51 protein-coding genes (2 of these 51 running past the window's edge) are annotated in these 56,136 nt (G+C 70.6%); 29 read left to right on the top strand and 22 right to left on the bottom strand.

The features are described 5' to 3' along the window. The 3 genes from ACFVT5_RS06205 to ACFVT5_RS06195 all read left to right on the top strand — a co-directional run. A protein-coding gene (locus ACFVT5_RS06205) for an FGGY-family carbohydrate kinase (RefSeq protein ID WP_389881914.1) crosses the window boundary here: on the top strand, positions 1-535 show its 3' end. The gene continues 926 nt to the left of window position 1, outside the view; only the last 535 of its 1,461 coding nucleotides appear in the window; its start codon lies off the left edge, out of view; the stop codon is at positions 533-535. 160 nt (positions 536-695) lie between these two features. Then, the gene (locus ACFVT5_RS06200) at positions 696-2,432 is read left to right on the top strand and encodes an ABC transporter ATP-binding protein (protein WP_389881912.1); all 1,737 of its coding nucleotides are present in this window, start codon (positions 696-698) and stop codon (positions 2,430-2,432) included. Further along, complete coding sequence (locus tag ACFVT5_RS06195) at positions 2,432-4,360, top strand: ABC transporter ATP-binding protein (RefSeq protein ID WP_389881910.1); 1,929 nt, start codon at positions 2,432-2,434, stop codon at positions 4,358-4,360. The genes ACFVT5_RS06200 and ACFVT5_RS06195 overlap by 1 nt, the downstream gene beginning before the upstream one ends. Positions 4,361-4,395: 35 nt before the next feature. Here the strand turns inward: ACFVT5_RS06195 and ACFVT5_RS06190 are convergent, their stop codons facing one another. From ACFVT5_RS06190 to ACFVT5_RS06170, 5 genes are all read right to left on the bottom strand, one after another. Next, complete coding sequence (locus tag ACFVT5_RS06190; RefSeq protein WP_389881908.1) at positions 4,396-5,541, bottom strand: RNA polymerase sigma factor; 1,146 nt, start codon at positions 5,539-5,541, stop codon at positions 4,396-4,398. Between the two features lie 424 nt (positions 5,542-5,965). Further along, a complete protein-coding gene (dnaG, locus tag ACFVT5_RS06185; protein ID WP_389881906.1) occupies positions 5,966-7,885 on the bottom strand; it encodes a DNA primase in 1,920 nt (639 codons plus the stop codon). A 45-nt stretch (positions 7,886-7,930) separates the two neighbouring features. Next, positions 7,931-9,193 (bottom strand): NAD(P)/FAD-dependent oxidoreductase, encoded by a 1,263-nt coding sequence (locus ACFVT5_RS06180; protein ID WP_389881904.1) that lies wholly within the window; start codon positions 9,191-9,193, stop codon positions 7,931-7,933. 124 nt (positions 9,194-9,317) lie between these two features. Then, complete coding sequence (locus ACFVT5_RS06175) at positions 9,318-10,607, bottom strand: deoxyguanosinetriphosphate triphosphohydrolase (protein ID WP_389881902.1); 1,290 nt, start codon at positions 10,605-10,607, stop codon at positions 9,318-9,320. A 296-nt stretch (positions 10,608-10,903) separates the two neighbouring features. Next, positions 10,904-11,779, bottom strand: a complete 876-nt coding sequence (locus ACFVT5_RS06170) for a sirohydrochlorin chelatase (protein WP_389881900.1) — start codon at positions 11,777-11,779, stop codon at positions 10,904-10,906. A gap of 350 nt (positions 11,780-12,129) precedes the next feature. Between ACFVT5_RS06170 and ACFVT5_RS06165 the strand changes: the two genes are divergently transcribed. Both ACFVT5_RS06165 and ACFVT5_RS06160 read left to right on the top strand, forming a co-directional pair. Then, positions 12,130-12,741, top strand: a complete 612-nt coding sequence (locus tag ACFVT5_RS06165; RefSeq protein ID WP_389882120.1) for a vancomycin high temperature exclusion protein — start codon at positions 12,130-12,132, stop codon at positions 12,739-12,741. 141 nt (positions 12,742-12,882) lie between these two features. Continuing rightward, the gene (locus ACFVT5_RS06160; RefSeq protein ID WP_389881898.1) at positions 12,883-15,072 is read left to right on the top strand and encodes a molybdopterin oxidoreductase family protein; all 2,190 of its coding nucleotides are present in this window, start codon (positions 12,883-12,885) and stop codon (positions 15,070-15,072) included. Here the strand turns inward: ACFVT5_RS06160 and ACFVT5_RS06155 are convergent. Both ACFVT5_RS06155 and ACFVT5_RS06150 read right to left on the bottom strand, forming a co-directional pair. Next, positions 14,999-15,487, bottom strand: a complete 489-nt coding sequence (locus ACFVT5_RS06155) for a gamma-glutamylcyclotransferase family protein (protein ID WP_389881896.1) — start codon at positions 15,485-15,487, stop codon at positions 14,999-15,001. The genes ACFVT5_RS06160 and ACFVT5_RS06155 overlap by 74 nt on opposite strands. 207 nt (positions 15,488-15,694) lie before the next feature. After that, entirely contained in the window at positions 15,695-16,384 is a 690-nt protein-coding gene (locus tag ACFVT5_RS06150; RefSeq protein WP_389881894.1) for an NADPH-dependent FMN reductase, read from the bottom strand. A gap of 331 nt (positions 16,385-16,715) precedes the next feature. On the opposite strand from ACFVT5_RS06150, the gene ACFVT5_RS06145 reads away from it, so the two are divergent. Beyond that, complete coding sequence (locus ACFVT5_RS06145) at positions 16,716-17,231, top strand: hypothetical protein (RefSeq protein WP_389881892.1); 516 nt, start codon at positions 16,716-16,718, stop codon at positions 17,229-17,231. A 138-nt stretch (positions 17,232-17,369) separates the two neighbouring features. Then, positions 17,370-18,020 (top strand): class F sortase, encoded by a 651-nt coding sequence (locus ACFVT5_RS06140; protein WP_389881890.1) that lies wholly within the window; start codon positions 17,370-17,372, stop codon positions 18,018-18,020. Between the two features lie 98 nt (positions 18,021-18,118). Here ACFVT5_RS06140 and ACFVT5_RS06135 read toward each other — a convergent pair whose 3' ends face one another. After that, positions 18,119-18,901 carry a sulfite exporter TauE/SafE family protein gene (locus ACFVT5_RS06135; protein WP_389881888.1) on the bottom strand — a complete coding sequence of 261 codons (783 nt, stop codon included), beginning with the start codon at positions 18,899-18,901 and terminating at the stop codon, positions 18,119-18,121. A gap of 185 nt (positions 18,902-19,086) precedes the next feature. Here ACFVT5_RS06135 and ACFVT5_RS06130 point away from each other — a divergent pair, with 185 nt between their 5' ends. The 3 genes from ACFVT5_RS06130 to nirD are packed head-to-tail and all read left to right on the top strand — an operon-like array spanning position 19,087 to position 23,248. Continuing rightward, positions 19,087-20,271: an NAD(P)/FAD-dependent oxidoreductase gene (locus ACFVT5_RS06130; protein WP_389881886.1), complete on the top strand. Its 1,185-nt coding sequence runs from the start codon at positions 19,087-19,089 to the stop codon at positions 20,269-20,271. A gap of 2 nt (positions 20,272-20,273) precedes the next feature. Then, a complete protein-coding gene (gene nirB / locus ACFVT5_RS06125) occupies positions 20,274-22,913 on the top strand; it encodes a nitrite reductase large subunit NirB (protein WP_389881884.1) in 2,640 nt (879 codons plus the stop codon). Then, complete coding sequence (nirD, locus tag ACFVT5_RS06120; protein WP_389881882.1) at positions 22,910-23,248, top strand: nitrite reductase small subunit NirD; 339 nt, start codon at positions 22,910-22,912, stop codon at positions 23,246-23,248. Before nirB ends, nirD begins: the two co-directional genes overlap by 4 nt. On the opposite strand, the gene ACFVT5_RS06115 is transcribed toward nirD, so the two are convergent. Beyond that, the gene (locus ACFVT5_RS06115; protein ID WP_389881880.1) at positions 23,245-23,700 is read right to left on the bottom strand and encodes a hypothetical protein; all 456 of its coding nucleotides are present in this window, start codon (positions 23,698-23,700) and stop codon (positions 23,245-23,247) included. The two genes, nirD and ACFVT5_RS06115, sit on opposite strands and share 4 nt — an antisense overlap. 133 nt (positions 23,701-23,833) lie before the next feature. On the opposite strand from ACFVT5_RS06115, the gene ACFVT5_RS06110 reads away from it, so the two are divergent. After that, positions 23,834-24,355, top strand: coding sequence for a hypothetical protein (locus tag ACFVT5_RS06110; RefSeq protein ID WP_389881878.1), 522 nt, complete (start codon positions 23,834-23,836; stop codon positions 24,353-24,355). 52 nt (positions 24,356-24,407) lie between these two features. On the opposite strand, the gene ACFVT5_RS06105 is transcribed toward ACFVT5_RS06110, so the two are convergent. The 3 genes from ACFVT5_RS06105 to ACFVT5_RS06095 all read right to left on the bottom strand — a co-directional run bounded on the left by ACFVT5_RS06105 (position 24,408) and on the right by ACFVT5_RS06095 (position 30,053). Beyond that, a complete protein-coding gene (locus ACFVT5_RS06105; protein ID WP_389881876.1) occupies positions 24,408-25,340 on the bottom strand; it encodes an oxidoreductase in 933 nt (310 codons plus the stop codon). Between the two features lie 245 nt (positions 25,341-25,585). After that, positions 25,586-28,306: a pyruvate, phosphate dikinase gene (gene ppdK, locus ACFVT5_RS06100; RefSeq protein ID WP_389881875.1), complete on the bottom strand. Its 2,721-nt coding sequence runs from the start codon at positions 28,304-28,306 to the stop codon at positions 25,586-25,588. A gap of 436 nt (positions 28,307-28,742) precedes the next feature. Beyond that, positions 28,743-30,053, bottom strand: coding sequence for an ROK family protein (locus ACFVT5_RS06095; protein ID WP_389881873.1), 1,311 nt, complete (start codon positions 30,051-30,053; stop codon positions 28,743-28,745). A gap of 191 nt (positions 30,054-30,244) precedes the next feature. Between ACFVT5_RS06095 and ACFVT5_RS06090 the strand changes: the two genes are divergently transcribed. Together ACFVT5_RS06090 and ACFVT5_RS06085 are read left to right on the top strand one after the other, a co-directional pair. Next, positions 30,245-31,702 carry a hypothetical protein gene (locus tag ACFVT5_RS06090; RefSeq protein ID WP_389882118.1) on the top strand — a complete coding sequence of 486 codons (1,458 nt, stop codon included), beginning with the start codon at positions 30,245-30,247 and terminating at the stop codon, positions 31,700-31,702. After that, entirely contained in the window at positions 31,699-33,666 is a 1,968-nt protein-coding gene (locus ACFVT5_RS06085; protein ID WP_389881871.1) for a glycogen debranching N-terminal domain-containing protein, read from the top strand. The genes ACFVT5_RS06090 and ACFVT5_RS06085 overlap by 4 nt, the downstream gene beginning before the upstream one ends. A 46-nt stretch (positions 33,667-33,712) precedes the next feature. On the opposite strand, the gene ACFVT5_RS06080 is transcribed toward ACFVT5_RS06085, so the two are convergent. Beyond that, complete coding sequence (locus ACFVT5_RS06080) at positions 33,713-34,159, bottom strand: MarR family winged helix-turn-helix transcriptional regulator (protein WP_389881869.1); 447 nt, start codon at positions 34,157-34,159, stop codon at positions 33,713-33,715. Between the two features lie 236 nt (positions 34,160-34,395). On the opposite strand from ACFVT5_RS06080, the gene ACFVT5_RS06075 reads away from it, so the two are divergent. Beyond that, positions 34,396-35,022, top strand: coding sequence for an isochorismatase family protein (locus ACFVT5_RS06075; protein ID WP_389881867.1), 627 nt, complete (start codon positions 34,396-34,398; stop codon positions 35,020-35,022). A 73-nt stretch (positions 35,023-35,095) separates the two neighbouring features. On the opposite strand, the gene ACFVT5_RS06070 is transcribed toward ACFVT5_RS06075, so the two are convergent. Further along, positions 35,096-36,559, bottom strand: a complete 1,464-nt coding sequence (locus tag ACFVT5_RS06070; protein WP_389881865.1) for an MFS transporter — start codon at positions 36,557-36,559, stop codon at positions 35,096-35,098. A 216-nt stretch (positions 36,560-36,775) separates the two neighbouring features. Here ACFVT5_RS06070 and dusB point away from each other — a divergent pair, with 216 nt between their 5' ends. Then, positions 36,776-37,846 (top strand): tRNA dihydrouridine synthase DusB, encoded by a 1,071-nt coding sequence (dusB, locus tag ACFVT5_RS06065; protein ID WP_389882116.1) that lies wholly within the window; start codon positions 36,776-36,778, stop codon positions 37,844-37,846. Between the two features lie 87 nt (positions 37,847-37,933). On the opposite strand, the gene ACFVT5_RS06060 is transcribed toward dusB, so the two are convergent. Next, positions 37,934-38,311, bottom strand: coding sequence for a hypothetical protein (locus tag ACFVT5_RS06060; protein ID WP_389881864.1), 378 nt, complete (start codon positions 38,309-38,311; stop codon positions 37,934-37,936). A gap of 189 nt (positions 38,312-38,500) precedes the next feature. On the opposite strand from ACFVT5_RS06060, the gene ACFVT5_RS06055 reads away from it, so the two are divergent. After that, positions 38,501-39,331, top strand: a complete 831-nt coding sequence (locus ACFVT5_RS06055) for an alpha/beta hydrolase (RefSeq protein WP_389881862.1) — start codon at positions 38,501-38,503, stop codon at positions 39,329-39,331. Here ACFVT5_RS06055 and ACFVT5_RS06050 read toward each other — a convergent pair whose 3' ends face one another. Further along, positions 39,332-40,912: an XRE family transcriptional regulator gene (locus ACFVT5_RS06050; RefSeq protein ID WP_389881861.1), complete on the bottom strand. Its 1,581-nt coding sequence runs from the start codon at positions 40,910-40,912 to the stop codon at positions 39,332-39,334. It abuts the gene before it with no gap. Positions 40,913-41,404: 492 nt separating this feature from the next. Here ACFVT5_RS06050 and ACFVT5_RS06045 point away from each other — a divergent pair, with 492 nt between their 5' ends. The 3 genes from ACFVT5_RS06045 to ACFVT5_RS06035 are packed head-to-tail and all read left to right on the top strand — an operon-like array spanning position 41,405 to position 42,317. Continuing rightward, a complete protein-coding gene (locus ACFVT5_RS06045) occupies positions 41,405-41,647 on the top strand; it encodes a hypothetical protein (RefSeq protein WP_389881859.1) in 243 nt (80 codons plus the stop codon). After that, positions 41,644-41,871 carry a hypothetical protein gene (locus ACFVT5_RS06040; protein WP_389881857.1) on the top strand — a complete coding sequence of 76 codons (228 nt, stop codon included), beginning with the start codon at positions 41,644-41,646 and terminating at the stop codon, positions 41,869-41,871. Before ACFVT5_RS06045 ends, ACFVT5_RS06040 begins: the two co-directional genes overlap by 4 nt. Continuing rightward, complete coding sequence (locus ACFVT5_RS06035) at positions 41,868-42,317, top strand: hypothetical protein (RefSeq protein ID WP_389881855.1); 450 nt, start codon at positions 41,868-41,870, stop codon at positions 42,315-42,317. Before ACFVT5_RS06040 ends, ACFVT5_RS06035 begins: the two co-directional genes overlap by 4 nt. 11 nt (positions 42,318-42,328) lie before the next feature. On the opposite strand, the gene ACFVT5_RS06030 is transcribed toward ACFVT5_RS06035, so the two are convergent. Further along, a complete protein-coding gene (locus ACFVT5_RS06030; RefSeq protein ID WP_389882114.1) occupies positions 42,329-43,237 on the bottom strand; it encodes a helix-turn-helix transcriptional regulator in 909 nt (302 codons plus the stop codon). Between the two features lie 221 nt (positions 43,238-43,458). On the opposite strand from ACFVT5_RS06030, the gene ACFVT5_RS06025 reads away from it, so the two are divergent. The 3 genes from ACFVT5_RS06025 to ACFVT5_RS06015 all read left to right on the top strand — a co-directional run bounded on the left by ACFVT5_RS06025 (position 43,459) and on the right by ACFVT5_RS06015 (position 46,366). Beyond that, entirely contained in the window at positions 43,459-44,817 is a 1,359-nt protein-coding gene (locus tag ACFVT5_RS06025; RefSeq protein ID WP_389882112.1) for an MFS transporter, read from the top strand. A 147-nt stretch (positions 44,818-44,964) separates the two neighbouring features. Continuing rightward, positions 44,965-46,086 (top strand): serine hydrolase domain-containing protein, encoded by a 1,122-nt coding sequence (locus tag ACFVT5_RS06020; protein ID WP_389881853.1) that lies wholly within the window; start codon positions 44,965-44,967, stop codon positions 46,084-46,086. Between the two features lie 73 nt (positions 46,087-46,159). After that, positions 46,160-46,366, top strand: coding sequence for a hypothetical protein (locus tag ACFVT5_RS06015; RefSeq protein ID WP_389881851.1), 207 nt, complete (start codon positions 46,160-46,162; stop codon positions 46,364-46,366). Positions 46,367-46,431: 65 nt separating this feature from the next. Here the strand turns inward: ACFVT5_RS06015 and ACFVT5_RS06010 are convergent, their stop codons facing one another. Together ACFVT5_RS06010 and ACFVT5_RS06005 are read right to left on the bottom strand one after the other, a co-directional pair. Then, complete coding sequence (locus tag ACFVT5_RS06010; protein ID WP_389881849.1) at positions 46,432-47,484, bottom strand: DUF1648 domain-containing protein; 1,053 nt, start codon at positions 47,482-47,484, stop codon at positions 46,432-46,434. Further along, on the bottom strand, positions 47,481-47,918 hold the full coding sequence (locus ACFVT5_RS06005) for a GntR family transcriptional regulator (protein ID WP_389881847.1): 438 nt from the start codon (positions 47,916-47,918) through the stop codon (positions 47,481-47,483). The genes ACFVT5_RS06010 and ACFVT5_RS06005 overlap by 4 nt, the downstream gene beginning before the upstream one ends. Before the next feature lie 104 nt (positions 47,919-48,022). Here ACFVT5_RS06005 and ACFVT5_RS06000 point away from each other — a divergent pair, with 104 nt between their 5' ends. The 3 genes from ACFVT5_RS06000 to ACFVT5_RS05990 are packed head-to-tail and all read left to right on the top strand — an operon-like array spanning position 48,023 to position 49,950. Beyond that, positions 48,023-48,760 (top strand): ABC transporter ATP-binding protein, encoded by a 738-nt coding sequence (locus tag ACFVT5_RS06000; RefSeq protein WP_389881845.1) that lies wholly within the window; start codon positions 48,023-48,025, stop codon positions 48,758-48,760. Continuing rightward, complete coding sequence (locus ACFVT5_RS05995) at positions 48,757-49,560, top strand: ABC transporter permease (protein ID WP_389881843.1); 804 nt, start codon at positions 48,757-48,759, stop codon at positions 49,558-49,560. The genes ACFVT5_RS06000 and ACFVT5_RS05995 overlap by 4 nt, the downstream gene beginning before the upstream one ends. 15 nt (positions 49,561-49,575) lie before the next feature. Beyond that, positions 49,576-49,950, top strand: a complete 375-nt coding sequence (locus ACFVT5_RS05990; RefSeq protein ID WP_389881841.1) for a hypothetical protein — start codon at positions 49,576-49,578, stop codon at positions 49,948-49,950. 83 nt (positions 49,951-50,033) lie between these two features. Here ACFVT5_RS05990 and ACFVT5_RS05985 read toward each other — a convergent pair whose 3' ends face one another. Then, on the bottom strand, positions 50,034-51,416 hold the full coding sequence (locus ACFVT5_RS05985; protein ID WP_389881839.1) for a glycine--tRNA ligase: 1,383 nt from the start codon (positions 51,414-51,416) through the stop codon (positions 50,034-50,036). A gap of 178 nt (positions 51,417-51,594) precedes the next feature. Between ACFVT5_RS05985 and ACFVT5_RS05980 the strand changes: the two genes are divergently transcribed. The 4 genes from ACFVT5_RS05980 (at position 51,595) to ACFVT5_RS05965 (ending at position 55,024) form a co-directional block, all read left to right on the top strand. Further along, complete coding sequence (locus ACFVT5_RS05980; RefSeq protein WP_389881837.1) at positions 51,595-52,560, top strand: metal ABC transporter substrate-binding protein; 966 nt, start codon at positions 51,595-51,597, stop codon at positions 52,558-52,560. A 116-nt stretch (positions 52,561-52,676) separates the two neighbouring features. Then, entirely contained in the window at positions 52,677-53,477 is an 801-nt protein-coding gene (locus ACFVT5_RS05975; protein ID WP_389881835.1) for a metal ABC transporter ATP-binding protein, read from the top strand. Between the two features lie 9 nt (positions 53,478-53,486). Continuing rightward, a complete protein-coding gene (locus tag ACFVT5_RS05970) occupies positions 53,487-54,470 on the top strand; it encodes a metal ABC transporter permease (protein WP_389881833.1) in 984 nt (327 codons plus the stop codon). Between the two features lie 119 nt (positions 54,471-54,589). Next, positions 54,590-55,024 carry a transcriptional repressor gene (locus ACFVT5_RS05965; RefSeq protein WP_389882110.1) on the top strand — a complete coding sequence of 145 codons (435 nt, stop codon included), beginning with the start codon at positions 54,590-54,592 and terminating at the stop codon, positions 55,022-55,024. A 104-nt stretch (positions 55,025-55,128) separates the two neighbouring features. On the opposite strand, the gene ACFVT5_RS05960 is transcribed toward ACFVT5_RS05965, so the two are convergent. Further along, entirely contained in the window at positions 55,129-55,980 is an 852-nt protein-coding gene (locus ACFVT5_RS05960) for an isoprenyl transferase (RefSeq protein WP_389881831.1), read from the bottom strand. A 13-nt stretch (positions 55,981-55,993) separates the two neighbouring features. After that, positions 55,994-56,136, bottom strand: partial view of a DNA repair protein RecO gene (gene recO / locus ACFVT5_RS05955; protein ID WP_389881829.1) — the final stretch only. 607 nt of this gene lie beyond the right edge of the window; 143 of the gene's 750 nt are visible here — the last part of the coding sequence; the start codon falls outside the window, past its right edge — the gene reads right to left on this strand; the stop codon is at positions 55,994-55,996.

The following is a 56,136-nucleotide window of genomic DNA, read 5'->3' as shown; positions in this document are numbered from 1 at the left end:
CGACCTCGCGATGAAGTCGACGCCCGGCGCGCACGGCCTGGTCCTGCTCCCCTATCTGGAGGGCGAGCGGACCCCGAACCTGCCGCACACCGCGGGCACCCTCGCGGGGCTGCGGCGCGAGGCGATGCGGCCGGAGCATCTGGCGCGGGCCGCGTTCGAGGGCATGCTGTGCGGGCTCGCCGACGCACTCGACGTGCTGCGCGGGCGCGGTGTCGAGGTACGGCGCGTGTTCCTGCTCGGCGCCGCCGCCGAGCTGCCCGCCGTACAGACCACGGCCCCGGCGCTGCTCGGCGCGCAGATCGTCGTACCGCAGCCCGCGGACTACGCGGCGCTCGGCGCGGCCCGGCAGGCGGCGTGGGCGCTCGGCGCGTCGCAGGGCACCCTCGACCCGCGGACCCCGCCGCAGTGGCAGGGCGCGGCCGTGCAGGTCTTCGAGCCCGGTGAGGAACTCGCCGTGGGCAAGGCGGTGCGGCAGCAGTTCACCGCCGTACGGGAGCAGACCCATCCGGGTGCCTTCGGCGCCGCGGCTTCGTGAGCGCGGGCGGGGCACAGGAGCCGTACGGGACGGGGCCGACCGCACGGTACGGGTGGGTTCTTGGCACGCTCTTGGATTAATCGGTTGAGGTAACGCGGGTGGGGTGTCGGACGATAGGGGGTGTTGCACAGATCGCCTTCATCGACGCGAGAGACCCAGCGTGCTCATACGACTGCTTCGGACCTACCTGGATCCGTACAAGAAACCCATCGGCCTGCTGGTGCTCCTCCAGCTTCTCCAGACCAGTGCCACGCTCTATCTGCCCACCCTGAACGCCGGCATCATCGACGAGGGTGTGGTCAAGGGGGACTCGGGCTACATCCTGACCTTCGGCGCCGTGATGATCGGCATCACCGTCGTCCAGGTGATCTGCAACATCGGCGCCGTGTACTACGGTGCCCGGACCTCGTCCGCCCTGGGGCGCGATGTGCGGGCGGCCGTCTTCGACCGTGTGCAGTCGTTCTCCGCGCGCGAGGTCGGGCACTTCGGCGCGCCCTCGCTGATCACCCGGACCACGAACGACGTACAGCAGGTGCAGATGCTGACGCTGATGTCGTTCACTCTCCTGGTGTCGGCGCCCATCATGTGCGTCGGCGGCATCGTCCTGGCGCTCGGTCAGGATGTGCAACTGTCCGCCGTGCTGCTCGCCGTGGTGCCCGTGCTCGGGGTCAGCGTGGCGCTGATCGTGCGCCGGCTGAGGCCGCTGTTCCGCTCGATGCAGGTCCGCCTGGACACGGTGAACCGGGTGCTGCGGGAGCAGATCACCGGCAACCGCGTGATCCGCGCCTTTGTCCGCGACGGGTACGAGAAGGAGCGCTTCCGGGGCGCCAACGAACAGCTGACCGATGTGTCGCTCGGCACCGGGCGGCTGCTCGCGCTGATGTTCCCCATCGTGATGACCGTCGTGAACGTCTCGTCGGTCGCGGTCGTGTGGTTCGGCGCCCACCGCATCGACAGCGGCGGCATGGAGATCGGCGCGCTGACCGCGTTCCTGGCCTATCTGATGCAGATCGTGATGTCCGTGATGATGGCCACCTTCATGTTCATGATGGTCCCGCGCGCGGAGGTCTGCGCCGAGCGCATCCAGGAGGTGCTGGACACCGACAGCAGCGTCGTACCGCCCACCGCACCGGTGCGGCAACTGCGCGGGCACGGTCATCTGGAGCTGCGCGAGGCCGGCTTCCGCTATCCGGGCGCCGAGGAACCCGTGCTGCGCGGTATCGATCTGGTGGCCAGGCCCGGCGAGACGACCGCCGTCATCGGCTCGACGGGCAGCGGCAAGTCGACCCTGCTCGGTCTCGTACCGCGGCTGTTCGACGCCACGGACGGGGCCGTCCTGGTGAACGGTGTCGATGTCCGCACGATCGACCCGAAGGTGCTCGCGAAGACAGTCGGCCTGGTCCCGCAGAAGCCGTATCTGTTCGCGGGGACCGTCGCGACGAATCTGCGGTACGGCAATCCGGACGCCACCGACGAGGAGCTGTGGCAGGCGCTGGAGGTGGCGCAGGCCCGGGACTTCGTGGAGACCACTCTGGAGGGCGGTCTGCACGCGCCGATCGCGCAGGGCGGCACCAATGTGTCGGGCGGTCAGCGCCAGCGGCTCGCCATCGCGCGGACCCTGGTGCAGCGGCCGGAGATCTATCTCTTCGACGACTCCTTCTCGGCCCTCGACTACGCCACGGACGCGGCGCTGCGGGCCGCGCTTCTCGACGAGACGGCCGAGGCGACCGTCGTGATCGTCGCCCAGCGGGTCTCCACGATCCGCGAGGCCGACCGGATCGTGGTCCTCGACGAGGGCCGCGTCGTCGGAGCGGGACGCCATCACGAGCTGATGGAGACCAATGAGACCTACCGGGAGATCGTGCTCTCCCAGCTCACGGAAGCGGAGGCCGCCTGATGGCGGGGCCGGCGGGACGCATGATGGCCGGGGGCGGCCCGGACCAGCGCTCGATGGACTTCAAGGGATCGGGCAAGCGCCTGATCTCCCAGTTCAGACCGGAGCGCTCGACGATGTACGGCATGCTCGCGTGCGGGGTGCTGAGCGTGGCGCTGTCCGTGGTGGGCCCGAAGATCCTGGGCCGGGCGACCGACCTGGTCTTCGCGGGCATCGTGGGCCGGCAGCTACCGGCCGGGGAGAGCAGGGCGGAGGCGATCCGGCGGCTGCGGGACAGCGGCCAGGGCGGTATGGCGGACCTGCTGTCCGGGATGGACTTCACGCCCGGTCAGGGCATCGACTTCGACGCGGTCGGCTCGGTCCTGGGGATCGCGCTGATCGCGTTCCTGGGCGCCGGTCTGCTGATGACGGTCGCGACCCGGCTGTCGAACCGGGCGATCAACAAGACCGTGTACCGGATGCGTGGCGACGTCCAGGCGAAGCTGTCACGGCTCCCGCTGTCGTACTTCGACAAGCGGCAGCGCGGTGAGGTCCTCAGCCGCGCCACGAACGACCTGGACAACCTCGGCCAGACGCTCCAGCAGACGATGGGCCAGCTCGTCAACTCGCTGCTGACGATCGTCGGCGTGCTGGCGATGATGTTCTGGATCTCGCCGCTGCTCGCGCTGGTCGCGCTGGTGACGGTGCCGCTGTCGTTCCTGATCGCGACCCGCGTCGGCAAGCGGTCGCAGCCGCAGTTCGTCCAGCAGTGGCGGATGACCGGCAAGCTCAACGCGCACGTCGAGGAGATGTACACAGGCCACACCCTGGTGAAGGTGTTCGGCCGGCAGGACGAGTCCGCGCGGGCGTTCGCCGAGCAGAACGACGCGCTGTACGAGGCCGGGTTCAAGGCGCAGTTCAACAGCGGGATCATGCAGCCGCTGATGTTCTTCGTGTCCAACCTGAACTATGTCCTGGTGGCCGTCGTCGGCGGTCTGCGGGTGGCGTCGGGCACGCTGTCGATCGGTGACGTGCAGGCGTTCATCCAGTACTCGCGCCAGTTCTCGATGCCGCTCACGCAGGTCGCGTCGATGGCGAACCTCGTCCAGTCCGGTGTCGCGTCCGCCGAACGGATCTTCGAACTCCTCGACGCGCCCGAGCAGGAGGCGGACCCGGTCCCCGGCGCGCGTCCGGCCGAGCTGACCGGCAAGGTCGCCCTGGAGAGCGTGTCGTTCCGCTACGAGGAGGACAAGCCGCTGATCGAGGATCTGTCGCTGGCCGTCGAGCCGGGCCAGACCGTCGCGATCGTCGGCCCGACCGGCGCCGGCAAGACGACCCTGGTCAACCTGCTGATGCGGTTCTACGAGGTGACCGGTGGCCGGATCACCCTGGACGGCGTCGATGTGGCCACCATGTCGCGGGACGAACTGCGGTCCGGGATCGGCATGGTGCTCCAGGACACCTGGCTGTTCGGCGGCACGATCGCGGAGAACATCGCGTACGGCGCGTCGAAGGACGTCACCCGGGAGCAGATCGAGGAGGCCGCACGCGCCGCCCACGCGGACCGCTTCGTCCGGACGCTGCCCGACGGCTACGACACCGTGATCGACGACGAGGGCGGCGGTGTCAGCGCGGGTGAGAAGCAGCTCATCACCATCGCGCGGGCGTTCCTGTCCGACCCGGTGATCCTGGTGCTCGACGAGGCGACCAGTTCGGTGGACACCCGTACCGAGGTGCTCATCCAGAAGGCGATGGCGCGGCTCGCGCACGGGCGTACGTCGTTCGTGATCGCGCACCGGCTCTCCACGATTCGGGATGCCGACACGATTCTGGTCATGGAGAACGGGTCGATCGTGGAACAGGGCACGCACGAGGAGCTGTTGCTCGCCGAGGGCGCCTACGCGCGCCTGTACTCGGCGCAGTTCGCGCAGGCCGTGGCCGAGGTGGACTGAGGCGGCGCGGTCGGCGGCGGGGTCGGTTACGGGGGTCAGTCCAGGTAGCCCCTGAGCTGGTCGGCGAAGGCGTGGTCCCGGAGTTTGTTGAGGGTTTTGGATTCGATCTGGCGGATGCGTTCGCGTGTCACGCCGAAGATGCGGCCGATCTCTTCGAGCGTCCGGGGCCTGCCGTCGGCCAGCCCGTACCGGAGTTGGACGACCTTGCGTTCGCGTTCGCCGAGCGTGGACAGGACGACTTCCAGGTGTTCGCGCAGCAGCAGGAACGCGGCCGACTCGACGGGTGAGGCGGCGTCGCCGTCCTCGATGAGGTCGCCGAGCGCGACATCGTCCTCCTCGCCGACCGGCGCGTGCAGGGACACCGGTTCCTGGGCGAGGCGCAGGACTTCGCCGACCCGTTCGGGCGTCAGGTCGAGATGCTCGGCGACCTCTTCGTGAGTGGGTTCGTATCCGCGTTCCTGGAGCATGCGGCGCTGGACGCGGACGACCCGGTTGATGAGTTCGACCACATGGACCGGGACGCGGATGGTGCGGGCCTGGTCGGCGAGGGCGCGGGACATGGCCTGCCGTATCCACCAGGTCGCGTACGTCGAGAACTTGTAGCCGCGCGCGTAGTCGAACTTCTCGACGGCCCTGATCAGGCCGAGGTTGCCCTCCTGGACGAGGTCGAGCATGGTCAGTCCGCGGCCGACGTACCGTTTCGCGACGGAGACGACCAGGCGCAGATTCGCCTCGATCAGGCGGCGCTTGGCCATCCGGCCCATGACGACGAGCCGGTCGAGATCGACGGCGAGCCGGGAGTCCGGGTCGGGGGTGCCGCGCAGCTTCTCCTCGGCGAAGAGTCCGGCCTCGACCCGGCGGGCGAGTTCGACCTCTTCGGCGGCGGTGAGCAGGGCTATCCGCCCGATCTCGCGCAGGTACTGGCGGAACAGGTCGGACGAGGGGCCGCCGGCCTCGGCGCGGGAGCGGGCCCTGCGCAGGGCGAGGGACTCGGCTTCGATGTCGGCCTCGGACTCGACCTCGGACGGATCGTCGGGCACCAGGGGATCCGCCTCCGGGTGGAGGGGGGCGCGGCCCTGCGCGGGGACCGCCGCGAGGGCATCGGCATCCGTCCCGAGGGCATCGGCCTCGTTCGCGGTGGCCGGGTCGGTGAGGGTCTGGGCGAGGGTCTGGGTCTGCACGGGGGCGACCTCCAGGGTGATCGCTGCTGAGGCGTGCGACAGCGTGACGACGGGACCGGCGGCAGCGGCCTCGCCGCTGTCCGTCCCGTACGCGATGAGCGGAACCGCGGGATCTCGGACCCGTCATGGACAGGCCGGCCGCGCTCCGAGGACTCAGGCACCGCACCCAGTGTGGGGTACGACACATCCCCGCCACGAGGGGCGTGCGGCGACTTTCTGAGTCCGGTCCGTGACCGGACGATTACCCTCACGCGAAACTCGCCTGCCCCGGCGACGGGGCCTCTGCGACGATCGTCGGGTGTCCAGCGCCCAGACCTCCGCGTACGGGATCCCTGTGTACGAGACCCCTGCGACGTTCGAGGGCGCCGCGTAAGCCAAGGGTGGGACAGGGGGTACGGCAGCGGTACAGCAGGCGGTCGCTTCGTCAGAGGGCGTCGGCGCCGCGTTCGCGGAGGGCGCGGCCGTACTGCTGGAGGACCCACAACTCGTTCTGCACGGCGGCCAGATGGGCCGGGTCGCCGTGCGTCGCGAGACGGGTCATGGTGCCCTGGACATCGCGGATACGACGGTCGACGGCGCGCAGCCGGACCTGGACGAGCTGCATGCCCGCGTAGATCTCGTCGACCGTCCTGCGCAGGATGGCCTCGACGGCCAGTTCGGTGACCATGGCGCGGACGGTGTCGTCGGGCGCCACGTCCCGGACGACGGCGAGATAGCCCTGCGCGTCGGCGATGCCCGACTCGGCGCCGCCCGCCTCCTCGATGCACTGGCGCACGGCGGCGTACGGCGGTGCGGTGAACTCGTCCGCCCCGTACGCGTCGAAGGCCGGGGAGACCAACTCGGGGCGTTGCAGGGCCAGTTTGAGCAGTTCGCGCTCGGTGCGGTGGGCCGGGCTGCGGAGGTTGAGCGCGGGTCCCGAGGGGCCGCCGGGGGCGGTGGCCTGCGCGGGCCCGGGGGCGTGTCCGGCGCGGGAGCGCTGCGGGGCGGGGGCGGGGCCCCGGCCGCCACGGTCGCGGGCCCAGCGCGCGTGCTGCGCGACCCGCTTGACCACGAACTGGGTGTCGAGGATGCCGAGCATCCCGGCGAGCTGCACGGCGACCTCGTGCTGCGAGGCGCTGTTCTTGATCCGGGCCACGACCGGCGCGGCCTCGTCCAGGGCGGCGGCACGGCCCGCCGGGGTCTCCAGGTCGTAGCGGTTCACGATCTGGCGGAGCGCGAACTCGAAGAGCGGGGTGCGGGGTTCGGCCAGGTCGGCGACCGCGTCGTCGCCCTTGGCGAGCCGCAGTTCGCACGGGTCCATACCGTCGGGCGCGATGGCGATGTACGTCTCGGCGGCGAACTTCTGGTCGTCCTCGAAGGCGCGCAGGGCCGCCTTCTGGCCCGCCGCGTCACCGTCGAAGGTGAAGATCACGCGCGCGGAGCCGTTGTCCATGAGGAGTCGGCGGAGGATCTTGATGTGGTCGCCGCCGAACGCGGTGCCACAGGTCGCGATGGCGGTGGTGACCCCGGCGAGATGGCAGGCCATCACATCGGTGTAGCCCTCCACGACGACCGCGCGGCTGGTCTTCGCGATCTCCTTCTTGGCGAGGTCCACGCCGTACAGCACCTGGGACTTCTTGTAGATCGCCGTCTCGGGGGTGTTGAGGTACTTGGGGCCGTTGTCGTCGTCGCGCAGCTTGCGTGCACCGAAACCGACCACTTCGCCCGAGATGTCACGGATCGGCCACATGAGCCGGCCACGGAAGCGGTCGATGGGACCTCGGCGGCCTTCCTGGGCGATCCCGGACAGCAGCAGTTCCTTGTCGCTGAAGCCCTTGCCGCGCAGATAGCGGGTGAGGTGGTCCCAGCCCGCCGGGCTGTAGCCGACCCCGAAGTGCGCGGCGGCGGCCTGGTCGAAGCCGCGCTCCGCGAGGAACGTCCGGCCGATCTCGGCCTCGGGGCTGCCGTCGAGCTGCTCCACGTAGAACTGCGCGGCGATCTTGTGGGCCTCGACCAGGCGGATCCGCTCGCCCCGCTGGTGGCTCGGGTTGTACCCGCCCTCCTCGTACCGCAGCGTGATGCCCGCCGTGGCCGCCAGGCGCTCGACCGCCTCCGAGAAGGTGAGGTGGTCGATCTTCATCACGAAGGTGAGGGTGTCGCCGCCCTCCTGGCAGCCGAAGCAGTGGAAGAGACCCTTGCTCGGGCTGACCTGGAAGGACGGCGACTTCTCGTCGTGGAAGGGGCACAGGCCCTTGAGGTTGCCGCCGCCGGCGTTGCGCAGCTGGAGGTACTCGGAGACGACGGCGTCGATCGGGACCGCGTCCCGTACCGCCTTCACGTCCTCGTCATTGATCCTGCCTGCCACGCGGAGAGTCTACGGCGACGCACCGACACTCCTGTGCCGAGCGGGTCAGACGGGCAGCGACGTCAGCGGCACCGACGGGTCGGCGAGCGCGTTCGCGTCCACCGGGGTGCGGGTCCTGATCAGCTCCTGGATCGGGTCGGTGACGTCCCACACGTTGACGTTCATCCCCGCCAGCAGCCGCCCTTCCTTCAGCCAGAACGCGATGAACTCCCGCTTCCCCGCGTCCCCACGGATCACCACCTGGTCGTACGAGCCCGGCGGCGCCCAGCCCGAGTACTCCAGGCCGACGTCGTACTGGTCGGAGAAGAAGTACGGCACCCGGTCGTACGTGACGTCCTTGCCGAGCATGGCGCGGGCCGCCGCCGGGCCGCCGTTGAGCGCGTTGGCCCAGTGCTCGACGCGCAGCCGGGTGCCGAACAGCGGGTGGTCGACGGAGGCGACGTCCCCGGCGGCGTAGATGTCCGGGTCGGAGGTGCGCAGCGACGCGTCGACGGCGACGCCGCCGCCCTCCGCGCGGTCGGCCATGACGAGCCCGGCGGCCTCGGCGAGGCCGGTGCGGGGGGCGGCGCCGATCGCGGCGAGCACGTCGTGCGCGGGGTGTTCCTCGCCGTCGTCGGTGCGGGCGGCGAGGACCATGCCGTCCTGGCCTGTGATCTCGGTGAGCCGGGCGCCGAAGTGGAAGCGGACGCCGTGCTCGCCGTGCAGCTCGGTGAAGAGCTGCCCCAGTTCGGGGCCGAGCACGCCGTGCAGCGGCGTCGGCTCGGGTTCCACGACGGTGACCTCGGCACCGTACTCACGGGCCGCCGCGGCGACCTCCAGGCCGATCCAGCCGGCGCCCGCGATCACGAGGTGGCCGTTGTCGCGGCCGAGCGTGGCGAGTACCCCCCGTAGCCGCTCCGCGTGCGCGAGGCGCCGCAGGTGGTGCACGCCCGCCAGGTGGGTGCCGGGGATGTCCAGGCGGCGCGGCTCGGCGCCGGTCGTGAGCAGCAGCTTGTCGTAGTGCACGACGGTGCTGTCACCGAGGCTGACGGTCTTCGCGGCGCGGTCGATGTCGACAACGGTCTGGCCCAGGTGCAGCTCGATGTCGGCCTGGGCGTACCAGGCGGGTTCATGGACGAAGACGCTGTCGCGCTCCTCCTTGCGCAGCAGATAGCCCTTGGACAGGGGTGGGCGCTCGTACGGGTGCTCACGCTCGTCGCCGATGAGGATCACCCGCCCGGTGAAGCCCTCGGAGCGGAGGGACTCGGCCGCCTTGGCGCCCGCGAGCCCTCCCCCGATGATGACGAACGTCTGATCCGCGTCGACCACTTGATGCCTCCTCATAACCATGCCGCCACATGTGAGCGTCCCGCACGGAGCGTGATGCGGGAAGAGGGAGTGGCCCGATCAGGTCAGCCCTCGTCACACCCCGTGTCCGTTCGGCCGCTGTATGTCAGGGTCGTCGTGCGATGAGCCGGGCGTGCAGGGCACGGGCCGCCGCGTCGGTGAGCGACGCGATCTGGTCCACGATCACCCGCTTACGGGCCCGGTCGTCCGGGGCCGCGCCGAAGAGGGCGCGGAACTGCGGATCGAGCCCGTCGGGCGCGCGCCGGACGAGCGCGTCGGCGAGTTCCGCGACGACCACCCGCTGGTCGGCCCGGATGCGTTCCTGTTCGGCCCGCTGCATGACGTAGCGGTCGGCGACCGCCTTGAGGACCGCGCATTCGAGGCGGGCCTCGTGCGGGACGACCAGTTGCGCCGCGTACCGGGTGAGGCGGCCGGGCGCCGTCCCCGCGCGCGTGGCGTTCTCGGCGGCCAGACAGAAGCGGCCGATGAGCTGGCTCGTCGCGTCCTTGAGCCGGGCCTGGGCGACCGCGGAGCCGTCGTAGCCGTGCGGCCACCACTCCTGTTCGAGGAGCCGGTCGAGCGCCGCCGACAGCTCCTCGGGGTCGGTGTCGTCGGCCACGTACCGGCCGATCGCCACGTCGAAGACGTCCCGGCGCTCGGGCTCGGCGTGCAGCATGTTCGGGTCGATGTGCCCGGCGTGCAGCCCGTCCTCCAGGTCGTGCACGGAGTACGCGACATCGTCCGACCAGTCCATGACCTGGGCCTCGAAGCAGATCCGGTCCGCGGGCGCGCCTTTGCGGATCCAGTCGAAGACCGGCCGGTCGTCCTCGTAGACACCGAACTTGCGCGAGGCGGGGTCGGTGGGGTGGGCGCCGCGGGGCCAGGGGTACTTGGTGGCGGCGTCCAGGGCCGCCCGGGTGAGATTGAGGCCGACGCTCACGAGGTCGTCGCCGTCGGTCGGCGTGTCCGGGCGGACGAATCTCTTGGGTTCGATCCGGGTGAGCAGCCGCAGCGACTGGGCGTTGCCCTCGAAGCCGCCGCAGTCCTCGGCGACCTCGTTCAGGGCCTGTTCGCCGTTGTGCCCGAAGGGCGGGTGCCCCAGGTCGTGCGAGAGGCAGGCCGTCTCCACGAGGTCCGGGTCGCAGCCGAGCGCCGCGCCCAGTTCCCGGCCGACCTGGGCGCACTCCAGCGAGTGCGTCAGCCGGGTACGCGCGCTGGCGTCCCACGCCTGACTGGTACCGGGCGTGACGACCTGCGTCTTACCGGCGAGCCGACGCAGCGCGGACGAATGCAGCACCCGCGCCCGATCCCGCTGAAACGCCGTACGCCCCGGCCGCTTATCGGGTTCAACGGCCCACCGCTCCACATCCCCGACCTCATACGCACTGCCTTCCATGTCCCCGACAGTAGACGGGGACATGGACATCAGGCATGAGGGACTCCGTCAACAGGCCCCGTCAGGGACCGGGCAGGCGCAGCCGCCCGTCAGGGGCGCGGGGAACTGCGCGCCCAGCCACGACGGCGCCGCAGCCGAACAGACGACGGAACCCCCACCCCCCAGGGGCGCGGGGAACTGCGCAACCAGCCACGCACAGCCGCACGCCGAAACCCGACAGCCACCACGAACAAGCCCCATCAGGGGCGCGGGGAACTGCGCAACGAGCCAATCGGACCCTCAGCCGAACGCCCCGCTCAGACAATGGCGAGGGTCCCCCGCGAAACGGAACTTTCGGCCGCCAGAACCTGGTCGTACCGGTACAAAACGAGTCGCGCCACCGCGGCATGCGCCCCAAGCGGCGCCGCCGCGACCCACGGCGCCGCACCGGCACACTCCGAGGCGAACCGCCCAGGCGCCGTGAAGTACGAGGCCACGGCCACCCGATGCCGCCCCCTCGCGGCAAGCGCCCGCACCGCCCCGGCAACGGCGGGCGCCGCCGACGCGTAGGCCGGCACGACAGGAACCCCGATCCGCTCGGCGAGAAGCCCCGCGGTGCGCCGCGTATCGGCGGCCGACTCCGGGTCACGGGACCCGGCGGCGGCCAGCACGACCCCACTGCCACGCCGCTGCACATCACTGAGGCGCGGATTCCAGCCCGCCTCGACCAGCCGCGCGTACAACGCCTCGACCAGCAGCGGATGCGGCCCGAGCGGCGCGGCGATCCGCGCGTCGAGATGGGGCGCGGCGGCCGTCGCGCCGGGCAGATCCCGCTTGACGTGGTACCCACGGCTCAGCAGCAGCGGTACGAGCACCGCGCGGCCGGGCGGCAGCGCGGCGAGGGTGTGGGAAAGGAGCGGCGCGTTCAGCTCGATGTGGCCGAGGTGGACGGAGAGCCCCGGGCGCAGTTCGCGGACCCGCTCGGCGAGGGTCCGGACGGTGGCGAGGGCCCGGGGGTCACGGCTGCCGTGCGCCGCGAGGACGAGCGCGGGCGGTGCGGGACGCCGCCTGCCGTCGAGCGAGACGAGGCTGAGCTGGCTGCCGAGTTGGCTGGTGATCGCGTTCATGAGCTGCGCCGTCGTGTCGAGGTGCGGGTGGGCGGACTCGTCGCGTGCGGGATTCGACGCCGTCATGCACCGATCGTGCCGGGACCAGATTGCCGCTCCGTTGCGCGACGATGACGGCTCCTTGCCTCCCGGCTCACGGTCCGGGGTGGCACGGTGTCAGATCGGTTGTCAGTGGGGTGGATTACTGTGGGTGACGATTGACCTTACGGGTGCGGGGCGGGGACGACGGGGATCGGGGTGAGCGGGGCATGGCGACCGGGGGCGGGACCACGGGACGGGTGCGGGGCGTGTTGGCGGACGTGAGGGGACGGTGGCGTACGGCGCTGGGCGCTCGGTTCGGTCGGGTGCGGGCGCTTCGGTGGCGCCCGAGATGGCCCCGTTCGCGACAGGGGCAGCGGTACACCGTGCAGGTGCTGATGACGCTGTGCGTACTGGCCCTGGTGCCCGCCACCTGGATGTTCCTGGCGGCCGACGGCCGGCTGCGGTCCACGGCGGACGTGCCGCGCACCGAGGTCGCGGTCGTGTTCGGCGCCGGACTGTGGGAGGGCGAGCCGTCGCCGTATCTGGCCCGGCGTCTCGACGCGGCGGCGGAGCTGTACCGTACGGGCCGGATCGAGGTCGTCCTGGTGACCGGCGACAACAGCCGGGTGGAGTACGACGAGCCGGACGCCATGCGGACCTATCTGACGCGGCACGGAGTCCCGGACCGGCGGATCGTCAGCGATTATGCGGGCTTCGACACCTGGGACTCGTGCGTGCGGGCGCGGGAGATATTCGGCGTCGACCGGGCGGTCCTGATCAGTCAGGGCTTCCACATACGCCGGGCGGTCTCGCTGTGCCGAGCGGCGGGCGTGACCGCGTTCGGGATCGGGGTCCAGGACCGGCACGACGCCACCTGGTACTACGGCGCGACGCGCGAGCTGTTCGCGGCGGGCAAGGCGGCGCTGGAGGCCACGTTCCGCCCGGACCCGCACTTCCTCGGACCGAGGGAACCGGGTGTGGCGCGGGCGCTGACCTCGGCACGGTGAGTCGGACCCGGCACGGTGAGCGGGCCCCAGAGCACAGTGAGTCGGCCTCACAGCGCGCGGGTGGCGCCGCTGAGGGGGGCGAACCTGCCGTGTAACCGGGGCCGCCGGGTGGCGTAACAGCCCCGGCGGAGGCTGGGCGGCATGCACCCCACCGTGACGCCGACGCACTGCCCGTACTGCGCCCTGCAATGCGGGATGAACCTCTCCGTGAGCGGGACCGGCGGCGCCGGTGCCGGTGTCGTCACCGTGCTGGAGCGGGAGAGCTTCCCGGTGAACCGGGGCGCCCTGTGCGGCAAGGGGCGGACCGCGCCGGAGCTGCTCGCGCCGGGCCTGCGGCTGACCGGCCCGCTGGTGCGGGACGCGAGGTCCGGCCGCCTGGAGCCGGCGGGCTGGGACGAGGCGTTGGACCGGGTCGCCGAAAAGCTGGCGGCCACCCGCTCGGCGTACGGCGCGGACGCGTGCGGGGTGTTCGGCGGGGGCGGGCTGACCAACGAGAAGGCGTATGCCCTGGGGAAGTTCGCGCGGGTGGTGCTGGGGACGTCGCAGATCGACTACAACGGTCGGTTCTGCATGGCGTCGGCGGCGGCCGGACAGCAGCGGGCGTTCGGGCTCGACCGGGGCCTGCCGTTCCCGCTGGCCGATGTGGCGCGGACCGGGTGCCTGCTGCTCGTCGGGTCGAACCTCGCCGAGACGATGCCGCCGGCGCTGCGGTATCTGACGGAGCTGCGGGCGAACGGCGGGCGGCTGATCGTCGTCGACCCGCGCCGTACCCGCACCGCCGAGCAGGCCGATCTGCATCTGGCGCCCCGGCCCGGTACGGACCTGGCGCTGGCCCTCGGGCTGCTGCATCTGGTGGTCGCCCAGGGGCGTACGGACGAGGAGTTCATCAGGGACCGGACGAGTGGATGGGAGGAGACCCGGGCGGCGGTGATGGCGCACTGGCCGGAACACGTGGAGCGGATCACGGGTGTGCCGGTGCCTCGGTTGCGCGAGGCGGTGGCGATGTTCTGCGGGGCCGCGTCCTCGATGGTGCTCACGGCGCGCGGGCCCGAGCAGCACGCGAAGGGCACGGACACGGTGAGCGCGTGGATCAATCTGTGCCTGGCCACGGGGCGGGCGGGCAGGCCGCTGTCCGGGTACGGCTGTCTGACCGGGCAGGGCAACGGTCAGGGCGGGCGCGAACACGGGCAGAAGGCGGACCAGTTGCCGGGGTACCGCAAGCTGACGGATCCGGCGGCGCGGCGCCATGTCGGGCGGGTGTGGGGCGTCGACCCGGACACGCTGCCGGGGCCGGGGCGCAGCGCGTACGAACTCCTCGACGCACTGGGGAACGAGGTGAAGTCGCTGCTCCTGATGGGGTCGAACCCGGTGGTGTCCGCGCCGCGCGCCGCGCATGTCGAGCGGCGGCTGCGGTCACTGGACTTCCTGGCCGTCGCGGATGTCGTGCTCTCGGAGACGGCGGCGCTCGCGGATGTGGTGCTGCCGGTGACGCAGTGGGCCGAGGAGACGGGCACGGTGACGAATCTGGAGGGCCGGGTGCTGTTGCGGCGGCGGGCGGTGGATCCGCCGGCGGGGGTGCGCAGCGATCTGGAGGTACTGGCCGGGCTGGCGGGGCGGCTGGGTGTGGACCGGGGGTTCCCGGTGGATCCGGAGGAGGTGTTCGAGGAGCTGCGGCGGGCGTCGGCGGGCGGTCCGGCGGACTACTCGGGCATCACGTACGGGCGGCTGGCGGAGGGAGAGGGGGAGGGCGTGTTCTGGCCGTGTCCTTCCGGGAACCCCAACGAGATCCACACACAGATCCCGTCCGACGATCCCTCCGAAGCCGTCGGGGTGCATCCCGGTACGCCCCGGCTCTTTCTCGACCGGTTCGGGACCGAGGACGGGCGGGCCCGGTTCGTGGCGGTGGGGCACCGGCCCGCCGCCGAGGAGCCGGACGCCGAGTTCCCGGTGCTGCTCACCACAGGCCGGGTCCTCGCGCAGTACCAGTCGGGGGCGCAGACCCGACGCGTCGGGGCGCTGAACGAGGCGGCGCCGGGTCCCTTCGTCCAGTTGCATCCCCGCCTCGCGGCGCGGGTGCCGGTGGCGGACGGGGAACTGGTGGCCGTGGTGTCGCGGCGCGGCCGGGCGGTGGCGCCGGCCCGGATCAGTACGGACATCAGGGCGGACACGGTGTTCATGCCGTTCCACTGGCCGGGCGAGGGGCGGGCCAACTCGTTGACGAACCCGGCGCTCGATCCGACGTCGCGGATGCCGGAGTTCAAGGTGTGCGCGGTCCGTCTGGAACCCGTGGGGCCCCTGCCGCCTCCGCCGCCCGCCAGTCGCCGCTCGTGACGAGGGTGCCGGTCGCCAGCAGGCGCGCCTCGACATGGGGCGCGGCGAGATAGACCCAGGCGCTGACGGTGGTGCCGTCGGCCCGGTGGACGGCGCGGACGACGCGTTCGTAGAGGTTGCCCGGGTCGCCGGGGACGGTGAACTCCTCCAGGCGGTCGAGGGCGGCGAGGACGCGGGCGTATGCGGCGGGGCGCGCGGTGATCAGTTCGCCGTGGACGGTACGGGTGTCGGGAGTGGCGACGGCGTACGGGTAGCCGGGGCCTTCGTAGAGGACGGCGCCGACGAGACGGCCGGGTTCCTCGGCGGAGGTGCTGCCGCGCAGATAGGGGTCGTGGTAGGTGCCGCCGGGGCGCAGGGTCCCGTAGACGAAGAAGGGCAGGGCGGGGCCAGGTGCGGGCCGCTCTGTCGTGGTCATACCGGTTCCTTCCGTTCCCTCCGTCGCGGGGACTCGTCCGCCCCGGTCCGATTGTCGCGCGCCGCCACCGCGCGGGTCTTCACGGGGCCGACCGTGGCGACGGTGGCGATGGCGGATGGGATGGCGATGGCGGTGGCGGTGGCGGTTAATCGGCCGTCCTGCCCGGGGTCGCGCGGGACGGCCGGTCGCATCGAGGGGAGACCCGGGTCAGGCTCCGTAGGGATGGTGGGTCTTCGCCTCGCGCAGGGCGCGGCCCCACCAGGTCAACTGGTCCAGCATCGCCTTGGCCGCCTGGGTGGGCGCTGTCGGGTCGCGGTGGTTGCCCTCCTTGTCGAAATGGGCGCCCGCGTGCTGGAAGGAGACGCAGTCCCGGACGGTCATCGCGTGGAGTTCCGCGAAGATCTGCCGCAGGTGCTCGACCGCGCGGAGCCCGCCGGAGACACCGCCGTACGAGACGAAGCCGATCGGTTTGGCCTGCCACTCGGTGAAGTGCCAGTCGATGAGGTTCTTCAGGGCCGCCGGGTAGGAGTGGTTGTACTCGGGGGTGAGGACGACGAACGCGTCGGCGGCCGACAGTTTCGGGGTGACCTTGGCCAGCTCCGCCGCCACCTCGGCTGACGGGGATCCGGACAGGGCGGTCGGCAGGTCGGCGCCCGCCACGTCGATGACGTCGGCCACCAGGTCGGGGTGCGCGTCGACCTGGGCGAGGAGCCAGTCGGCGACGACCGGACCGAAACGGCCCTCACGGTTGCTGCCGATGACGACGGCGAGACGGAGCGGGCGGGTCCGTACGGGGGCCGGATCGGGGGCGGTATCGATAGCGGTATCGCGCGCGGCACCGCGCACGGAATCAGGCACGAAATCGGGAGCTGTGGTCACAGCGGTCTGTGAGGTCATGCGGAACAGCGTCTGACGTCAACCAAACTTGAGGTCAAGCGCCGGACGGGCGCCGCGGTGTCCCCCCACCCGGCCCCCGGGTCACCCGTTCACAGCCCCGGCCGCCCGCCGTACCGGTTCTTTCCGGCCGCACGGCGGTGACCTGCTGGAATGACCGAGGGGATGCCCGTACTACCAGCCGTTCGGCCGCATGACGGCGGCATGACGGCGGCTTTCTGAGGGTGCATCAGGAGGCGTACGGCGCCGAGTGGGCCTTACCTCGGTAATGCAAGGGCGTGACCGACGCAGCGGCGGGATGCCGCGGGTCGCGTCCTCTCGGAGGAGCACCAGCATGCGCATTGCCCGTCAGCTGACCGGTCCCGCGCTCGCCGTCGCCGCGGTGGGTCTGGCGACCGCGCCCGCCGTCGCCGGGGACGCGCGCGGTGTCGAGGTGCTCCCGGCGAGTGCGGCGCCCGGCACCGTCGCGACCGTGAACACGCGCGCCTGCGGTGCCGGTAGCTCGGCGACGGGTGACGCGAGTGCGGTGGGTTCGGGCCAGTTCACGCTGGCGCCGACCACACTGGACGACACCACGATCGGCCAGTTCAAGGTGCCGGCGTCCGCGCAGATGGGCACGTACGAGATCGTCGTGAAGTGCTCCGACGGGAAGCGGGCGGCGGGCGATCTGACGGTGACACCGGCCGCCGCGCAGGGGCAGCCGTATCCGAGAGGGCATGTGGACTCCGGGGTCGGGGGCGCGCTGGGGCCCGACCCCGTTCAGACCGCGGCGGGTGTGACGGCTCTGGCCGTCGCCGCCGCGGGCGGTACCTGGCTCCTGCATCGCCGGGCGAGAGGCGACGGAGCCTGACGGACAACCTCCGCTGTCCATCGGTACCGCCCACCCCTCCCCCTCCGCGGTCGCAGCCCCTCGTGGCCGCGGAGGGGGCAGCGGGACATCGGGCAAGCGAAACCTCAGCGTCCTTGGACGCCGTCTTAGGGGGAGAACGTGCGTGGATCGGGTCACCGCCGGGCCGGCCGGCGGGCCGGGAACACCGCGATAGCGAGCGTCACCGTGGTCGCCCTGTGCACGGGGGTGTGGCTCCTGCGGAACGGTTCCGGCAGCCACGCGCCCCCGCAGCCGTCCGCGGCGCAGGAGTCGGCCACCGGGCCCCGGACCGGTGACCCCGGCGCGGCGCCGCTCGCCCCGTCCCCGCCGACCCGCGTCCGTATCCCGTCGATCCGGGTGGACGCCCCCCTGACCGGGCTCGGGCTCACGCCGGGGGGCAGCCTGGACGTGCCGCCGCCGGAGAAGAAGAACCTCGCGGGCTGGTACGAGGCCGGGACCACGCCCGGCGAGCGGGGCACCGCGATCGTGGCCGGCCATGTCGACAACGCGGAGGGCCCCGCCGTCTTCTACGGCCTCGGTTCGCTTGCCAGGGGCCGGACGGTGGAGGTGGACCGGCGGGACGGCTCGGTGGCGGTCTTCACGATCGACGCGGTGGAGGTCTACGACAGCCGGAACTTCCCCGACACCAAGGTCTACGGCCCGGCGTCCCGCCCCGAACTCCGCGTGATCACCTGCGGCGGCGCCTACTCGAAGAAGACGGGCTATCAGGGGAACGTCGTGGTCTTCGCCCATTTGACCAGCTCCCGCTGACGGCTCTCACCAGCGACTCCGGCCAGCAGTTCCCGTCCGCAGTTCCCGCCGGCAGTTCCCGCCGGCAGTTCCCGCCGGCGGATCAGTGGTTGTCCATGTCAGGCGAGCCACTGTTCGTACGCCAGGTTGGTGACCAGGGCGAGGACCACGGTCAGGAGGACCACGCGGACGAAACCCGTGCCCTTCTTCAGGGCCGTGCGGGCGCCGAGCGTGGCGCCCGCGAGGTTGAAGACGGCCAGGATCGCCGCCAGTTGCCACAGTACGGTGCCCTGCCAGGCGAACATCGCCAACGCCCCCGCGTTGGTGCAGCAGTTGACGATTTTCGCCGTGGCCGACGCCGTGACCAGGTCGAGGTGGAGCACAGCCGTCAGCGCGAGGACCAGGAACGTGCCGGTGCCGGGCCCGACCAGCCCGTCGTAGAAGCCGATACCGACCCCCGCGATCCCGATCGCCGCGAACACCCGGCGCCGTGTCACCGGGCCGGCCACCGGCGCCGTACCGAAGTTCGGCCGCAGGATCACAAAGGCGGCGACGCCCAGCAGGACGACCATGATGACGGGGCGCAACACCTCACTGCTCATCCCGGCCGCGAAGAACGCGCCGCCCATCGACCCGGCCACCGCCGCGAGGCCGATCCGCACAGCGGTCCACACGTCCACCGGCGCCTTGCGCGCGTACGTCACGGCGGCCCCGGTCGTCCCCACGATGGCAACGGCCTTGTTGGTACCGAGCGCGTAGGCGGCGGGCGTGCTCCCCGGCAACCCCAGCAACATCGCCGGCAAGAGGATGAGTCCGCCACCCCCCACCACGGCATCGACCCACCCCGCGGCGAACGCGGCGAGACACAACAAGAACACCGTGGTCAGCGATATGTCAGGCACACGTCCGACCCTAAACACCATGATCCGACGCCCATGACTCCACCCCACCCTTCCAAGGCACCGCCCCCTGATCCGGCCGTGACGGCGCCCCTCACACCCCCGGCGGGAAGCCGCTGAGCGCAGCGTTCCCCCCAGGAAACCGTCCAGATGCGACCGGGTAACACCGCCCCCGCACGCTGCCGTACATGCCCCCTTCCGCTCAGGTGCCACCGGCGATCGTCGTGATCGGCGCCGGCCTCGCGGGGGTCCGGTTCACCCGGCGGCTCGCCGAGCTGGACCCCGGTACCGAAGCCGGGACCGTCCTCGTCGGAGACGAACCGCACGCCCCGTACAACCGCGTCCTGCTCACCGACGTACTCGCCGGGCGCTACGGCCCCGACGTCATCACGCTCCCCCGCCCGCACGGCACCCATCTGCGCACCCGCGCGGTCCGGATCGACCGCGCCGCCCGTACCGTGCACTGCGCCGACGGCACCTCGGTCCGGTACCGCACGCTCGTCCTCGCGACCGGCGCGAACCCCGTCGTCGTCCCGGCGCCGCACGGCCGCACGTTCCGGACGATGGACGACTGCCTCGCCCTGTCGGCGGCCGTACGCCCGGGTACCCGGGTCCTGGTCGTCGGCGGTGGGCCGCTCGGCGTCTCGGTGGCCCGCGCGCTCGCCACGCGTGGCGCCGACGTCGTACTCGCCGAGCGGGACAACCGGTTGATGAAGCGTCAGCTCGACTCCACGGCGGCCGAGTTGGTCCTCCGGCATCTGCGCCGCCTCGGTGTCGAGGTACGGACCTCCTGGCAGCCGCACGAGAAACCGCCCGGCACCGAACTCACCGTCCTCGCCTGCGGGGTACGCCCCCGTACCGGACTCGCCCGCGCCGCCGGTCTCACGGTCCGCTCGGGTGTGGTCGTCGACGACGAGCTGCGGACCTCGGACCCGCACATCCGGGCGATCGGCGACTGCGCCGAACACGCGTCCCGGGTCTACGGCCGGGCGGCTCCGGCGCTCGAACAGGCCGACGTGCTGGCCGCGTCGCTCACCGCACGGCACCCCGAAACGCCTCGCTACCACGGCACCCGCGCCCTCACCCGCCTCACCCTCGACAGCACCGATACGGCGGCCGACCCTCTCGACCTCGCCGCCTTCGGCGCGGCCGACGCCCGTCCCGGCGACGACGTCGTCCAGCTCACCGACGCCACCCGGGGCACGTACCGCAAGGTCGTCGTCCGGGGCGACCGGGTGGTGGGCGGGGTGCTGGTCGGGGCGCTCGGCAGCGTCGGCGCGCTGGCCCGTGCCTGGGCCGACGGCGAATCCGTCACGGCCGGGGACGGCGGCGCTCCCACGCTCCATCTGCTCACCCACGACGGAGGCTGCTGACCATGACCACAACCGCAGGCACGGGCATGACCATGACCACGGACATCCCCACGATCGTGCTGGTCGGGCACGGCATGGTCGGGCAGCGGTTCCTCGAAGCGCTCGCCGAACACGGCCTGACCGCGACGCACCGCGTGGTCGTGCTCGGCGAAGAGCCCCGCCCCGCCTATGACCGGGTCGCCCTCACCTCGTACTTCTCGGGCCGCACCGCCGATGAACTCACCCTCGTGGAACCGGAGTTCATGGACCGGCACGGCATCGAGCTGCGCCTCGGAGATCCCGTCGACGCGGTCGACCGGGAGGCGCGGAAGGTGACGACGCGCTCGGGTGCGGTCTTCGCCTACGACACGCTCGTCCTGGCGACGGGCTCGTACCCCTTCGTGCCGCCCGTGGCGGGCAAGGACGCGACCGGCTGCTTCGTGTACCGCACGATCGAGGACCTGCTGGCGATCGAGGCGTACGCGGCCGGGCACGCCACGACCGGCGCGGTGGTCGGCGGCGGGCTGCTCGGCCTGGAGGCGGCGGGCGCGCTGAAGGGGCTCGGACTCGCCCCGCACATCGTGGAGTTCGCGCCGCGCCTGATGCCGGTCCAGGTCGACGACGGCGGCGGCGCGGCGCTGCTGCGCACGATCACGGGCATGGGCCTGAGCGTGCACACGGGTGCCGGTACCGAGGAGATCGTGACCGGCGACGACGGCGCGGTGACCGGGATGCGGCTGTCGGACGGCACCGAACTCGCCGTGGATCTGGTGGTGTTCTCGGCGGGCGTACGGCCCCGGGACGCGCTGGCCCGCGCCTGCGGACTGCCGGTCGGCGCGCGCGGCGGCATCGTCGTGGACGAGCGGTGCCGTACCGCCGACCCGCACGTCTACGCGATCGGTGAGTGCGCGCAGGCCGTGGACGGCCGGGTGTACGGGCTGGTGGCGCCGGGGTACAAGATGGCGCGGACGGCCGCCGACGACCTCGCGGCGAACAGCACCGGAGGCACCGGCGGAACCGACGGGTCCGGCCGGTCCGACGGGTCCGGGTTCACGGGTGCGGACCTCTCCACCAAGCTGAAGCTCCTCGGCGTGGACGTGGCGTCCTTCGGCGACGCGCACGGCGCGGCCGACGGCTGCCTCGACGTCGTCTACGCGGACTCCCGCTCCGGCACGTACAAGAAGCTCGTCGTCGGCGCGGACGGGACGCTGCTCGGCGGGGTACTGGTCGGTGACGCGGACGCGTACGACACGCTGCGTCCGCTGACCGGTTCGGTGCCGCCGGTCGCGCCGGAGCTGCTGGTACTGCCCGCGGGCGCCGGCGCCCCTGTCGCGCTCGGCCCGGCCTCGCTGCCGGACTCGGCGGTCATCTGCTCATGCCACAACGTCGCCAAGGGCACCATCCGCGCCGCCGTCACCGAGCACGCGTGCACGACGGTGCCGGAGGTACGGAAGTGCACCAAGGCCGGTACCGGGTGCGGGAGTTGCGTCAAGGTGCTCGGGCAGCTCGTCACGGCGGAGCTGGAGGCGGGCGGTGTCACCGTCGACAAGGGCCTGTGCGGCTGCTTCGCGCGGACCCGCCAGGAGCTGTACGAGACGGTGCTCACGCTGCGGATCACCTCCTACCGTGCGCTGTTGGACCGTTTCGGGCGGGAGGAGGCGCGCGGCGGCGACGGGTGCGAGGTGTGCAAGCCGGCCGTCGCGTCGATCCTGGCGTCCCTCGCCCCGACGATCGGCGCGGACGGTCATGTCCTGGACGGTGAGCAGGCGGCGCTCCAGGACACCAACGACCATTTCCTCGCCAACATCCAGCGCAACGGCTCCTATTCGGTCGTGCCCCGGATTCCGGGCGGCGAGATCACCCCGGACAAGCTCATCGTCATCGGCGAGGTGGCGCGGGACTTCGGCCTCTATACGAAGATCACCGGTGGCCAGCGGATCGATCTGTTCGGCGCCCGCGTCGATCAACTTCCGCTGATCTGGACCCGGTTGGTCGATGCCGGTTTCGAGTCGGGGCACGCCTACGGGAAGTCGCTGCGGACCGTGAAGTCGTGCGTGGGACAGACGTGGTGCCGGTACGGGGTGCAGGACTCGGTACGGATGGCGATCGACCTGGAGCTGCGGTACCGGGGGCTGCGGGCGCCGCACAAGCTGAAGTCGGCGGTGTCCGGCTGCCAGCGGGAGTGCGCCGAGGCCCGGTCGAAGGACTTCGGCGTGATCGCCACCGCGCACGGCTGGAACCTGTACGTCGGGGGCAACGGCGGCGCGAGTCCCCGCCACGCGGATCTGCTCGCACAGGACCTCTCGGACGCCGAACTGGTCCGGCTCGTGGACCGGTTCCTGATGTTCTACATCCGCACGGCGGACCGTCTGGAGCGTACGGCCGCCTGGCTGGAACGGATCGAGGGCGGCCTCGACCATGTACGGGACGTGGTGGTGCGGGACTCGCTCGGGATCTGCGACGAGTTGGAGGCCATGATGGCGGACCATGTCGCCCACTACCGCGACGAGTGGGGTGCGACGCTGCGGGACCCGGAGCGCCTCGCCCGGTTCGTGTCCTTCGTCAACGCGCCGGGGGTGCCGGATCCGACGGTCCAATTCGTACCGGAGCGGGACCAGATGAAGCCGGATCTGCCGCTGCTCGCAATCGGGGTACGGGGATGAGCGTGCAACTCCTGCTGGACGGGGCGTGGTTCACGGTCTGCGACCCCGGCGCGCTGCTGCCCGGCCGGGGGGTCGCGGTCCTCCTCCCGGACGGGGAGCAGGCGGCGGTGTTCCGGACCCGGGGCGGGGCGGTGTACGCGATCGACAACCGGGACCCGTTCACGGGTGCGCGGGTCCTGTCCCGCGGCCTGATCGGCTCGACCGCGGGCCACCCCTTCGTGGCGTCGCCCCTGCTGAAGCAGCGCTTCGATCTGGCTTCGGGGAGGTGCCTGGACGAGGAGGAGGTGACCGTCAGGACGTACCCGACCCGGGTTCCTTCCCTCGGGGAGAGCTAGTCCAGGTCCCCGCAGATGTCCCTCGCCTTCGCCAAGTCCTTCTTCACCTCCGGGCCGAACTTGAAGGTGTTGGCGTGGCCCAGTTGGGCGTCGCGGATCGCGGTTGCCAGGGGCTTGTACGCCGGGTCGCCCGCGGCGGCTGCCGCCGAGTGGGCGCCCGCCGCGCCGAAGCGGTTCAGGGCCATGTCCCCCTCCGGGCCGTCCGTCGCGTACTTCGACTCGTCGAAGCGGTCCAGCGCCCCGCACGCCGCGCTCGCGTCGGCCGCGGCATCGCCCTCCCCGGAGCCGTCACCCGCGAACGCCCAGGCCGCGCCCACTCCGCCGGCGCCCACCACCAGCCCGATCAGGAGCGCGGCCACCAGCGGACCGGTACGGCGTGACGGAACGGCGGGAGGAACGGCGGGAGGTGTGGAGGGAGGTACGGGAGGCCCGTACGGCTGCTGTGGGTGCATGGGACCGAAGGGTAGTGGTGAGATCATCCGACCGGCGACCGTCGTCAGGGAGCCGTCAAACCTGCCGACCGGCGGATCAGCACCGCGTCAACGGCCCCCATCCCCGTACCGCCGCCGTCCTACCGTGCCACCCATGGACCCCGAATCGGCCGACCGCTCCGCCCTCGTGGACCGGCAATGGGCCGGCGACCTGCGGGCCGCCGTCTTCTGCGCACTGGCGCTGCTCTGCCTGGTCACCCTGATCGACTGCGCGAACCGCACCTTCACCCCGCTCCGGGGCGCCCTGTGGACCGGCCTCTCGCTGCTGCTCTACGCGGTCCTGCATCCCCCCAAGGTGACGGCGGGCCCCGGTCGGCTCGCCGTACACGGGACCTGGCGCACTCAGCAGGTCGCGACCGACCTGCTGATCTCGGTGCACCGCGCCGACGGGGTCGCGCCCCGGCTCGTGCTGCGGGACGCGCTGGGCAACCGGGTCACCATGGACCCGACCGTGTTCACCACCAACCCGCTGCTCTGGCACGAGGTCGAGACGGGCGCCCGCGCGGCCCGCGCCGCCGGTCTGCTGCGTACCGGCACGGCCGTCGTGGACGCGCTCGCGGACCGCGTCGACCAGGACACGGCCCGCGGGGTCTTCGAGGCGTCGGGAATCACCTGACCCGTGGGGATCACCTGACCCGTCAGGATCACCGGACCCGTGGGGATTCCGCTCACGGCTCCAGGGCCTCGTACGTCACCCCCGTCAGTTCCTCCGACGCCTTCCACAGGCGGGCGGCGGAAGCGTCGTCCAGGGTCCACTTGGTCCGCCAGGACAACACGGGCGGGCCGCGCCAGCCGGCGAACCGGGGGCCGATGAAGGTGTCCGGGGTGACGCCGGGCGCCGTGGCCGCGTACAGGGTGGGGAGCGCGCCCGCCTCCGGCGACTGCGCGGCGATCCGGTTGCCGAATTCCACGACGCGTTCGGCGGCCTTGCGGCCCTCCATACGGACGCCCGCCGTCTGGAGGTTGGTACGGGCGTAGCCGGGGTGGGCCGCCGCCGCGACGACATCGGAACCGGCGGCGGCGAGGCGGCGGGCGAGTTCGTGCGTGAAGAGCAGGTTGGCGGTCTTGGAGCGGCCGTAGGCGATCCAACGGCGGTAGCGGCGCTCGCTGTTGAGGTCGGAGAGGTCGACGTTCGACAGGACGTGCATTCCGCTGGAGACGGTGACCACGCGGGCGCGGGGGGTGCCGAGGAGTTCCGGCATCAGCAGCCCGGTGAGCGCGAAGTGCCCGAGGTGGTTCACGCCGAACTGCATCTCGAAGCCGTCGGCGGTGCGGCGGCGCGGCAGCGCCATCACGCCCGCGTTGTTGATCAGCAGATCGAGCCGGTCGTGCGAGTTCCCGAACGCGGCGGCGAACCGCCGTACCGATTCGAGTGACGCGAGGTCGAGCGGGACGAACCGCGTGTCGGCGCCGGGGACCTCGGCGGTGATGCGGTCGTGGGCGGCCCGGCCGCGTTCCTCGCTGCGGCAGGCGAGGAGGACCCGGGCACCGTGCCGGGCCAGTTCGCGGGCGGCGACATAGCCGATGCCGCTGTTGGCGCCGGTGACGACGGCGGTCCGTCCGCTCTGGTCGGGGATGTCGCGCGCGGTCCAGCCGTTCATGACGGTGTGCTCCCTCGCGAGGCGATGGTTGCTTTCGGGTTCTGCCTTCCGGTTCTACCTTCCCGTTCTATCGCTCCCCCGGCCCGGTCGCGCGGCAACGCGACAAAGGGCGGCACCCCCGCACAAGGGTGCCGCCCTTCGCTCACGCACCGGGACCGCTGCCGCGTCGCTGAGGGTCGGGGTGACCGACAGCGGCACCGGGGTCGATACGGCCCGCCCTTGGGGGCCGTCGTCCGTCTCCAGGTCTAGCGGTGATCGCTGCCGTTCGCGCTGGACGCCGCGCGCCCCGCCTCCAGACGGGCCACCGGGATCCGGAACGGTGAGCAGGACACGTAGTCCAGGCCGACCTCGTGGAAGAAGTGGACGGACTCGGGGTCGCCGCCGTGCTCGCCGCAGACGCCGAGCTTGAGGTCGGGCCGGGTGGCGCGCCCGGCGAGGACCGCGGAGCGGACGAGGGAGCCGACGCCGTCCCTGTCGATGGTCTCGAACGGGGAGACCCCGAAGATGCCCTTCTCCAAGTAGGCGGTGAAGAAGCTGGCCTCGACGTCGTCGCGGGAGAAGCCCCACACGGTCTGGGTGAGGTCGTTGGTGCCGAAGGAGAAGAACTCGGCGGCCTCGGCGATCTGTCCGGCGGTCAGCGCGGCGCGCGGCAGTTCGATCATGGTGCCGAGCGCGAGCTTGAGGTCGATACCGGTGCGCGCCTGGACCTCGCCGATGACCTGTTCGGCCTCGTCGCGGACGATCTCCAGCTCCTGGACGGTGCCGACGAGCGGGATCATGATCTCGGCGCGCGGGTCGCCCTTGGCGTTCTTCCGTTCCGCGACGGCCTCGGCGATGGCCCGTACCTGCATGGCGAACAGGCCGGGGATGACGAGCCCGAGGCGGACCCCGCGCAGACCCAGCATGGGGTTCTGCTCGTGCAGCCGGTGGACGGCCTGGAGGAGGCGCAGATCGTTCTCGTTGTGGTCCTTGCGGGACTCGGCGAGCGCGACCCGTACGGAGAGTTCGGTGATGTCGGGCAGGAACTCGTGCAGCGGCGGGTCGAGGAGGCGCACGGTGACGGGCAGTCCGTCCATCGCCTCGAACAGCTCCACGAAGTCCCGCTTCTGGAGCGGCAGCAGATCGCCGAGGGCCTTCTCGCGCTCCTCCTCGGTGTCGGCGAGGATCAGCTTCTCGACCAGTTCGCGGCGCTCGCCGAGGAACATGTGCTCGGTGCGGCACAGGCCGATGCCCTGGGCGCCGAAGCGGCGGGCGCGCAGCGCGTCCTCGGCGTTGTCGGCGTTGGCGCGCACCCGCAGCCGGCGGACCCGGTCGGCGTACGCCATGATCCGGTGGACGGCGCCCACGAGTTCGTCGGCGTCGTCGGCGCCCGCGTGCATCCGGCCCTCGAAGTACTCCACGACCGGGGACGGCACGACGGGGACCTCACCGAGGTAGACCTTGCCGGTGGAGCCGTCGATGGAGACGACGTCGCCTTCCTCCACCACGACACCGCCCTGCGCGGTCAACCGCCGCCGCTTGGTGTCGACTTCGAGGTCCTCGGCGCCGCACACACAGGTCTTGCCCATCCCGCGGGCGACGACGGCGGCGTGCGAGGTCTTGCCGCCGCGTGAGGTGAGGATGCCTTCGGCGGCGATCATGCCGTCGAGGTCGTCGGGGTTGGTCTCGCGGCGGATCAGGATGACCTTCTCGCCGGACCGTGACCACTTGATCGCGGTGTACGAGTCGAAGACGGCCTTGCCGACGGCGGCGCCCGGTGAGGCGGCGATGCCACGCCCGATCTTCTCGACCTTGGCGTCCTCGTCGAAGCGCGGGAACATCAGCTGCGCGAGCTGGGCGCCGGTGACCCGCTGAAGGGCCTCGGCCTCGTCGATGAGGCCCTGGTCGACCAGTTGGGTCGCGATCCGGAAGGCGGCACCGGCGGTGCGCTTGCCGACCCGGGTCTGGAGCATCCACAACTGGCCGCGCTCGATGGTGAATTCGATGTCGCAGAGATCCTTGTAGTGGGTCTCCAGGGTCTCCATGATCTGCATGAGCTGGTCGTACGACTTCTTGTCGATCCGCTCCAGGTCGGCGAGCGGCACGGTGTTGCGGATACCGGCGACGACGTCCTCGCCCTGCGCGTTCTGGAGGTAGTCGCCGTAGACGCCCTGCTGGCCGCTCGCGGGGTCGCGGGTGAAGGCGACGCCGGTACCCGAGTCGGGGCCGAGGTTGCCGAAGACCATGGAGCAGACGTTGACGGCGGTGCCGAGGTCGTGCGGGATGCGCTCCTGGCGGCGGTAGAGCTTGGCGCGGTCGGTGTTCCAGGAGTCGAAGACGGCCTTGATGGCGAGGTCCATCTGCTCGCGCGGGTCCTGCGGGAAGTCGCGTCCCGCCTCGGTCTTGACGATCTTCTTGAAGCGGGTGACGAGCTTCTTGAGGTCGGCGGCGTCGAGGTCGGTGTCGACGGTGACCTTCTTGGCGGCCTTGGCCTTGTCGAGGGCGTCCTCGAACTGTTCCCCGTCGACGCCGAGCACGGTCTTGCCGAACATCTGGATGAGCCGCCGGTAGGAGTCCCAGGCGAATCGCTCGTCGCCCGCCTGCTGGGCGAGTCCGATCACGGACTTGTCGGAGAGTCCGATGTTGAGGACGGTGTCCATCATGCCGGGCATGGAGAACTTGGCGCCGGAGCGGACCGAGACGAGCAGCGGGTCGTCGGCCTGACCGAGCTTCTTGCCCATCTTCTGTTCCAGGGCGCCCAGATGAGCGGAGACCTCGTCACGGAGTGCCACCGGCTCATGGCCGCTGTCGAGGTAGACCTTGCAGGCTTCTGTCGTGATGGTGAAGCCAGGGGGAACGGGCAGACCGAGATTGGTCATCTCGGCGAGGTTCGCGCCCTTCCCGCCGAGCAGATCCTTGAGGTCCTTGTTTCCCTCGGTGAAGTCGTAAACGAACTTCGCTACATGGGGATCGTTGTTTTCCGACACGGGTCTCGACTCCTCGACGACTCGGTGGCTGCCCTGACGGCGAGGAACATACCCAGATCGAAGGCGCCTGGGTACGTCCACTTGTGCGTCATACGGCCGTAACCACTCGTCCGCCAGCAGATCGAAAGTCCTCCTCGGAGGGTCCGAGGAGGCTCATTGCCTTCACTTCCTGAACGATTCAACACCTACCCTTAACACGGGCCGCTCAAATGAGCCCCTTACGGCCCACTTGATTTCGGGGCGTGAACGGCGAAGCGATGGCACTCAGTGCCATCCCTTGGGGAAGTGCAGGATCGGTGCATATGCTCATCTGAGCGTACGCCTGATCAGAGGTGGCGAGAATCACGCCGTTTCAGGGGGCCGAATTTCAGCATCCGGACGATCAAGGTGCGAATCGCGCGTGGATCGTGACCGTACATCAGCAATCAGTGACGCCTCAGAAGCCGAGCGCGCCCAGCCGTTGCTCGATCCGCTCCGGCGCGTACAGCTCCTCGACCACCAGCGCACCCGCCCCGACCAGGCCCGCGCGCTCGCCGAGCCGGGCCGTGACGACCTCCAGATGGGCCGTGGAGCGCGGCAGCGCGCGCTGGTAGAGCAGTTCACGGACGCCGGTGAGGAAGGGCGTTCCGGCCAGATCTCCGGCGATCATCAGAACGCCCGGATTCAGCAGCGTCACCACGGTCGCCAGGACCTCGCCGACCTGCCGCCCGGCGTCCCGCGCGAGCCGCACCGCCTCCGGGTGCCCGGCCGCGAGCAGCGCCCGTACGTCCGATCCCGACGAGGCCGGTACCCCCGTGTCCGTCAGCCGCCGGGCGAGCGCCCGCCCGCTGGCCACTGCCGCCAGACAGCCGTACGAGCCGCAGCCGCACCGCGCGTCCGCGCCGTCCGGCACCCGGATGTGGCCGATGTCCCCGGCGCCGCCGTCGATGCCCCGGTAGATCGCGCCGTCGACCACGACTCCGGCCCCTATGCCGGTGGAGACCTTGACCAGTACGAAGGCGGAGCAGTCGGGGAAGGCGGTGCGCTGTTCGCCGTACGCGATGAGGTTGGCGTCGTTGTCTACGAGGACCGGGACCGGGGGGCGGGCGGGGGTGCGGTCGGGTGAGCGGTCGGCGGGGGCGGGGTCCGGTTCGGTGCCGGTGCCAACGTCGGCGCCTGTGCCGGTGCCGGTGCCGGCCTGCCGTTCCGCTTCCGTGCCCGTGTGCTCCGTGAACGCGTGCCGCATCCGTGCCCTTATGTCGTAGCCGTCCCAGCCCGGCATGATCGGCGGCTGGACGACCCGGCCCGTCGCGGTGTCCACGGGACCCGGCACCGCGAGACCGATCCCGCACACCAGGTCGGGTCCGCACTCGGCCTTGGCCAGCAACTCGGCGAACCAGCGGCCGAGTTCGTCCAGGACCGCCTCCGGGCCCGCGTCAACGCGCAGCGGCCCCTTGTGCTCGGCGAGCAGGGTGCCGTCGAGGGTGAGGACGGCGGCGCGCGCGTGCCGGGTTTCGAGGTCGGCGGCGAGCACGACGGCGTGCGAGGTGTCGAACTCCAGCCGGATCGAGGGGCGCCCACCGAGCGGCGAGTCCACCGGACCGGCGGCGCCCTCGCGCAGCCAGCCCGCCCGGAAGAGCCGGTCGAGCCGCTGGCCGACCGTGGCCCGGGAGAGCCCGGTGGCGTGCTGGAGCGCTCCCCGCGTGGTCGCGCGTCCGCTGCGCACCAGGTGGAGCAGGTCCCCGGCGCTCGCCTGGTTCCCGGCCATCGTTACCCCCTTGCGTTGCCCAATCCCACGTTACATATTGAGTTTTGCGTGTTAAATAGACGTAACTCTACGATGCCATCTACGGAACTGACGGGTCGGCAGGGCGCGTACCGCGCTGTCCGGAGCCGGCCCGGCGTCGGACCGGCACCGGCCCGGCACCCTGGGACCCGGAGGAGACCCGCGTGTACCGCATGACCCGGCTGGCCGTCGCCCCGGCGCCCGGCACCCGGAACTCCACGCTCCATGACCGGGCGGCGCGGGTGCTCCACCGCAACTGGACCGGCACGTCGACCGTGCCGTCCCGCGGGCTGTACCCGCACCAGTGGTCGTGGGACTCCGCGTTCATCGCGATCGGGCTGCGCCATGTGTCGCCGCTGCGCGCCCAGCTCGAACTGGAGACGCTGCTGCGCGCGCAGTGGGCCGACGGCCGTGTCCCGCACATCGTGTTCAACCCCTCCGTCCCGCTGGACGCCTATTTTCCCAGCCCCGACTTCTGGCGCTCCGCCACCGCGGGCCGCGCGGCGGGTGCTCCGCGCACCGTACAGACCTCGGGCATCGTGCAGCCTCCCGTGCACGCGCTGGCGGCGTGGCTGGTGCACTGCGCCGACCCGGGACTGTCCCGGGCCCGCTCCTTCCTCGCCAGGATCCATCCGCTCCTCGCGTCCTGGCACCGCTATCTGCTGCACCGCAGGGACGCGGGCGGCGGCGGTCTCGCGTCGGTCGTGCACCCGTGGGAACAGGGCATGGACAACAGCCCCTGCTGGGACACCCCGCTGGCCCGCGTCGAGCCCGCCGCGCCCGACACCTTCCGCCGCGCCGACCTGGCCCACGGCACCGCGGACGACCGGCCCACCGATCTGGACTACGGCCGCTATGTCCGGCTCGCCACCGACTACCGCGACCGGCGGTACGCGGACGGGCCCGCCGTGTTCCGTGCCTTCGCGGTCGAGGACCCCGCGTTCAACGCGCTGCTGATCGCGTCGGAACACGCGCTGGCGCGGATCGCCGCCGAACTCGGCGCGGGCGGCGGCGCGCGGCACAGCAGGGCCGAGCGGCTCACCGATGCGCTGGTCGAGCGGCTGTGGGACCCGGAGCGCGAGATCTTCCTCTGCCGCGATCTGGGCACCGACACGCTGGTGCCCGAGCGCGGCGTCGCGGGCCTGGTCCCGCTGATCCTGCCGGCGCTCCCCCGGCACATCGCCGACGCCTTGATTCGTACGGCGCGCGGCCCGCACTTCGGGCTCGGCGGGGCGGCCCGTCTCGTCCCCAGCTACGACCTGGAGGGCCACGCCTTCGACCCGCAGCGGTACTGGCGCGGCCCGGCCTGGTTCAACACCAACTGGCTCCTTGAGCGGGGCCTGCGGCTGCACGGCGAGCGGTCCGGCGCGGACCTGCTGCGCTCGGCGCTGCTCACCACGGCCGACGCCTCCGGCTTCGCCGAGTACGTGCACCCGTACACCGGTGAGGCGTGCGGGGCACGGGACTTCGGCTGGACGGCGGCGCTGGCACTGGATCTGCTGCACAGCACACCGAACGAGCCGTACGGCATCACATCGGGCGACGCGCCGGGCGAGGTCCCGGTGCGCGAGGGCACCGGTCACGGGGGCGTCAGGGCCTCCGGCGGCCGAGGAGGAGGGGATCGGCGATGACCGACCGGCATCACCTGCTCGTACACGGCGGCACATTCGCGGCCGTGAGCGAGAGCGGGGACATCAACGGCGTACGCGGTGGTACGTCACCGGGCGGCCTGTTCGTGCGGGACGCGCGGCATCTGAGCCGCTGGCAGCTGACCGTGGACGGCGCGGTCCCGGACGTCCTGACGCCCGTCGGACCCGGGGACACCGCGCGCTGTGTGCTCGTACCGCGCGGGGGCCGTCAGGAGCCGCCCTCGTGCACGGTCTTCCGTGAACAGGCCGTCACGGACAGTGGTTTCGTGGAGAGCCTGCGGGTGGTGAGCAACCGGGCGGTGCCGACGACGGTACGGGTCGCGGTGACCGTGGACGCCGACTTCACGGACCCTTTCGAACTCCGTTCCGACCACCGCACGTATCTGAAGACAGGGGCCGTGCGGTACCGCGAAATCCTCGACGACGGCGTGGAGTTCAGCTACCGGCGCGGTGAGTGGCGCTCGCTGACCACCGTGACGTGCGACCCGGCGCCGGACGGCGTCGAGGAGACCGGTACGGGGGCGCGGCGCCTGGTGTGGGCGGTGGAACTGGCCGCGCACGGCGCCGCGGAGCTGATCCTGCGCGCGACGGCCCGGCCGCACGGGGCACCCGGGGAGCCGGTGCCGCCGAAGTCGCCGACCGCCGCCGCCGCTGAACTGGCCGCGCTTCAGGGCGAGTTGGCGGACGTCTTCTTCACCTCGGGTGCCGGTTCGACGGTGCGGACCGGGGGTGCGTGGCCGGAGTTGGCGGACGCGTGTGCCCGGGGCCTCGCGGACCTCGCGGTGCTCCGGGTGTCGGCGACGGGCCCGGACGGCGAGGAGCTACGCGTACCGGCCGCCGGCATCCCCTGGTTCCCCACCCTGCTCGGCCGGGACGCCCTCCTGACCTCCCTCTTCGCCCTCCCCCACGTACCGTCCCTCGCCGCCGCGACACTGCCCGCGCTCGCCGCGACGCAGGCCACCGAGACCGGCCGGGACACGGTCGCCCAGCCCGGCAAGATCGTCCACGAGGTGCGGCACGGGGAGTTGGCGCACTTCGGGCAGATCCCGTACGGCCGTTACTACGGCTCGGTCGACGCGACCCCGCTCTTCCTGGTGCTGCTCGGCGCGTACACGGAGTCCACCGGGGACACCACGCTCGCCCGCCGCCTCGAATCGCACGCGCGCGCGGCGGTGGGCTGGATGCTGGACCACGGCGGGCTGACCTCACGCGGCTATCTGGTGTACCGCGCCGACGGACGGGGCCTGGCCAACCAGAACTGGAAGGACTCCCCCGGCGCGATCTGCTCCGCCGACGGCACGAAGGCCGCGGGCCCCGTGACGGCGGCGGGGGCGCAGGGGTACGCGTACGACGCGCTCTGTCGTACCGCGCACATCGCGCGGACCGTGTGGGACGACGCGGTGTACGCGGATCTGCTGACGCAGGCCGCCGCCGATCTGCGGGACCGTTTCCAGCGGGACTTCTGGATGGACGACCACGGATTCCCCGCACTGGCGTTGGACGGCGAGGGCCGCCATGTCGACGCCCTCGCCTCGGACGCGGGACACCTGCTCTGGTCGGGTCTTCTGGACAAGGAGTACGGGGAGTTGGTGGGCCGGCGCCTCCTGGAACCGGACTTCTTCTCCGGCTGGGGCGTCCGCACCCTGGCCGCAGGGCAGCCCGCGTACCATCCGCTCTCCTACCACCGGGGCTCGGTCTGGCCCCACGACAACGCCCTCATCGCCCTCGGCCTCGCGCGCTACGGCCTGCACGACGAGGCCCGGACGGTGGCCCGCGCCCTGATCGACGCCGCCGCGTCCGACGCCAACCGTCTGCCGGAGGTCATGGCGGGCTACGCCCGCGAGTCGTACCCGTCGCCGGTCCCGTATCCCCACGCCTGCGAAAGGGAGTCACGCTCGGCGGCGACGCCTTTGGCGCTGCTTACGGCGGTGGGGGGCGGGGTGTAACGACGGGATGTAGGGACGGGGTTCCTTGCCGGGGCTTCAACGGTTGTCAACGCGCTTCGCGCTGAAGCTCGGCGACCTGGCGGAGCGCTGTCTTGAACGCCGTGTACTCCGGTTCGCCCAGTGCCTGCGCCTGGCGTTCCTCGATGGCGCCCATGATGGACGCGGCGGCCTGCATCTGGAGCAGCCCACGGTCGGTGGGGCAGATGAGTTTGGCCCGGCGGTCGGCGGGGTCGGGCCGGCGTTCGACGTAGCCGAGCCGTTCCAGGTCGTCGATGAGTGTCCCGATGATCTGTTTGTGCTGCCCGGAGAGCTGCGCCAGTTCGCTGGCGCGGATGCCGTCGGCCCTCAGGTAGGCGAGCACGGCTCCGGTACGGGGCTGGATGTCGTCGAATCCCTGCTCGGCGAGAGACGCGTACAGCTCTCGCTGGACGGCGAACAGCAGCCGCGCGGCGAGCACGCCGACGTCCGGATCTTTGGCTTCCAGCCCGGTCAACGCCGTCTCCCGTCCCGGCGGTCGTTCGCCGCTCGCCCCTGTGACCGGCGATTTTAGTCACCCTCCGCCCGACCCATGCCTCACCGTCACCGGCGCTTGCGCTCCGGGGGAAGGCGACCTACATTTGAAACAAGTCACGAACCTTGACTATCAAGATTAATGACTAAAGTACTTCGTAAGGCAAGACAGTCAAGACGGCGCCAGACAGCGCCAGACAGGACTCAAGGAGCGGAAAAATGAACGAGCCCAGCAAGTTCCTGGAGCCGATCACCCGGACGAACGTGGCCGTGGTGCTCGTAGACCACCAGGTCGGCCTCCTGTCAGGAGTGCGGGACATTCCCGTGGACGAGCTGAAGCACAACGTCGCGGCCCTCGCACGGGCGGCGACCGCGCTGGACATCCCGCTGGTCGCCACCACCACGGCGGCCGACAGCCTGTGGGGGCCGACCGCACCCGAACTGGTCGAGGCGCTGCCCGCCGGGCAGAAGATCATCGACCGGAGCACGGTCAACGCCTGGCACGACGACCGGGTACGTGAGGCCATCATGGCGACCGGCCGCCGGAAACTGATCTTCGCGGGAGTGTCGCTGGAGGTCTGCGCGGCTCTGCCGGCCTACGCGGCCATCGCCGCCGGGTACGACGCGTATGTGGCCGTCGACGCGTCGGGCACCTTCAGCCGGACCAAGCGGGAGGCGGGCCTGCTCCGCATGCAACAGGCCGGAGTCATCCTCAGCGACTACGCCACGCTCATGGTCGAGGCCCTGGCGGACAACGCCGCCCCGGAGTCCGGAGCGGTCTATGCGGCACTGGACATGCCGTTCGCGGTCCTGGTCGGCCAGATCTCGGCGGCGGCCCAGCGTTAGCCCGCGAAGGGCCTGTACGGTTCCTGTCGGTTCCTGTCGGTTCCTGTCGGTTCCTGTCCGGTCGACGTGGGCGTCACCCCTTCGAGCGGGCCTCCGCCGGTTCCGGGGTGGATGTCGCCCCCGGTCGCAGTCGCAGGGCCGTGCGGTCCGCTGTGCGGCGGGCCCAGGTTCCGCTGGTCAGGGCGCCGATCGTCAGGACCAGTAGGCCGCAGACGGTAAGGATCCAGTAGGCGGGGCGGCTCGCGGCCACGAAGTCCGTGCGGTACGAGGTCGCGGTCACGCCCGTCGCGAGGACCGCTCCGATCACCGCGACGCCCAGCGTGGTGCCGATCTGGCGGCTGGTCGACGCCACGGCCGAGGCGACGCCGGCCTGTTCGCGGGGCATGCCGGAGACGGCGGTGTTGGTGATCGGGGCGTTGACGAAACCGAAGCCGAGACCGAACAGGACGTACCCGATGACCAGGGTCGCGTCCGACGTCTCCGCGCCGAAGCCGGCGAACATCACCCCGCTGAGGGTCATCGCAACCCCGGCGATCAGCAGCGAGACGCGCGGTCCGCGATTGCCGACGATCCGTCCGGACAGGGGTGCGCAGACGAACGTCATCGCCGCCATCGGCAGCATCCACAGCCCCGCGTGCAGGGCGGACAGACCCCGTACCTCCTGGAGATACAGGGTGTTCAGGAACAGGAACCCGCCCAGCGCGGCAAAGGCGCTCACCGCGATCACGGTCGCCCCACTGAACGGCGCGCTACGGAAGAACCGCAGGTCGATCAGGGGTTCCGCGCGCCGGGGCTCGTAGAAGATCAGTCCGATGAGGGAGACCAGCGCGAGGGCGCCGAAGGTGAGGATCTTCGGCGAGGTGATGCCGGAGCCGGGGGCCTCGATGATCGCGTACGTCAGCGAGCCGAGCAGGGCGATCACCAGGAGCTGGGCGACCGGGTCGGGGCGGCGCGGCTTCGGGGCGCGGGACTCCGGGACGTACCGGATGGTCAGGAGCAGGGCGGCGATGCCCACCGGGAGGTTGATCCAGAAGATCGAGCGCCAGCTGACCGCGTCGACCAGGAGACCACCGATCAGAGGGCCCGCCGCCATGGATATGCCGACGACGGCGCCCCAGGCACCAATGGCGCGGGCCCGCTCACGCGGGTCCGTGAAGGTGTTCGTGATGATCGACATCGCGACCGGATTGAGCATTGAGCCGCCGACCGCCTGGAGCATACGGAACACGACCAGCAGCTCCAGATTCGGCGCCACGGAGCAGAGCAGGGAGCCGAGCGTGAACAGGACCAGGCCGTACTTGAAGACGCGGCGTCTGCCGATCCGGTCGGCCGTGGAACCGGCCAGCATCAGCAGCGAGGCGAGCACCAGTGTGTACGCGTCGATCGTCCACTGGAGTCCGGCCACGCTCGCGTCCAGATCACGCTGGATGGAGGGCAGGGCGACATTCAGCACGGTGGTGTCGAGGCTGACGATCAGCAGGCTCATACAGCAGATCCCCAGCACGAGCATCCGGCGTCGGTGGCTCAGCTCGGACATCTATCAATAGTACGCCTAACTAACAACATTGGCGTGTGGGGCGTCGTGGGTGAGAATGGGGGGATGTCCACGTCCGCCCAAGCCGTCTCCGTAGCCGACGCCGCCCCTGCCGACGCCGCCGCTGCTACCTCCACCGCTGCCTCCGCCACCGCGGCCTCCTCCCGCGCCCTGGCCATCGGTCCGCACACCGTGCAGCCGCCGGTCGTGCTCGCGCCCATGGCCGGGATCACGAACGCGCCCTTCCGCACGCTGTGCCGTGAATTCAGCGGTGGCAAGGGGCTGTTCGTCAGCGAGATGATCACGACGCGCGCGCTGGTCGAGCGCAACGAGAAGACCATGCAGCTGATCCACTTCGACGCGAGTGAGACCCCGCGCTCGATCCAGCTGTACGGAGTGGACCCGGCGACCGTCGGCAAGGCGGTCCGCATGATCGCCGACGAGGGCCTCGCGGACCACATCGACCTGAACTTCGGGTGCCCGGTGCCGAAGGTGACCCGTAAGGGCGGGGGGTCGGCGCTGCCGTACAAGCGGCCTCTGCTGCGGGCGATCCTGCGGGAGGCGGTGACCGGGGCGGGGGACCTGCCGGTCACCATGAAGATGCGCAAGGGCATCGACGACGACCACATCACGTACCTCGACGCCGGGCGGATCGCGGTCGAGGAGGGCGTCACGGCCATCGCGCTGCACGGACGCACGGCCGCGCAGCACTACGGCGGTACGGCGGACTGGGACGCCATCGCCCGGCTCAAGGAACATGTGCCCGAGATTCCGGTGCTCGGCAACGGCGACATCTGGTCGGCCGGTGACGCGCTGCGGATGATGCGGGAGACCGGGTGCGACGGGGTGGTCGTGGGGCGCGGGTGCCTCGGGCGGCCGTGGCTGTTCGGGGACCTGGTGGCGGCGTTCACCGGTACGGGTGCCGTGGCGGCGCCTTCGCTGCGGGAGGTCGCCTCGGTGATGGTGCGGCACGCGACGCTGCTCGGGGAGTGGCTGGGGGACGAGCCGCGGGGCGTCATCGACTTCCGTAAGCATGTGGCCTGGTACCTGAAGGGGTTCTCGGTCGGCTCGGACATGCGGAAGCGGCTGGCCGTGACGTCGTCCCTCGCCGACCTGGAGGCCGGCCTCTCCGAACTGGACCTGGCCCAGTCCTGGCCCACCGACGCGGACGGCCCCCGGGGCCGCACCTCCGGCAAGAACCGGGTGATCCTGCCGGACGGCTGGCTGAAGGACCCGAACGATTGCACGGGCTTGACGGAGGACGCGGAACAGGACACGTCGGGGGGCTGACCGGGCACCGGCTCCTGCGGAGGGCCTGCCACGACCGGGCCGGATTCGGCACCGCCGGGGCGACTCCGGCGTATTACCGACCCACCCTCACCGGTTGGCTTGCCCGACGGTTTCTTGCTCGATGGCTTCAAAAACGTCCGCGTTCGTTTGCTGCTGCCATTCAGGAAGCTCCGACCAGTCGGCCACGTAGCTCGGCTTCGGTGAGGCGAAATGCTTGTGAATCTGGGCGATCCAGCAGAGCGCGACGAACTGCCCCTTCTGTTCCCGAACGAGCTTCGCCGTGTTGCCCTCGCTCACCCGGATGAAGTCGTGAACCTGGCCGTACACCGCCGTGGCTGCTTCGCGTTCCCACTCGGGCGTTTCGTCCCAGGGGGTCACGTAGCCGGGCTTGGGTGCCCCAGGAAAGTGCTTGTGCACCCCGGCGATCCAAGCTTCCCGAAAAATACGGCCGTTGTCGTTCTGCAAGGGATTTCCCCAATCGTTGCTGACTCTCGTCGAGCGAACAGGTCAAGCGGCCTGGAGGACACTGGCCCTTTCGTTGAAGATGTCCGTTCTCCCCAGCTCGGTCACTGACTTGACGGTCCCTGCACAAGACCGGCTGTACGTCAGCGACCGGCCAAGCCGGGTTGTTCGCCAAGGTACTAGGCTCGCGTCATGCCAACAGCAAACAGCGTGACGCTTCGGACACTTGATGGTTTGCGCCTGGCCGGTACGCTCGTGAGCCCTGACGCAGCGGCCTCGCACGGCGTCGTGCTCGTTCATGGCGGTGGGGTCACCCGTGAAGAGGGCGGGTTTTTCACGCGCTTGGCCGCCGGACTGGCTGAGAGTGGTGTGGCGTCTCTCCGCTTCGACTTGCGAGGCCACGGCGAGAGTGGGGGCCGCCAGGAAGAACTGACGCTCACCACGATCCTCAATGACATTCGGGTGGCCATCGCCTGTCTGCGCGACGCCACGGCCGCTCAGGAAATTACGTTGTTGGGCGCCAGCTTCGGGGGCGGTATCTGCGCGTACTACGCTGCCAAGCGTTCGGGGGACCTTTCGCGGCTGGTGCTGTTCAATCCTCAGTTGGACTACAAATGGCGCACCATCGACACGCGTTCCTACTGGGTCGATGACTCGATCGACGAGGAAGCGGCGGAGCAACTCACCGAGCAAGGATTTATCCAGTTCACACCGACACTGCGGCATGGACGGCCGCTGCTCAATGAGGTGTTCTGGCTGCACCCGCACGAGGTGCTGGGCGAGGTACAAGCCCCGACACTTGTCGTGCACGGCACCGAAGACACCTTTGTGCCCATCGCCTCGTCGCGGTCCGCGGTGCAACATTTCCGGGCCCCCTGCGAACTCATCGAGATCGAAGGATCACAGCACGGTTTCGCCGTGCACGACGATCCAAGATATCTGAATCCGCAGAGCCAGGAATGGCAGGCTTTCGTAATTCGCACGGTAGCAGAGTGGCTGACCGTAGACCATTCACAGGATTAGCTAGGCAGTCTGTAGCGTCTCATGGAACTCCCGCACCACGGGACGAGTTCGCCAGCGGTTCAGTGTCTGCGATACTTCGCCCAATACCCGCATGGTGCGTTCAGAACTCATCGCCCGAGCTACCTTCGCCGAAGCAGTACCAACCAGGGCTGCCTCGTCCGGCTCGCCACTCAGAGCCAATGCCGCCGAACGTCGGGCATTGAAGAATCCAACGTCACGGCAGGAGAATGTTCCAGTCGAAATGATTTCGCCGAATAGATCGGCGGCGAGACTCGGCTTACCGGCCTCGGTGTAGGTCACCGCATTCCGGAGCAACAACGTATGTTCGTTGAAGTATGCGCCAAGGCCGCCCGGCTCACTGTCAGCGGCATGGGTAAGAAGTTCGTGAGCCGTACCGAGCTTCTGCTCGACCAGTGAGAACGGTTCGCCGAGCATGGCGCACCCCAGGGCTTCCTGCTGTAGCAGCTCCGCTTGCACACGGGGCGGGAGTTGCCACCTCCCATGCCGGCCCGCTTGTGCCAGTGTCAAAATGCGTCCAGCGTCACCCTCGTCATACGCCATTTGAGATTTCTTGAGCAGCATATAACCCTGCATGGCAGGGTCGTTGGCTTCTTGCGCCCATTCCATGGCCCGGTCGTACCAGAAAACTGCAATAGCTGGTTGCTGGATGTCGCGGTACAGCCATCCAGCAAATTCCGCGCCGTCCGCACCAACGGACAACAGCTCTCGTCGTACTGCGGACTTCGCGTCCCGTGCCCTCTGCTCAATAGCACTCACCAGGCCGAGAACCAGCGGAAGGATTTTCTGTGCACCGAGCGCCCCATCGTCATGTTTGGCCGTTTCGAGCTGCTTTCGGAAGTACTCGACCACCGGACCGTCAAGGTAGCGGTGCGCATCTTCCAGCGCTGCGGCCACGTGTTGGATCTCTTCAAGGTCGACCGCTGCCAGAGCAGCAGCGGCCACTCCTCCCTTGAGGAGGGTCCGGCGATTGAGCGGGCTCATCACTTCGCGTTCCATGGTCGGGGCGGTATGCCATGCAGCATTGCCAGGGGTTGCCATTGGGTTACGGAGACTGCCGAGTCCGCAGGACTCCAGGGTTTCCCGGTCCATCGGAATCACAACCACCTGGCCATTCATGAAAATTGGTACCGGTGTAATACCGGGTGCATCGGGAACGACTGAGGATGTCTCGTGCTGCGGCTTCACCTCGGAGTCGGTTACACCCCCGACTCCAGCGCATGCGTCAGTGGTTTCTTCAACACTGTCTCGGGAACCCTCCCACGGCCGTTCGGGCAATCCAAGCATTCCCCCGGGGATACCGAACCCGTCAGCCACGCGTTCGATGACCTCACGGCCTCGGATGCCGCGGACACCTCGGACGATGTCGCTCACGCGTGAACTGGTCATCTTCCCGACCGCGGCGGCCATCACCGCGTAGCTTGAGCCGGTGCGCCGGTTGACGAGACGAAAAATCTCCTGGAAGTCCCGTGCGGCGCAGGCGCGTTGCATTGCCTCGCTCTGAAGAAGCGCGTCGGGGATCGTCAGCGGAAAGCCGCTGCGACGGGTCTCGCGTTCGTCCATGGGCCCACCTGAGCAGGGACGGCAGTGATCTCTTTCCAGAGTAGTCCCGGCCCCAGGACGGGGGTTCCCCAAACGCGTCACAACGGGGTTCCCCAAAAGCCCTTGCGGGGTTCCCCGTTCGCTGTTCCGCGATACGCCGCGTACGGCTGAAGCTCTTTCGGACGGCACGAAGCACGTGCCGGACAGCGAGGACCCCCGCGACCGTGCGACCGGTCCGGGGGCGTGGCCACCAACCCCACGGAGGTTGACGACAGTGCCCAAAGCTACAACCAGGCGCACGACCACGACGGACACCGACGCACGACAGCGGGAGTACACGACCTACGCGCCGAAAGGCGAGACGTGCCCCTCGTGCCTCAACCCCATCAAAAGCCTTGAGAGTTGCCGTCGGGGCATGGTGGCCCGCCGGGGCGTCTCCCCGGTCACGGCGTACTGGCACTCGGATTGCGACGCTCCGAAGGAGATGGCGCAGTGACCCGGACTCAGCAGCGTATGAGCGAGCACGCGCGCCTGCCGGAGGGATGGACGGCTTTCTCGTCACAGGCGGACAGCACGCACACGACGCACTGGTACGCGACGTCCCCGTACCCCGTGGAAGCCCTCAAGGCGAACAACGGCGAGGCAGCCGAACCGCTGTGCCACACGGTCACAGCGGCCACCTGGGCCGAGTTGCACGCAGAAGTGACCGCGCAGATCGAGCTGTACGAGGTGCTGACCGGCGAGGAGGACGGGTGACCCGCGCCGTTCTGCGGTTCGTGCACCACACGATCCGGCAGGAGCCGGCGCACGGAGCGACGTTCGAGGCGTTCTGTGCGGCGTCCGGCTGCGAAGAGACATCCGGCCTCCGGGACGCCCAAGAAGGGGCACAGGACTGGTGTCTACGCCACACCGGCCGGACCGGACACAACCTGTTCCGCCGGGTGGCAACCGACCACGCCCGCGTCACCCGAGACGAATGACGGTGAGCCTCCTCGTGCGCCAGTGCACCGCCACAGCCGATGTCCCGCTCGTCGGGCTGCTCTTCGCCATCCTCGCCGGGCAAGGGCGAGTCCTCGACAGCGAATTGGACCACGCACCCCTACGCGCCCGTTGCGAACTCGGGCACGAACACGACGGCGAACACGCCGACCACGTATGGGACTGGGACCACAAACCCACCCACGCGCTGTGGGCCCGCTGGAACACTGACGCGACGATCCGGTTCGAGACCCTGCACTGGTGCGAAACCCAGAGCGAGGGCGGCCCGGACGACGACGCGTGCACCCTCTACCTCAATCACGCCCAAGAGCACTCATGGAACGTGCACGACCCCGAAACCGAAGCGCCGCACCGCGAGGCTCTTGCCGAAAACGCTCTCATGATCAGGCGGCTGGGCCGGAAGCCGGACCAGTCAGGCGGCGGGTGACTCCGCGGCGACTACGACGGCGCCCCCTGAAGCGTCAGCTCGTGGAGCTTTTCCAGGCCCCGCCGTGACTCTTCGTCGGCCGGTACGTACGTCACCATGCGCGGGCCCGTCGACGGGCCCAGCCACAGGTCCGTGTGGTCGAGGGTGAGCAGGCCGACGTGGGCGTTGCGGAACTGTTTGCGTTTGCCGCGGTTGTCCACGACCTCATGCCGCTGCCAGACCTCGCGGAACTCCGGGGACGCCGTCTGGAGCCGCTTGAGGAGGACCTTCCAGGCCGGTTCGGCGAGGTGCTGCGCCATCGAGGCGCGGAACTTCGCCGCCATGAGCCGCGCGGTCTCCTCCAGGAGCACGATCGAGGACCGCCACTGCTCATTGGTGAAGATCATCAGCATGCAGTTGCGGTCCTCGGGAGGCACCGAGTCCAGGTCGCAGAGCAGCCGCCCGTAGGTGCGGTTGTACGCGAGGATGTCGTACCGGCTGTTCTGGATGCACGCCGGGATCGGTTCCAGTTGCTCCAGCATGGTGCGCAGGGCGGGTGTGATCGACGGGCACGGGGTGCGGGGCGCCGGGTCGACGGCCGCCGCGAGGTTGAACAGATGCGTACGCTCGCTGGTGTCGAGCAGCAGCGTGCGGGCGACGGCGTCGAGCACCTGTGCCGAGACCTGGATGTCCCTGGCCTGTTCCAGCCACGTGTACCAGGTGACGCCCACGGCCGACAGATGCGCGACCTCCTCGCGGCGAAGGCCCGGCGTACGGCGCCTGCGTCCGCGCTCCAGGCCGACCTGCTCGGGGCTGATGCGCTCGCGCCTGCTGCGCAGGAACGCGGCGAGTTCATGGCGCCGGATCTCCGCGCGCGGGTCGTACACCTCCTGCGGAAGCGCCTCTCGTGCAAGCGACTCCGACTCCTGCGGAAGCACCATGTCCTGGTTCACGCTCATGACTCCAGCGTGCCCCATCACCGAGCCTGTTTCCAGGTACTCCTTGTACCAGGATAAAGACACTCTGGTACCCGGCTGAGCAGAGGACAACCCTGGTCGTCGTGAGTGAAACCGGAACTCTCCCGACCCAGCAGAACACCCGACCCCGTACCGGCGCCGGCAACGGCGGCGCGGCGGAATCCCCCGGCCTCGGCGGCCTCGGCCTGTTCACCGTGCTCCTCGGCGCGGCCCTCCCCCTGATCGACTTCTTCATCGTCAATGTCGCCCTGCCCACCATCGGCCGCGACCTCGCCGCCGGGACGGCGGTCCTGGAACTCGTCGTCGCCGGGTACGGCGTCTCGTACGCCGTGCTGCTCGTCCTCGGTGGACGGCTCGGTGACATGTTCGGGCGGCGCAGGCTCTTCATCGCCGGTATGGCCGCCTTCGGGATCACCTCGCTGGCGTGCGGTCTGGCGCCCGACGCGTGGTCGCTCGTGGGCGCCCGGGTCGCGCAGGGCGTCGCCGCCGCGCTGATGCTGCCGCAGGTGCTCGCCACCATCCAGGCCGCGACCCACGGCCCCCGCCGGGCCCGCGCGATGGGCCTGTACGGGGCGACGGCCGGGCTGTCCATGGTCGCCGGGCAGATACTCGGCGGGGTCCTGGTGGCCGCCGACATCGCGGGCTCGGGCTGGCGCGCCGTGTTCCTCGTCAATGTGCCCGTCGTCATCGCCGGTCTGCTGCTTGCGGTCCGTGCGGTGCCGGAGACCCGTTCCCAGCGGCCCGCGCCCATCGACGTACCGGGCACGCTGCTCCTGGCCACCGCGCTGCTGACGCTGCTCGCGCCGCTGACCGAGGGGCGGGCGGCGGGGTGGCCGGTGTGGACGTGGGTGGCGCTGGCCGTGTTCCCGTTCGCGGCGTGGGCGTTCTACCGGGTCGAGCGGAACGCGGATCGCCGGGGCCGTACGCCGTTGGTGCCGCCGAGCCTGTTCCGGCTGCTGTCGCTGCGGCGCGGCCTGGTGATGATCGTGCCGTTCTCGATCGGCTTCAGCGGCTTCATGTTCGTGATCGCCGTGGCGCTCCAGGAGGGCGCGGGGCTCGGTCCGGTGCCCGCCGGTCTCGCGCTGGTGCCGATGGCGGTCGTCTTCTTCGCGACCTCGCTGGCCGGTCCCCGCCTGATCGCCCGGTACGGGACCCGGGTGGTCACCGCCGGCGGGCTCATCCAGGGCGTCGGGGTGGCGCTGCTCGCGCTCGCCACCTGGCGGGACTGGCCCGACCTCGGGGTCCTGTCGCTGATGCCGGGCGCGGCGGTCGCCGGGATGGGGCAGGCCCTGCAACTCCCCGTGCTGTTCCGGATCATCCTCTCCGAGGTGCCGTCCGACCGGGCGGGCGTGGGCAGCGGCGTCATGATCACGACCCAGCAGTCCGCCCTCGCGCTCGGGGTCGCCACGCTCGGCTCGCTGTTCCTCGGCCTCACACCGGGGCTCGGGATGCGGGACGCGCTCGTGGTGACGCTGCTCGCGCAGTTGGGCGGGGTGGCGCTGACGGTGCTGCTGAGTCTGCGGCTGCCTCGGACGGTCGCCTGAGGGCGGACGGTCGCCCGAGGGCGGACGGTCGCCCGAGGGTTCGGCCGAGGGAGCACGGTCGGCCACCGATGAGTTGGTGTGCCGTTCCGGGTCTGTAGTACGGAGGGTGCGCCACGGGCGTGCCCCGTACGAAGGGACCACGGGACGATGGCCGACCTCCAGAAGGAACTTCAGCGGACCCTTGACGAGCTGGTCGAGTCCGGGGCGGAGCGCGGTGTCCAGGTCGCCGTCTACCGGGACGGGACGCTGGTGGCCGACGCCGTCGCCGGGCTCGCCGATCCGGCGACCGGCCGCGAGGTCACGCCGTCGACCCCGTTCTACAACTACTCGATCGGCAAGGGCGTCACGTCCACGGTGCTCCATGTCCTGGTCGAACAGGGGCTGTTGGACTACGACACACGGGTCGCCGAGGTCTGGCCGGAGTTCGCCGCGCACGGCAAGGAGGCTGTGACCGTACGGCATGTCCTCACGCATTCGGCGGGAGTTCCGGCGGTTCCGCTCGACACGACCGTCGAGAATCTCTGCGACTGGGAGCACATGTGCGGTGTCATCGCCGACGCCGAGCCGTGGTGGGAGCCGGGGACCAAGATGGGCTACCACGCGTACACCTTCGGCTATCTCGTCGGTGAGGTGATCCGCAGGGTCACGGGGCGCCGTATCTCGGAGGTGTTGCGCGATGAGGTGGCGGGGCCGCTGGGCGTCGCCGACGAGCTGTACTTCGGGATGCCGCTGCCGGAGCAGGCACGTCTCGCCCGTCTGGAGGACGCGCCGTCCGGTTTCGACATGTCCCAACTGCCGCCGGACTCACCGATGTTGAAGGCGGGACCGGTATCGACCTTCCCGACCGCCGAACTCGGCAACCGTGCCGACATCCTCGCCGCCGACATCCCGGCGGGCGGCAAGATCTCGGCCCGCGCCCTCGCCCGGATGTACGCGGCGCTGCTCGGCGAGGTCGACGGGGTCCGGCTGGTCTCCCCCGAGCGGCTGCGCCAGGTGACGGCCCTCGCGCTGAGCGCCGACGACGAGGTTTTCGGCAACCGGGCCACCTGGGGCCTGGGTTACTCCCTCGGCGCCCTCGACGCCGGACCGGAACCCCGCGCCGACGGGACCACCGTCTTCGGCTTCGGCGGCGCGGGCGGCAGCTTCGGATGCGGCGACACGGGGACCGGTACGGCGTGGGCGATCACCAAAAACCGTCTCACTCCGGACTTCTCGTCGGCCACCCTCGTCGGCGAGTTGGTCACGCGCCATACGAAGTCCACCCGTTGATGTTGAGGTTGCTGCACACTTCTGGCGGGCGACTGTCGGGGGAACTCCGGCGCGGGCCTCGCGAGGAGGAACCATGCTTCAGACGAACACGAGCAAGGTGAGCCGCTGGGACCAGCACGGCCGCGAACACACCGTCCGCGTCCGCCGCACCGGCGTCCAGCGAACGATCACCTGCGATACGTGCGGCTGGCAGAAGAGCACGCAATTCCTGCCGTGGCTGAAGGCGGAGGAACATCTGGCGGAGACACATCAGGCGACGGTGGATCCGACGGGGTCCTGAACTCGGGGCGCTGGGAGGAGACTTTGACGCCCAACCGTCCTGAACTCGGGGTGATGGGGGGCAACTCAGCGCCAGCCGCCCCCGAACGCCAGCGCCACGACAACCACCACACCCACCGCTCCCACCACCACCCACGCCGCCCAATGCCCCAGGTTCATCGTCCAACTGGCGCCCCCCGCGCGTTGGTGGACGAAGATCGACGGGTCCGTGCGGTTGGCGTAGACGAAGCCGCCGATATGCCAGTGGCGGTCGTCGTCGCGTTGGACCAGGGGGGACGTCGGGTCCTCGTCGGGGACGGTCGGCAGGCGGTGGCCCGCTTGGCCCACCTTGGCCTCCAGGGTCAGCCAGATCAGTGCCGCGACGGCCAGGGGCGCGTAGGCGAGGGTCGCCGTCCAGCGGGACGACGTCCACAGCTCCCAGTCGCGTAGCGCCAGCAGAAGCAGGGTCACGGTGACGCAGGCCGCCGTCGCGGCGAGGGCGGCGACCGTCCCGTGCAGGTACACGCGGTAGCGCCTCGCCGATGACGCCGGACGCGCCGCGTCCAGTTCCGGCCGGGCCCGCGTCACCACCGCCGCCGTCAGCGGTACGAGAAGCACGACCGCCGCCTGCGCGAAGACCGGTGCGAAGGCCGTCGTGAACGTCGACTCCAGGTCCCCGTACCGCACCGCCCCCACGACCGCCGTCGCCACCGTCACCGCCGCCGCGGGCGCGAGCCACCACCACGGCAGCCGTACGGGGTCGGTCCGCAGTGAGGTGTCGGCGGTCACGCCCTGCCGGGTGCCCTCGTACCAGTTGCCGCGCTCCTTGGCGGCGCGGATACGGGCATGGGCCGTCCCGTACGCCACAGAGTCGGCGGCCAGCAACGCGAGCGGGACTGCGGCGGTCCACCACTCATGCCGGGACGGGGCGAGCACCGCACCGACAGCGGCGAGGACGCCGAGGGCGAGCACCACGCGCGCGTACACGCGACGCTGCCCGGCCACCACCGGGTCGTCCTCGCGGGCGGGCGGCACCCGGACACCGAAGGGCAGTGCGGGGCGGGCCAGGACGGGCAGGGCGCAGGCCACCGCGGTCACCAGGGCGACGAGCAGGACGCGGGCCACGAGCAACAGAGTCACTCCGACACTCCTTCCGGTGTGACGTTCGGTGTGACGTTCGGTGTGGTGTCCGGTGTGGTGAACGCGTCCAGTACGGCGGCCACGCGCTGCCGCACCTCCTCCGGCGGCATCCCCTGCGCGGTCGCCTCGGCGAGCAGCGTGTGCAACCTGCTCTGCCACCCGTCAGGAAAGGCCGCGTCGGGCGGTCCGGAGTGCGGGTCGCGGCGGACAGCGGCGCCACTCTTGCGGTTGACCCGGATCAGACCCTCGCGGCGCAGCAGGTCGTACGCCTTGTTCACGGTGTGGAAGTTGATGGCGAGGTCCGCCGCGAGGTGCCGCGTGGAGGGCAGTGCGGCGCCGGCCGCCAGGTCGCCGGTGGCTACGGCTTCCACGATCCGGTCCCGGATCTGCTGATAGATCGGCACCTCGCTGTCGAGGTCGAGGGTCAGTTGCACGTCGTGAACTATAGCTGTTATACAAGTCGTAGAACAGATGGCCAACGCACACCGGCAACAGGCACTGGCAACAGACCCCCGCATCCGCCGAGAGGAGGCGCCCCATGAATCGGCCCCCGGCCCAGCCGCCGCCCCCGACCCGTATCGAGGCCCACGCCCTCACCAAGCGCTTCGGCGCCGTCGAAGCCGTCACCGACCTGACCTTCACCGCCGCACCGGGCACGGTGACCGGCTTCCTGGGCCCGAACGGCGCGGGCAAGACCACCACGCTTCGGATGCTCCTCGGCCTGGTCCGCCCCACATCCGGCACCGCCACCATCGGCGGCCTGCGGTACGCGGAGCTGCCCGACCCGCCCGGCACGGTCGGCGCGCTGCTCGACAGCGCGCATCTCCACCCGGCCCGCACCGCCCGCGACCACCTGCGGGTGTACGGCGCGATGGCGGGCTGCGACGAGCGGCGGATCGAGGAGCTGATCGGGATGCTGGAACTGGGGTCGTTCGCGGACCGCCCTGCCCGTGGCTACTCGACGGGGATGCGGCGCCGCCTCGGTCTCGCCACCGCACTGCTCCCCGACCCACCGGTCCTGGTCCTGGACGAACCCGGCAACGGCCTGGACCCGCGCGGCATCGCCTGGCTGCGCGGCCTGCTGCGCTCCCTCGCCGCCGAGGGCCGCACGGTCCTGGTCTCCAGCCATGTACTCGGCGAGACCCAGCAGTTGGTGGACGACGTCGTCATCATCGACTCCGGCCGACTGGTCGCCCAGGGCCCGCTGGCCGAACTGACCGGGGACGGCACGGACCTGGAGCAACTCTTCCTGCGGGCCACCGGGGGGCACATATGAAAACGGGTGGCATGCCCCGGCTCGTACGGGCCGAGACCCGCAGGCTGCTCACGACCGCGCTGTGGAAGTGGGCCCTGCTCGCCGCGCTGCTGTGCGGCGGCGGACTGACCGCCCTCACGGCGCTCGTCGGCCCGGAGAACTTCGACCCGCCGCTACCCGGGCTCGGCACCGACGAGGGCCTGCGCACGGTACTCGCCCTGCCCGCGCTGACCGTGATCGTCCCGGCGCTGTTCGGCGCCATGGCGATGACGTCGGAGTACCGGCACTCCACAATCACGTCGACGTTCCTGTTCGCGCCGCGCCGGCACACCGTACTGACCGCGAAGCTGCTCGTGCACGCGGCGGCCGGCCTGGTCTACGGCCTGGTGGTGGCCGCGTCGGCGGCGATCGGGCTGTACGCGGCCCTGGCCGTACGCGGAGTGGGCGCCGACGCCGGAACGGTCGCCGGGCTCCTGCTGCGCGTGGTCGCCGCGATGGCCGTGTACACGCTCCTGGGCGTCGGCGTCGGCGCGCTGATCCGCAACCAGACGACGACGCTGATCGCACTCGGCCTGTACCTCTACTCGATCGAGTACGCGCTCGCGCTGATCCCCGGCGTGGGGCGCGTGTACCCGTATCTGCCGGGTGGCGCGACCGCCGCGCTCACCGACTTCACCCTGATCCGCGAGGCCGCCGCCGAAGCGTCCCTCCCGATGGCGGCGCCGCTCTCGCCGGTGGCGGGCGCGGCCGTCCTGGCGGCCTACGCGCTCATGGCCGGCGCCCTCGCCGTAGCCCTCCCCCTGCGACGTGACGTGACCTGAAAGGACGGTCTCACCATGGCCCGTATCGACATCACCCCCGACGGCATCGAGGTCCGTATCGAAGGGCGACCGCGGCTGCTCGGCCGGTGGCGCCCGCTGATCGTCCCGCGCGCGCATCTGCGGGCGGTGTACGCGGACGAGCATGTCGGCCGGTCCTTCCCCGGTCTGCGCTGGGGTGTCTCCTCCTATGTCCCGGGCGTCCTCGCGCTCGGCTCGTTCCGCGGCGGTGGCCGGCTGTCGTTCTGGGACGTCCGCGACCCGGCGCGTGTGATCGTCGTGGAGCTGGCCGGCGAGAAGTACGCCCGGCTGGTCGTGGAGGTGGAGGACCCGGCGGCGACCGTCGCCGCGATCACCGCACTCATCGGCGACGGGGACCGCGGCACCACCTGAACCCGTATGCGAAAGGCCCACGTACGCGAAAGGCCCCGGTTCCAGATCACGGAACCGGGGCCGATGTCGTACCGGCGATAAGGTCAGGCGCCGATCAGACGGGACGCGAGGTAGCCCTCGATCTGGTCGAGGGAGACCCGCTCCTGCTTCATCGAGTCCCGCTCACGGACGGTGACCGCGTTGTCGTCGAGGGTGTCGAAGTCGACGGTCACGCAGAACGGCGTACCGATCTCGTCCTGGCGGCGGTAGCGGCGGCCGATGGCGCCCGCGTCGTCGAACTCGATGTTCCAGTGCTGCCGCAGCGCGGTGGCCAGGCCCTTGGCCTTGGGCGACAGCTCGGGGTTGCGGGACAGCGGCAGGACGGCGACCTTGACGGGCGCGATCCGCGGGTCCAGCCGCAGGACCGTGCGCTTCTCCATCTTGCCCTTGGCGTTGGGCGCCTCGTCCTCCACATACGCGTCGAGCAGGAAGGCGAGCATGGTGCGGCCGACACCGGCGGCGGGCTCGATGACGTACGGGGTCCAGCGCTCGCCCGCCTCCTGGTCGAAGTAGGAGAGGTCCTGGCCCGACGCCTTGGAGTGCGCGGAGAGGTCGTAGTCCGTGCGGTTGGCGACGCCTTCCAGCTCACCCCACTCATTGCCGCCGAAGCGGAAGCGGTACTCGATGTCGGCGGTGCGCTTGGAGTAGTGGGAGAGCTTCTCCTGCGGGTGATCGAACCAGCGCATGTTCTCCTCGCGCAGGCCCAGGCCCGTGTACCAGTTCCAGCGCTGCTCCATCCAGTACTCCTGCCACTTCTCGTCCTCACCCGGCTTGACGAAGAACTCCATCTCCATCTGCTCGAACTCGCGGGTGCGGAAGATGAAGTTGCCGGGCGTGATCTCGTTGCGGAAGGACTTGCCCATCTGGGCGATGCCGAACGGCGGCTTGCGGCGCGAAGTCTGCTGCACCTGGGCGAAGTTGGTGAAGATGCCCTGCGCCGTCTCGGGCCGCAGATACGCGACGGAGCCGCTGTCCTGGGTGGGGCCGAGGTGCGTGGCGAGCAGGCCCGAGAACTGCTTCGGCTCGGTGAACTGGCCCTTGTTGCCGCAGTGGGGGCAGTTGACGTCGGCGAGGCCGTTCTCGGGGAGGTGGCCGTGCTTGGCCTCGTACGACTCTTCCAGGTGGTCCGCGCGGAACCGCTTGTGGCAGGAAGTGCACTCGGTGAGCGGGTCGGTGAAGGTCGCGACGTGGCCCGAAGCCTCCCAGACCTCGGTGGCCAGGATCACCGACGAGTCGATACCGACGACGTCCTCGCGGGACGTGACCATGTAGCGCCACCACTGGCGCTTGATGTTCTCCTTCAGCTCGACGCCGAGCGGCCCGTAGTCCCAGGCGGCGCGCTGGCCGCCGTAGATCTCGCTGCACGGGTAGACGAAGCCACGGCGCTTGCTCAGGCTGACGATGGTGTCGATCTTGTCGGCGGCCACGGTGCTCTCTTCATTACGACGACGACGAAGCGAATGCTTCAGAGCGGAATGCTTCAGGTTACCGGCGCTGGAGGGCCCCGGATCAAATCGGTTGGCAGCGGAGTCGGGAGGTCCGTCATCAGAGCGTGATCCGGCCGTTTATTGACAACCGTTTCCACTTTTGTTGAAAATGGGAACCATGAACGTACGACGACGCCTCATATCCGGCACCGCGGTCGCGGCGGCCACCGCCCTGGGCCTCGGGGCCCTCTCCGCCTGCTCGACATCGGACGCCGCCGACGGCAAGAACGGCGGGAAGCTCGACGTCGTGGCGTCGTTCTACCCCCTGGAGTTCCTCGCCAAGGAGATCGGCGGGGGCCATGTCAGTGTCACAAGCCTGACCGAGCCCGGCCAGGAGCCGCACGACCTGGAGATCAGCGCCCGGCAGACCGCGCAGCTCCAGGAAGCGGACGTCCTCCTCTACCTCAAGGGCCTCCAGCCCGCCGTGGACGACGCGGTCCAGCAGTCCGGCGTCAAGAACAAGGTCGACGCGGCCGAGCTCACCACGCTGGAGAAGCACGGCAACGAGGTCGGCGGGCACGCGGAGGAGCACGACGACCACGGCCACGCCGCCGAGGGCTCGGGCACCGACCCGCACATCTGGCTGGACCCGGTGAAGTACTCCGAGGTCGCCCAGGGCGTCGGCAAGTCGCTGGAGAAGGCCGACCCGGACCACGCGGCGGACTACCGCAAGAACACGGACGCGCTGGTCGAGCGGCTCGGGGGTCTGAACACCCAGTTCAAGGACGGCCTGAAGGACACCAAGACCAAGGTCTTCATCACCACGCACGCCGCCTTCGGCTACCTCGCCGAGCGCTACGGCCTCACCGAGGAGGCCATCAGCGGTCTCGACCCCGAGAGCGAGCCGAGCGCCGCCCGGGTCAAGGACCTGCAGAAGATGGCCCAGGCCGACGGCGTCACCACCGTCTTCTACGAGACCCTCGTCTCCGACAAGACCGCGAAGACCCTGGCGAACGACGCCAAGTTGAAGACTGATGTACTCGACCCGCTCGAAGGCATCACCGACAAGTCCAAGGGCGACGACTACTTCCAGGTAATGGAATCCAACCTGGCGGCGTTGCAGAAGGCACTCGGCGCGAAGTAGCCGCCAGTACCGGAAGTCCCGCGACACCAGAAGTCCCGCGACACCAGCGGTGCCGCGACACCAGCGGTCGGCACCATCAGCGGTCGGCAATATCAGCAGCATCGGAGGCGCGAGCCATGGGCGACACCACCGGCGGACCCGTCACAGCGGACCAGGGCGAGCCCGTCGTGGCCCTGCGCAAGGTCACGGCGGAGCTGGGCGGGCGCCCCGTGCTGCGCGGCATCGACCTCACCGTGCACCGCGGCGAGGTCGTCGCCCTGCTCGGCGCCAACGGCTCCGGCAAGTCCACGGCGATCCGCACGATCATCGGCCAGGTCCCGGTCACCGGCGGCGCGATCGAGCTGTTCGGCACCCCGCGCCACCGCTTCCGCGACTGGTCCCGCGTCGGCTATGTACCGCAGCGCACCACCGCGGCCGGCGGGGTGCCCGCGACGGTCACCGAGGTGGTCTCCTCCGGGCGGCTGTCCCGCGCCCGTTTCGGCGTACTGCGCCGCGCGGACCGTGAGGCCGTGCGGCGCGCCCTGGACCTGGTCGGCCTGGCGGACCGCGCCAAGGACTCCGTGAACGCCCTCTCCGGCGGCCAGCACCAGCGCGTCCTGATCGCCCGCGCGCTCGCCTCCGTACCTGAGCTGCTGATCATGGACGAGCCGATGGCGGGCGTCGACCTGGCGAGTCAGGAGGTCCTCGCGGCGACCCTGCGCGAGCAGGTCGCGGCCGGCGCGTCCGTCCTGCTCGTCCTGCACGAACTCGGGCCGCTGGAGCCCCTGATCGACCGTGCGGTGGTGCTGCGCGACGGCTGCGTCCTGCACGACGGGCCGCCGCCGCACGCCGTGGGACAACACGCCCTCCCCGGCCACGATCACGTCCACCCGCACACCGCCGACGCGCAGCCGGTCCGTACCGGCCTGCTGAGCTGAGGACCCGCCATGGAGATCCTGAACTACGCCTTCATGCAGCGGGCCCTGCTCGCCGCCGTCCTCGTCGGCATCACCGCGCCCGCCGTCGGCATCTACCTCGTCCAGCGCCGCCAGGCCCTGATGGGCGACGGCATCGGCCATGTCGCGATGACCGGCGTCGGTCTCGGCTTCCTGCTGTCGGCCAACCCGGTGTGGATGGCGACGGCCGTCGCGGTGCTCGGCGCCGTGATCATGGAGCTGATCCGCTGGTACGGCAGGACGCGCGGCGACATCGCCCTCGCGATGCTGTTCTACGGCGGTATGGCGGGCGGCGTGATGTTCATCAACCTCGCTCCTGGCGGGTCCAACGCGAACCTCAACTCGTATCTGTTCGGCTCGCTGTCGACGGTGTCCGAGGAGGACGTCCTCGCGATCTGTCTCCTCGCGGCCTTCGTGGTCGCCGTCACGCTGGGTCTGCGGCGGCAACTGTTCGCGGTGAGCCAGGACGAGGAGTTCGCGCGGGTCACCGGGCTACCGGTGCGTGCCCTGAACCTGCTGACCGCGGTGACCGCCGCGGTGACCGTCACGGTCGCGATGCGGGTCGTCGGGCTGCTCCTGGTGAGCGCGCTGATGGTGGTGCCGGTGGCGGCGGCGCAGCAGCTCAGCCGCAGCTTCGCGGCGACCTTCGCGGTCGCGGTGGCGATCGGCGTCGCGGTGACCCTGGGCGGCACGGTCACCTCGTACTACCAGGATGTGCCGCCCGGCGCGACGATCGTGCTGCTGACCATCGCGGTGTTCATCGTGCTGACGCTGCTGGCCACGCCGGTCGCGCGACGCAGGGCGAGAGCGCTGGCGGCGGCCGAGGCGGGGGCGGGGGGCGGGGGCGCCGATCCGACGGAGTGCGTGCTTCCGGGCACGGGGTCCGGTGCGGGATCTGGTGCGGATTCCGGTGCGGGTTCCGGTACGGGATCTGGCGCCGTCGGCGATTCGGCGGTGCCGGTGTCCCGCGGCTGAGCGGGGTGGGGCGAGTGGGGACGAGTAGGGAACGAGTGAGGGAACGAGTGGGGGGCGACGTACGACACTCCGGTCACCCGGGCCTGGCACAATGGCCGGGCAGGAGACATGAGGAGGCCATCGTGACAGCCCCGGTTCGAGGCAGGTCGACCCGCCAGCGTGCGGCCGTGGCGGCGGCGCTCGACGACGTGGACGAGTTCCGCAGCGCTCAGGAGCTGCACGACATGCTCAAGCACAAGGGCGACTCGGTGGGCCTGACCACGGTCTACCGCACGCTCCAGTCCCTCGCCGACGCCGGCGAGGTCGACGTTCTGCGTACGTCCGACGGCGAGGCGGTCTACCGCCGCTGCTCCACCGGCGAGCACCACCACCACCTGGTCTGCCGACTCTGCGGCAAGGCCGTCGAGGTCGAGGGCCCGGCGGTCGAGAAGTGGGCGGAGGCCATCGCGACGGACCACGGCTTCGTGAACGTGGCGCACACGGTGGAGATCTTCGGGACGTGTGCGGAGTGTGCGGGGGCGGGGGCAGAGGCGGGCGCTGCGGAGGCGCGTTAGCGGATTATGTGTGGGGCCCGGTGCGGTGCGCTGACGCGCGGCACCGGGCCCTGTCTGTTGTCCGCGCGAAGCTACCCTCGGGCTTCCTGCGAACCCTGTGCCTCCTACGCCTCCTGGGGCCCCTGCGACTCCTGTGAGCCCTGTGAGCCCTGGGTCTCGTTGGGGATGGCGCCGCCGAAGCGGCGGTCGCGGGAGGCGTATTCGAGGCAGGCGCTCCACAGGTCACGGCGGTCGAAGTCGGGCCACAGTACGTCCTGGAACACCATCTCGGCGTAACTGCTCTGCCAGATCAGGTAGTTGGAGGTGCGCTGTTCGCCGCTGGGGCGCAGGAACAGGTCGACGTCGGGCATGTCCGGGTAGTACAGGTACTTGGCGAAGGTCTTCTCGTTCACCTTGTCCGGGTCGAGCTTTCCGGCGGCCACGTCGCGGGCCAGGGCCTGGGCGGCATCGGCGACTTCGGCACGGCCGCCGTAGTTGACGCAGAAGTACAGCGTCATGGCGTCGTTGTCCTTGGTCTGCTCCTGGGCGACCTGAAGCTCCTGGACGACGGATTTCCACAACTTGGGCATACGGCCGACCCAGCGGATACGGATGCCCATCTCGTCCATCTCGTCGCGGCGGCGGCGGATGACCTCGCGGTTGAAGTTCATGAGGAAGCGGACCTCGTCGGGCGAGCGCTTCCAGTTCTCGGTGGAGAAGGCGTACAGGGAGAGGTTCTTGACGCCCATCTCCAGGCAGCCCTTGAGGACGTCGAGGACGACGCTTTCGCCGACCGTGTGTCCTTCGGTGCGGGGCAGGCCGCGTTCCTTCGCCCAGCGGCCGTTGCCGTCCATGACGATGGCGACGTGCTGCGGGACCAGTTCGCCGGGAATCTTCGGCGGGCGGGCGCCCGAGGGGTGTGGTTCGGGCGCCTTGTACTCACGGCGGGACCGTCCGAGGATTCCGCGTCGTGCCATGTGAACAGCTCTCCTAGCTCTTCTCTACGTAGCGCAGGGAGCGCAGGCCGCGCTCCAGATGCCAGTGCAGATATGCCGACACCAGCCCGCTGCCCTCACGGACGTACCGCGACTCGCACGCGTCCGCCGTCGGCCAGTCCCCCGTCAGCAGGGCCC

Origin of the sequence: Streptomyces sp. NPDC058001 (genome assembly GCF_042886315.1) — a bacterium.
Classification (GTDB): domain Bacteria; phylum Actinomycetota; class Actinomycetes; order Streptomycetales; family Streptomycetaceae; genus Streptomyces.
The sequence above is the reverse complement of the archived record's forward strand: the minus strand, read 5'-3'. Positions and strand labels throughout refer to the sequence as shown.

What these genes read in the sequence shown, in the direction of transcription:
- ACFVT5_RS06195 (WP_389881910.1), top strand. Translation starts at nt 2,432, where the DNA reads ATGGCGGGGCCGGCGGGACGCATGATGGCCGGGGGCGGCCCGGACCAG.
- ACFVT5_RS06175 (WP_389881902.1), bottom strand. Translation starts at nt 10,607, where the DNA reads ATGGAAGGCAGTGCGTATGAGGTCGGGGATGTGGAGCGGTGGGCCGTT.
- ACFVT5_RS06170 (WP_389881900.1), bottom strand. Translation starts at nt 11,779, where the DNA reads ATGACGGCGTCGAATCCCGCACGCGACGAGTCCGCCCACCCGCACCTC.
- ACFVT5_RS06165 (WP_389882120.1), top strand. Translation starts at nt 12,130, where the DNA reads ATGACGCTGTGCGTACTGGCCCTGGTGCCCGCCACCTGGATGTTCCTG.
- ACFVT5_RS06160 (WP_389881898.1), top strand. Translation starts at nt 12,883, where the DNA reads ATGCACCCCACCGTGACGCCGACGCACTGCCCGTACTGCGCCCTGCAA.
- ACFVT5_RS06155 (WP_389881896.1), bottom strand. Translation starts at nt 15,487, where the DNA reads ATGACCACGACAGAGCGGCCCGCACCTGGCCCCGCCCTGCCCTTCTTC.
- ACFVT5_RS06150 (WP_389881894.1), bottom strand. Translation starts at nt 16,384, where the DNA reads ATGACCTCACAGACCGCTGTGACCACAGCTCCCGATTTCGTGCCTGAT.
- ACFVT5_RS06145 (WP_389881892.1), top strand. Translation starts at nt 16,716, where the DNA reads ATGCGCATTGCCCGTCAGCTGACCGGTCCCGCGCTCGCCGTCGCCGCG.
- ACFVT5_RS06130 (WP_389881886.1), top strand. Translation starts at nt 19,087, where the DNA reads ATGCCCCCTTCCGCTCAGGTGCCACCGGCGATCGTCGTGATCGGCGCC.
- nirB (WP_389881884.1), top strand. Translation starts at nt 20,274, where the DNA reads ATGACCACAACCGCAGGCACGGGCATGACCATGACCACGGACATCCCC.
- nirD (WP_389881882.1), top strand. Translation starts at nt 22,910, where the DNA reads ATGAGCGTGCAACTCCTGCTGGACGGGGCGTGGTTCACGGTCTGCGAC.
- ACFVT5_RS06115 (WP_389881880.1), bottom strand. Translation starts at nt 23,700, where the DNA reads ATGCACCCACAGCAGCCGTACGGGCCTCCCGTACCTCCCTCCACACCT.
- ACFVT5_RS06110 (WP_389881878.1), top strand. Translation starts at nt 23,834, where the DNA reads ATGGACCCCGAATCGGCCGACCGCTCCGCCCTCGTGGACCGGCAATGG.
- ACFVT5_RS06105 (WP_389881876.1), bottom strand. Translation starts at nt 25,340, where the DNA reads ATGAACGGCTGGACCGCGCGCGACATCCCCGACCAGAGCGGACGGACC.
- ACFVT5_RS06095 (WP_389881873.1), bottom strand. Translation starts at nt 30,053, where the DNA reads ATGGCCGGGAACCAGGCGAGCGCCGGGGACCTGCTCCACCTGGTGCGC.
- ACFVT5_RS06090 (WP_389882118.1), top strand. Translation starts at nt 30,245, where the DNA reads ATGACCCGGCTGGCCGTCGCCCCGGCGCCCGGCACCCGGAACTCCACG.
- ACFVT5_RS06085 (WP_389881871.1), top strand. Translation starts at nt 31,699, where the DNA reads ATGACCGACCGGCATCACCTGCTCGTACACGGCGGCACATTCGCGGCC.
- ACFVT5_RS06075 (WP_389881867.1), top strand. Translation starts at nt 34,396, where the DNA reads ATGAACGAGCCCAGCAAGTTCCTGGAGCCGATCACCCGGACGAACGTG.
- ACFVT5_RS06070 (WP_389881865.1), bottom strand. Translation starts at nt 36,559, where the DNA reads ATGTCCGAGCTGAGCCACCGACGCCGGATGCTCGTGCTGGGGATCTGC.
- dusB (WP_389882116.1), top strand. Translation starts at nt 36,776, where the DNA reads ATGGCCGGGATCACGAACGCGCCCTTCCGCACGCTGTGCCGTGAATTC.
- ACFVT5_RS06055 (WP_389881862.1), top strand. Translation starts at nt 38,501, where the DNA reads ATGCCAACAGCAAACAGCGTGACGCTTCGGACACTTGATGGTTTGCGC.
- ACFVT5_RS06050 (WP_389881861.1), bottom strand. Translation starts at nt 40,912, where the DNA reads ATGGACGAACGCGAGACCCGTCGCAGCGGCTTTCCGCTGACGATCCCC.
- ACFVT5_RS06045 (WP_389881859.1), top strand. Translation starts at nt 41,405, where the DNA reads ATGAGCGAGCACGCGCGCCTGCCGGAGGGATGGACGGCTTTCTCGTCA.
- ACFVT5_RS06035 (WP_389881855.1), top strand. Translation starts at nt 41,868, where the DNA reads ATGACGGTGAGCCTCCTCGTGCGCCAGTGCACCGCCACAGCCGATGTC.
- ACFVT5_RS06030 (WP_389882114.1), bottom strand. Translation starts at nt 43,237, where the DNA reads ATGGTGCTTCCGCAGGAGTCGGAGTCGCTTGCACGAGAGGCGCTTCCG.
- ACFVT5_RS06020 (WP_389881853.1), top strand. Translation starts at nt 44,965, where the DNA reads ATGGCCGACCTCCAGAAGGAACTTCAGCGGACCCTTGACGAGCTGGTC.
- ACFVT5_RS06015 (WP_389881851.1), top strand. Translation starts at nt 46,160, where the DNA reads ATGCTTCAGACGAACACGAGCAAGGTGAGCCGCTGGGACCAGCACGGC.
- ACFVT5_RS06000 (WP_389881845.1), top strand. Translation starts at nt 48,023, where the DNA reads ATGAATCGGCCCCCGGCCCAGCCGCCGCCCCCGACCCGTATCGAGGCC.
- ACFVT5_RS05995 (WP_389881843.1), top strand. Translation starts at nt 48,757, where the DNA reads ATGAAAACGGGTGGCATGCCCCGGCTCGTACGGGCCGAGACCCGCAGG.
- ACFVT5_RS05990 (WP_389881841.1), top strand. Translation starts at nt 49,576, where the DNA reads ATGGCCCGTATCGACATCACCCCCGACGGCATCGAGGTCCGTATCGAA.
- ACFVT5_RS05980 (WP_389881837.1), top strand. Translation starts at nt 51,595, where the DNA reads ATGAACGTACGACGACGCCTCATATCCGGCACCGCGGTCGCGGCGGCC.
- ACFVT5_RS05975 (WP_389881835.1), top strand. Translation starts at nt 52,677, where the DNA reads ATGGGCGACACCACCGGCGGACCCGTCACAGCGGACCAGGGCGAGCCC.
- ACFVT5_RS05970 (WP_389881833.1), top strand. Translation starts at nt 53,487, where the DNA reads ATGGAGATCCTGAACTACGCCTTCATGCAGCGGGCCCTGCTCGCCGCC.
- ACFVT5_RS05960 (WP_389881831.1), bottom strand. Translation starts at nt 55,980, where the DNA reads ATGGCACGACGCGGAATCCTCGGACGGTCCCGCCGTGAGTACAAGGCG.